Consider the following 57,671-nt stretch of genomic DNA (forward strand, 5'->3'; position numbering starts at 1 on the left):
GATACGCATAGCGACCCATACAGCGCCCTTGCCGTACTTGCCCTTGCTGACTAGCTCGAGCACCCACGCCTCATTTTTGTCAGCTATGGAGATACTCTCACCAGAGCTAGCGTAGCCATACTCCTTGACCAGAGTAGTCATCACCTCGATAGCCTCACGAGCCGTCTTAGCGCGCTGCAAGGTTACATAGATGAGGCTACCATAGTCCATCAAGCCGTTTGGATCCATTAGCTCCTCACGACCACCCCATGTAGACTCGGTGATAGCTAGAGCGTGCTCATTCATATTGCCGATGACGGCGTAGGTGTGTGCCACCTCAGGTATCTGTCCGAGAGGCTTGCCTGAGTCCCACTCAGTGATCTGTCGCATAGATCCAGGAGCGTGATCGGCAGCTGGCCAGTAGTATAGCTCACCGTAGAGCGTGTGTGAGTCAGCACTATAAGAGATCATCACCGATCCATCGGCGGAGGCCTTCTTGCCAACGAGTAGCCCTGTGCAGGCGTAGCTCTGGCTTGTGCCTAGGAGTAGAAGTGTAGTGAGTAGGACTGAGAGCCTAGTCAGTGCATTCTTTGTCATAGTTCTTGATTACTATATTGTTAGGATTGATATGTGCAGTATATAAACGAAGAAATCACCAACCTCCCACGTTGTGGTGCGATTGGCGATTCCAAAGATACGAAAAAAAGAAAGAAGGCACAGGGGAACAACCATATCGATAAAAACATTTGTGCCTTCTTTCTGGTGCCCGTAGCGCCCTCGTAAAAAGCTTAAATCCAAAGGCAGGCACAGCGCGTGTCACCACGCAATACATTTGTTTTACTTCCGAGACCCGCACTCTCGCGGGTTTTTCTGAGTCCTTAGAGAGTCTACTTATGGGAAGGTTTAATCGGGAAGACGAAAAAGAGTAAAAGATTCGTCCTGGCTGTCCTGACTTTGCAGACGCCCGAGGCTTGGTGCTAAGCTCAGGAGCCTCTCCTGCTCTAGGTCTCTAGCAGGTACATGGGACTGCAGTGGTTACGCTGCAGCGGTGTGACGTAGACATCCTTGCCGACGCGGATCCCCTCAGCGAAGAGACGTATGTCGAAGGTCTTGCGTACTAGCTCGGGGTGATTGTTTTCCTTGCTGAGGTGGCAGAGGAAGACGTTACGCATCGTGGGCTGCCAGATACGACAGAGAAACTCCACCGACTCATCATTGCTCAGATGCCCCAGAGGGCCACTGATCCGCTTCTTGAGGAAGGGCGGGTACTTACCAATTCGGAGCATCTCGGGATCGTAGTTGGACTCCAGCACCAGATGGTGTGCCAAGCTAGCGTAGTCCTCTATCGTCGGGGTCAGATGACCTATATCTGTCGCTAGGGTAAATGAAAAACCATCTGCCGAAGAGATATGGTACCCCACATTGTCTGCACTATCGTGAGGTACGGAGAATGGAGTCACCACGAGTCCTATCAGCTCAAAGGGCACCTCTGGCTCGATGGCATAGCGCATATCGTGCTTGATGCGCTCCATGCCTCTCATATAGTCTAGCCCGCATTGCACTGGATGAGTCGCATAGACAGGTAGTTCGTAGCGATTGGCCAGCTTGCCCACTGTGCGTGCATGGTCGGCATGATTGTGAGTCAGGAGGATCGCCTGCACATCGTGCTCTAGCGAGAGGCCCGCTTGCTCTAGACCAGTCTTGATGTCGTAGAGTGCTATGCCCGCATCTATGAGGAGCCCCTGGCCATCGTGCTCGAGGTAGTAGCAGTTGCCCGTGCTACCACTCGCTAGGCTCATAAATCGTATCATACCGTCAGCTCGCCACGTAGAGAGACTTGCATCAGATGCGCCACCTCCTCTGGAGATAGATCTTGCGCTAGGAGGTACATCAGCTTCGTGGTAGCACTCTCGGTGGTCATGTCACCTCCCCCGATGACACCCGTCTGGCTGAGCACATTGCCCGTCTCATAGCGCCCCATGACGACCGATCCGGAGTAGCACTGCGTCACATTGACGATCGTGATGCCACGTGCCACAGCTTCTTTTATAGCAGAGAGAAAAGCTTCGCTCGTTGGGGCATTGCCACTGCCGAAGGTTTCTAGTACCACTCCCCTGAGGTCTGGCGTGTGTAGGATGTGATCTAGGAGTGAGGCTGATAGTCCTGGAAACAGTTTGAGCACCACTACGTGCCCATCGAAAGCGGGTCTCCACGCTTGCGACAAAGCTGGCTCGTCAAAGCCGATAGCACTCGGGCTATACTTAATATCGATCCCTGCGAAAGCTAGGTGCGGATAGTTGGGCGAGGCGAATGCCTCAAAGTGCTCGGCACTATACTTGAGCGTACGGTTGCCACGGTAGAGGTAATCCTCAAAGTAAACGGCCACTTCGGGGATCATAGGCTCACCATCGGCACGTCTAGCCAAGGCAATCTCAAAGGCTGTGATCAGGTTTTCCTTACCATCCGTCCGCAACCTCCCTATGGGAAGCTGCGAGCCAGTCAAGATGACGGGCCTGTCTAGCCCCTGTAGCATAAAGCTCAGCGCAGAGGCGGTGTAAGCCATTGTGTCCGTGCCATGTAGTATGACGAAGCCATCATACTGGTGCATCTCTCGCTGGATCATCTCTCCTAGCCAGACCCACAGGTCGGGCGTGATAGCCGAAGAGTCTATGGGCGGGTCGCACTGCTCTATGTCGAAGGTGCAGTGGAGCTGATCAAGCTCTGGCACATGCTCCCGTAGGTAGTCAAATTGGAATGCTTTGAGCGCACCGGTCTCTGTATCTTGTACCATCCCGATGGTCCCGCCTGTGTAGATAACCTTCAGGTGGGGTAGGGCGGTGGTCGTATCTCTATCTGTAGTCATGGAGGAGGAATAAGTCTTCAGTCAAGCCTATGTGCAGTCTTTTTTTCTGCGCTTACAAAGATACGGATATTTCCCTTTGCGATAGATCGAACTAGATTTTGCCCAGGGCTGACGCATTATATACAATGAGCTCATCGACCTCTCGACTTCTCGTTTGTCGCTCTTGTGTAGCTGTTGGCTGTTAGCTAGTAGTGCTAGTGCTCTTGACTGGGCAAATTCGACGCCGGCTTGTTACAATAATTTAGAATCGACTACATGTCGATACGGCGCTGTGTCGGGGAAAAGTGATTTCCACGTGGATATTTCGAAATCTCCACGTGGAGAATGAAAAATTCCTCGGAGGAATGAGATGAAACTTCGGAAGAATCAAATGAAACTTCGGAAGAAATGAATCGCGCCCACGTGGGGAAGAAAAAATATCCACGTGGAGATTTGAGATTTCCCACGTGGATATTCGAGAAAGGAGGGGATCGGACGAATTTCCCTGTAAAGATATGTAACTAGAGATTAGAGGTTAGAAGTTAGAAATTAGGGATCGAGAGAGCAGGGTTACTCTTGGAGACTGTTGCAAAAGTCAACAGTCTCACAATCTTGCTTGCAAGATTGTCTAGACTTTGCAGAAAGGATGAAGCGCAAGGCGCTGAGGGTGAGGTCTGAAGGGAGCATACCACCGTATGTGACCGAAGCCGAATCCCGAAAGCAACACAGCGATTAGCCTTTATGCAACAGTCTCTATTGAGATATAGGATAGCCGGCATCCAACCATCCGAGGATTCCATCCTTGAGATTAACGATTTGGTATCCTTCCTTTACCAGTAGCTGGGCGGCCATCATGCTCCTCTTGCCCGACCGACAATAGAGGTATATGGGCTGACTTTTGTCGAATCTCGCGTTGACTAGTTGAGTGAAGTGTGACTCATGCACATCTATGTTGATGGACTTCTCGAGGTGGCCTTTGGCAAATTCATCTGCTGTGCGTACATCAAGTAGCTGTACGGTGGCACTACTTATTTCCGCTTTGAAGGTAGCTGAATCTACCGATTTGATCCCCTTTGATGCATGGCATGATCCTATTAGCATTGATAGTACTCCCATAATGATGCAGTAGTAAAGTGTACGTGTCATATATATAATGTGTTGTGATACTAATATAACGGATCGAACAGCAAAGTGTTGCCCTAGAGAGCGATCTTATCTGATTTAATTCTAGACTGTAACCTAAAAAACAATTGGTGCGACCTCAGACTTTTGTATATCCAAGGTCGCACCGCTAGCTGCTACAAGGAGGATAGTTGGCCCTCCTAGTAGTTAAAATCTATAAGTCATGGAGAGATTGATCACACGACCATTACCATGAGTATACTCGTTATCTCTTGCTACTAGTTGAGACTGAACCGTGTAGTAGGTGGTGTTGAGTAAGTTTTCTATGCCCAATGTGTAGGTGAACTTATCTATCGTAAGCCCTGCATTGAGATGCAATAAGGTGACAGGCGTTACCTTGCCTTCGCCCTCTGCATATTTCCCTTTTTCGTTTGTGGCAAAGCGGTCCCTTGCTCCAGTATACATACCATATAGGCGTATATAGCTATGTTTCGTTGGGCGGCAATTGATATATGCTGTAATCTTCATTGGAGGGATAGACTGGCCACTCATATAGTGGTCCCAAGAGCCATCAACGTACTTCTTCCCCTCCATCATGGAGAACCCAACGCCCGTCTGCCACTGTCTATTGATGGTAGCATCCATTGATAGCTCTCCACCTACGATACGTTGGGGTGAGCGATCTACCACCCAGAATCCATCTACACTTTTAAGGTCACTACCAAGCGCTGCGTAGGTGTAGAATACTGCGCCAGAAGTCTCTAGCCTTGAAGCCTCTCCAAAGAGTCCTCTAACGGTAGAGTAAAAGCCTATTTCGGCATTGTGAGTCTTAACAGGCGAAGTCTCTATTTTGCTCAGCACATCACTCTTGGCATCACGCAAGGTGCGTCCTAGGTCATATATGGAGAAGCCTTGAGAGTAAGCTAAAAATGGTTGGAACACTCTCCACTTATTCAAGGTCACACCACCATTTAAGGATAGGTTGTTGTAAGGCAGCACACCGCCTTGGACCTTAGTCCGCTCAACGCCCGCCTTCTTTGGAAGGACTTCATAGTCTGGCACGTGTACGTCGATGCGATCATACCTTGCTCCCACTTTGATGTTGAGGAGGTCGCCGATAGTGGTTTTGGTTTGCACAAATGGTCCGAAGTTAAGAGCTGTCATCTCTGGTACCCAATAACGTCCGTCTACAAGAGGCTGTCCAGTACGATCCATTGTGAAGTCTATTCCATACAGGAGCTTTGTAAATACTTGCTCACTCAGAGGGAGTTTGGAGTCAAGCTGAGCTTTTGCTCCGATCTGCTTTGCCTCAATGGTTGCCTGCCCGCTAGTGCCTTCCCAGCGAGGCTTCTTCTCATTATGTATCCGGTAGTCTGTCACGACCTTTAGTGCACGGCCCTGGAGGGTCGCCTCAAAGTTCGTCCCGCTGAAGATGTTTTGATGCGTGTAGCGTATGTAAGCATTGTGATTGTACGCCATCCCCTCTGGGATTGCTTCTTTTGGCTGGTCACCTTTAATTCCGATGCGTGGGCTTTCTAGGTATTTACCACCACTAGCAATGAGCGGACTGTTTTGTACGGTCCTAAAGAAGTTGTACATTCCCTCAATACGTGCTGTCTCGCTTATTTGATAACCGACCTTTGCTAGGGCATTGTATGTGCGGGTGTCGCCTAGCCCATATCTAGGAGAGAGGTATACGCCATCTCCGTCTACCGAGCTACCCGTCTGTCCGATCACACCATTAACCATGTAGTCAAAACCACCTATCTTGCCATAGAGCTGCTGATTGAGACGGTAGCCAAATGACTGTGTCTTATTGCTAAGCAAAGAGTGATCCTGCATTGCTATGTAAGACTGACCGCCGAAAGGCTTATCATTTCTGTTCTTACGCGTCACGATATTGATGATACCACCATTTGCTCCATTGCCATAAAGTGCGGTCGCACCTTTGATCACCTCAATTCGCTCTACAGCCGTTGGGTCAATGGTCCGAAGGTCACGGCTTGTTGCCCGCAGAGGCGTTGTTTGTGGAATGCCATCAATCAGTACTAGTACACTTCTTCCTCTCAAAGTGTTGGAGCGCTCACTAGTCGTATTGCCAGTAGAGGCCATCCCTGGCACCAAAAAGCCTACGATAGCCTGCATGTCTGGCATAGTCTTATTGAGCTCCGCTAGTTCCTTTCGTGTTACAATTGAGATGGACGTCGCCGATTGACTTTTCACTTCTGGTGTTCTTTGAGCAGTCACGACCACTTCATCAAGTTTGACTTCATCGTGTACCTCATTTTGAGCCATGGCTGTAAGGCCTATGGAGGTAGATATTAATAGAGAAAGGGCCACGTAGCGTACCCATCTGTTTAGTCCTAAATATCTCATGATATAAATGCTTATATTGTTAGTGTAGTTTGGAGAAGCGATCCATTTGGACGTCACTCCTTCTTTCGGCTACAAAGTTCACAGATTATATTATTATATGAAATACCCACATGTGTGTATTTTGAGTATGATGTGCGAAGTGTACTCTTGCGTTTGAGGCTTCGTGTATTAATACAGCTACTTCCACTTGTTCGCCCCACAAGGGGGCATGAGTTTGGGGGCTAATCACTTACTTTCCCCAGTCGTTCGGGGCAAGCTAACGAAAAACGTCCAAACCATAGCAATCGTTGTAGTAAAAAAACAGATGTCGATGAATGCTTGAGTTGTATGCCCTGCAAATGTCTATACTTCAACGCCTTGGTCGGACTTGCGATAGATTTTTTGCAATCTTGTGGTATTAGTATTTGCAGGTATTGGAGAAATGTATTACCTTTGCACTCACATTTGGAACGCTTCCTTAGCTCAGTTGGTTAGAGCATCTGACTGTTAATCAGGGGGTCCTTGGTTCAAGCCCAAGAGGGAGCGCAACGTTGCTACACTGAGTTGTTTTGTTTTTTGGGGCTTGAGAGGATGTAGTTGTCTTTTGAGCCTTCATATTTGTGGTTAACAAGAAATCTCCTCCCGAATATCCGTAGTAGTGGATTCGGGAGGAGATTCTTTTTTTGGTTCATCCGAGATTTTGTGTGATGACCTGATCGTGGAGAGCATAAAGTCTTAGTTGAAAGTAGTCCACATCTCTGTATCCGTAGGCAATCCTTTTGAGGACTTTGATCTTGTTATTGATCCCTTCGACCACCCCATTGGAAATGGGGTGATCATACCAATTTAGAATGCCCCATTGATAGAGCCGGATGTTTTTAGCGATTTGTTTGACATGCCTAACACCCGAATCGTCTGCTTGTTCGAGCCACTTCTAGCGATGTGGGATAAAAATATTGGGCGAAAGTTCGTTTATCTACGAAATTGTCGTAACTTTGCTACGAATAAATCGTAGAAAGGACATTGATCGTAGATAACAACAATATGAGTGAGCCAAACTTTCTAAACGGACTATCTCCTCTCGAGGAGGATTTTATGCGTGCACTATGGCATATTGGAGAGGGAGAGATAAGCGATGCTATCCCCCTGATGGAGCATTCGGATACTCCCTACACCACGGTGGCTTCGGTGGTTAATAAACTGGAGAGCAAAGGGTATGTTACTCGAACGGGGAAGCGACGTGGACACCTCTATGCCCCTTTGGTAAGCCTGGAGGAGTACACCGACAAGACCATCAAATACATTGTTGCCAACTTCTTCAAAGGCTCGTACAAAAGTCTGGTGCAGCACTTTGCACAGGAGGAGAAGGTAAGCAAGGAGGAGATCTCAGAGATTTTGAAACTAATTGAAGAGGAGTAAGTGGTATGATGATTTGGTTGAAATATCTAGGGCTGTCGGGGATAGGGATTGCTCTCTTTTATCTCCTCGGAGTGGTATTGCTCCGCAAAAGCACCCTACTCCGAGCCAAGCGGTGGTATTACCTTATCGCCATCGTTTTTAGCCTTTTGCTCCCTCTGCTCTCTTTAGCAGTACCAGAAAGGGAGGTAGAGGAGGCACAAGACAAGCTACTCCCCAGTTTCACCATTGTGATAGAGGAGGAACCAACCATCACTGCACCTGCTACAAAGAGAAACACTATTGACTGGACCAGAGTGCTGATGGCAACTTGGGCTATTGGTGCAGCAAGTACGCTCATCTGGCTCACCTCTGGCGGGTACAAACTCTATAGATTATGCCGTACTTCCACGAAGCGCGAGCTCAGTCACAACGCCACACTTTATGAGGTAGATGAAGAGCTAGCCCCCTTCACGATTGGCAGGGCGATCTTTATCCCCAAGTCATTATCACAAAGCGATATCACACCCACTATTCTGTCGCATGAGCTGGAGCACATCAGGCAGAAGCACTATTGGGATATCATCATTAGTACGGTGCTGCAGCCCTTACAGTGGTGGAATCCATGTGCATGGGGATTGCTCCAACAACTGCGCACTAACCTTGAGTACCTAGCAGACCAAGGGGTGTTGCGAGAGGGAAGAGACCGAAAGACCTACCAGTACCAGTTACTGGAGTGTACACTAGGCCGAAAGGTAGAGCTACCCTCGCTCTCATTTTCTATGCAAAACCTAAAGAAACGAATCGTAATGATGAACAGCAAGAACAGAACCAACAAGAAACTAGCCGTAGTTTACGCACTTTCGGCCCTTCCAGTACTAGCCTTCTTGGCACTCGCTACTCAGATGGTCACCATCAAGCAAGCCAAAGCAAGCACCATCACAGAGGTGGCTCCGCCACCAACCGAAGACAAGGTCTTTGAAAAGCTAGATGTACTACCTGAATTTCCAGGAGGTGGAAAGGCAATGATGCAGTGGATCAGCCAAAATATGCAATACCCAAAGAATGCTGTAGACGGCAATATCGAGGGGCGTGTAATCGTCTCATTTATTGTCGAAAAGGATGGCTCTATCTCCAATGTCGAGGTAAAGAAAAGTGTCCACGAGTTACTAGACAAGGAGGCGCTAAGAGTGATCAATGCCATGCCTAAGTGGAACCCAGGCATGCAAGATGGACAACCGGCAAGAGCCCGCTTCTTTGTTCCAATCAGCTTCAAAACCCAACAATCTGCAGAAGTTAAGGAAAAGGTCTTTGAGGACCTAGATAATATGCCTGAATTCCCAGGAGGAGGAAAGGCAATGATGGAGTGGCTTAGCCAAAATATCCAGTATCCAAAGGAGGCCGTTGATGGCAAGATTGAGGGACGTGTGATGATCTCATTCGTGATTGAGAAGGATGGCTCCGTCTCCAATGCCAAAGTCTTTAGGGGCATAGATGAGTCACTAGACAACGAGGCGCTAAGAGTGGTCAATGCGATGCCCAATTGGAAGCCAGGTATGCAGGATGGCCAGCCAGCAAGAGCCCGCTTTACCATCCCTGTCAGTTTCAAGCTCCCTAGGTCTACCCCAGCACCAACCAAATAACTTTAAGAGACTGTTGCACGAAGGCGATCTGCTTCGTTGCTTTCGGAATTCGGGCTCGGTCACGTACGCTAGTACGCTCCCATCACCCTTATCCTTTTGTGTGTGCCTGGTGCCCTACGTGCACCTTGCCCTCAGCGCCTGGCATCTCATCCTTCGTTCAAAGTCTTAGCACATTTGATGAATCATATGTGCGAGAATAGCACTTCGCGCAACATTCTCTATATAGACGAAGGTGCTGAATTGCATCACTGCCTATTTTCAAATGAGTACTATCTCAAAGAGAACTCGCTTATCCTTTCGGCTACTATTGAGGGCAAGCGAATAGAGACGATAGAGGTCTCTCTTGACACACTACAAGTAATACAGAGCCGTGGTGTGTGCAACCAAAACAGCTCATACCACGACCAAATTGTGAGCCTTGTCAATGCCAATCATCAGCTGATAAGGCAGAGAATAAAAGCCACTGCTTAAACATCTTCATTTCCTAATAACAAAAGCCCCCAAAAGGGTGCCGACAGACGGCAACACTTTCGGGGGCTTCTTTTTTTTGCTTGATCCCGTAGGCTACTGCCTTAATGGACCATCTTTACGAGACGATGAGGACTATGAGAGCGATGATGATCCCGATGGCGACGAGTAGGCAGAGGAGCATGGTGAGCCGCTTCTCTAGAGACCACTGGGCTGGGAGGGGTAGTCTGGTGACCCACTGCGTGAGACGTGTCGTAGGCTCGTCGCTCTCGTCGGGTAGGACGAGCTCGCCACTGTCTATAAGCTCTTGCACCTGCGGACGGGCACTCTCTGGCACCTCAATGATGAAGCCACCTACATCAACGAATGCGCTGAGCATCCGAGCGCTGTAACTATTGCGTATGGTGGCGGGTATGCCGTGATCGGAGAGCAGATCGAGGAGGGCGAGAGCCTCCTCTTCGACCTGATAGGAGGCTAGTTGTACCATTCGGTCGTTGTTCATAAGGAGTGGTCGCTTTAGAGAGTGTGTCGTATAGTGCAGGTTGAGGAAGCCAGTGGCGCAGGTCGCGCCCCTCGTGGAGTGCCTGGCGGATCGCTGTGGAGGAGATCTCTATCAGAGGCGCTGCGCTGAGCAATCGTATCTGAGCTGTGGGATACTGCTCGACGAGCTGGGAGAGGTCGTATCCTCTCCGCGGATAGACTACGAGTGGCAGACGATCTATGAGCTCGCCGTGGCGATACCACTGGGAGAGTGATGCTAGGCTGTCAGCACCGATGATGAGGCTGAAGGAGCAGTGCGGGTAGTGCTCCTCGAGAGCGGAGAGCGTCTCTAGCGTGTAGTGTGGCTCAGGCAGCATGGACTCGATCGTGCAGAGCTCGTAGCGTGGATCGGACTGGATGGCCTGCTCGATCATGTGGCAGCGTAGCGTGTAGGGTAGCGTGGGGCCTTGCTCCTTAAGCGGGTTCTGCGGGGTAGGCATGAACCATATTTGCGTTAGTCCCGACAGCTCCGGATAAGCCAAGATGTAGTCACAGAGAGCAAGGTGCCCGATGTGTAGCGGGTCAAAGCTGCCACCGAAGAGACCGACAGTCCCGCTAACGTCTGATGCTGCAGGACGCAGCTGGGTCAGATCAAGGGCCTTACTCCTAGAGTCTTTACCTTCAGTAGTCATAGTCTGATCGATAAAAAGTAGGGTAGCGACCCTTAGTTACTCAATCCAAAGGGTCTCTATGCGGGAGCGGTCTAGCTGCTGTCTGATCTGTAGCTGATGGACGACACGCTTGATCGCTCTGACTCTTGTGCTGCCACGATAGATGCAGTAGAGGCTCTGCTCTAGGATACTAGAGAGGAGATAAGCGGTAGGATCCTTTGTAAGTGCTGGCGGAGCGATGATCGTGAGCTGGTGTTGCGCCTGTAGCTGCTTGAGTTGCTGCTGGAAAGCGGTGGAACCTATCAGACCAGGTGTGAGCGTAGTGTGGTAGACGTCACTGGGTGTCTTGCTAACAGCCTTTTGCTCTGCTAAGTCTAAGTGCCAGACGGCGCAAGAGACACCTCTCTGCTGTAAGGCTTGCTGTAGCTCCGCTATGAGCTGGTCGTGATACTTCGTGCTATTGGGTGTAGCGAGCTGTATGGTGTGTGGCTCGCCTTGTGCTGGCGAGACGAGACTGCACAGCTCCTCGAGATTGAGATAGAGAGCGTTCTTGCCCTTACGATCTCGCTGCAGGTCTAGTGTGAGGCGACGACGTAGGAGGCTGGGCAACTCGGAGACGTAGTAGATGACGCCTCGTATAGCCCAGTAGATGTACATCAGGAGTAGCGGCAGGAGTAGACCGAGGAGTCCCATCCCTGCGATGATGAATAGGTCTGGCTGCATCTCTCTCAGCACGCGAGGCTTGTCAATCAGTCTAAATGGCGACAGCCCTGCCACTGGTATCGACCCGGCAAAGCGCCCTAGCGAATCGGTGACGCCCTCATCACTTAGTTGCTCGGCCCAGCCTAGACTATCGGTGACAACGTACATCTCATAGAGTAGGCCTAGACAGCGACGCTCGGAGCGATTAGAGGGTAGCTCGACACGTATCACCGAGGAGAGGGGTAAGTCTTCCTTTTTCATCGTTATCTCCATATCCTGCTCGTAGGCAACGCGGGTATCTACGAGCGGAGAGTAGGTGATAGGGATCTCCGTATACTCCTGATCGATATGGTAAGGGTAGTGCTGCGCAGGATCGTCAAGTGTCACAGTGATAGGCCCGACGGGAGTCTCCTGAGTCGTACCGACAGGGATGACTACATCGTACGGCTCATAAAGCGGCTGACCCTGCACGACGCCTGAGAACGCACTCATCGTAACCTGCTTCGGATGCACTGGATCATCAAGCCGAGCGATACAGTCCAGCTTGTCCGTCGGTAGGAGATTGCCAAAGCGTACGATGATCGGTGTCTGATTGTAGTAGTCACGCATCCCAAAGGGCGTTTTGACCCAGTAGTTCACCTGAAAGTCAATACGCTTGCCCGCCTCTTCGACGGCCGTCGTCGTACTGAGCAAAGCTGCGATATACTCAGGCGTCCAAGGCGACGTCTTGAGCGTCGAGTCGCTCAGCTGCATGATCGGCTCCGTCAGCTCGTGTGGTTGCCGTGAGGAGAGGTGCATGTAGTACGTCTGACGCCCTAGAGGACGATGGTCTGCGATGACCTTGCCCAGTACGACAAAGAGTGCGACAGAGAGTACAAACCAGTACCACTGCTTCAGGATCAAACGAAGGATCTGCGAGAAGGTGGGGCGTGAGCCCTCGTCTAGATAGCTTGGCTGATCGTTGACAGCTCTATTGGGAAGCGATGATTGGGTCATAATGTATGGCTATATGGTGCAAAGATAAGAAAGTCCGTCCTATATCGCTAGAGAAGCAAGCCAACGTCAGTGCGATCGAGGAAAGGAGGAACTAGAGATGGGGGTAAAAGCTAACGAATCGCCTGTCGAGACGAAGAGTAGATAAGAGACGTCAGACGAAAGCTGCTTGCGCATCGTCTCAGAGCCCTCGTAACCCGATGCCATAAAGGCTGTCGCTAGCGCATCCGCCTCAGCGCAGGTAGGAGCGATGACTGAGGCACTCAGGATATCACTCTCTGCGGGGTAACCGCTCAGAGCGGAGATGGTATGTCCGTAGATCCTTCCGTCGGCTGCGACTTTGTAGTTACGATAGTTGCCCGAGGTGGCTAGTCCTCCACGCTCGCCTGGCAAGTCAATGATCTCTTGTAGCTCCTGGCTTATCCCCAGTGAGTCCAGATCAGGCTTAGAGATGCCGACGCGCCATGCGGCACCTCGAGGGTTGCGTCCCGAGTAAGCGATCTCGCCACCTATCTCCACTAGGTAGTTGGTCACGCCCGCCTTACGTAGCCTTTCGCCCACGAGATCAGAGGCGTACCCCTTGGCAACAGAGGCGAAGTCTAGCTCCATAGCGGGGTTCGCCTTGGTCAACTCAGTGGGGGTGCAGGAGACTTTGTCCATACCGACCAGCTCCAGCAAACTATCCACCTGTGGTTGCGTGAGCGGATAGCCCTGCTCGAAGCCAAAGCCCCACGCATTGACCAGCGGAGCGATGGTCACGTCGTAGGCACCGCCTGACTGCTCGTAGACCCTCCGCGCCACGCTGTAGATCGCGTAGAAGGTGCTGTCCACCGTCATCGACAAGTTGTTGTTGACCGCATAGATCATAGAGGTCGAGTCAAAGGGGTTTGCCACATGATTGACCTCTTGTAGTGCCTCATTGATCTGATCAGATAAGTCCTCGTCAGCCTGATAGGTGATGCGATAGAGCGTGCCAAAGATGAGCCCCTCGGCACTTCTGTAAGGTGCCTCTTTGTGGCATCCGCTCAGCAGGATGAGCGAGAGGAATAGTAAGGTGACGGTGCGACGCATGGCGATGCGATAAGATTAGATGAAGGTGACCAGTTCCTCCATCGTCTTGCGACGTGGATTGCCCTCTTTGCCGGCAAAGGCTGGGTCGGGATGCCCCACCGCTAAGATGAGTATCGGCTCCTCATGCTCAGGTATCTGGAGTAGCTCACGGCATATCTCCTGGTCGAAGGCTGCCACGGTCGTAGCCCCTAGACCCATATCCTCCGCCTTGAGGAGCATGTGTGTCAGTGCTATCGAGGTATCTACATAAGTGAGGTCACAGTGCGGACGCTGCCACGCCTTGTCGTGGTCGACGATGATGACGATATAACTCGGAGCGTGGTAAAACCAAGGCTGCTGACTGATGGCGTGGAGCTTCGTGCGCTCCTCCTCAGAGAGTACGACGACGAAGCGGAGGGGCTGAAAGTTCTTTGCCGAGGGAGCTAGTCGCCCAGCCTCCAGGATTGGCATGAGCTCAGCACGAGTCATCGGCTTGGTCGCGTCAAAGTGGCGCACCGTACGCCGTGTTGATATGATTTGGTCGAAAGTCTTAGTCATAGTTCTGTTTCTATATTATAGATGTCACGATTGGGATCGCGGCGTGTGATCATCTCTCCGATGAAGCCTGCACAGAAGAGTTGCACGCCGATGATCATCGCTGCGAGAGAGATGTAGAAGTAGACTCGATCTGTCACGAGCGGTGCGGGGGTGCCACTGATGAGTGCGGAGAGCTTGACCGAGAGGACCACGATGAGTGCTATGAAGCCAACGAGAAACATGAGCGACCCCCAGAAACCGAAGAAGTGCATTGGCTTGCGTCCGAAGCGATGCGTGAACCATAGCGTCAGGAGATCGAGATAGCCATTGAAGAAGCGGTCTAGTCCAAACTTCGAGTGTCCATACTTACGAGGCGCGTGGTGCACCACCTGCTCGCCAATTTTGGCGAAGCCTGCGTTCTTTGCTAAATAAGGGATATAGCGGTGCATATCGTTGTACAGCTCGATGCTATGCACCACCTCTGCTCGATACGCCTTGAGCCCGCAGTTGAAGTCGTGCAGGTTCTTGATTCCTGAGACGCGCCTTGCGGTCGCATTAAAGAGCTTCGTGGGGATTGTCTTGGAGAGCGGATCGTAGCGTTTCTTCTTCCACCCGCTCACGAGGTCGTACCCCTCATGGACGATCATGTTGTACATCCCGCCGATCTCCTCAGGAGCGTCTTGCAGGTCGGCATCCATCGTGAAGACCACTCGGCCACGAGTACGAGCGAAGCCACATTGCAGTGCTGGTGACTTGCCGTAGTTGCGACGAAACTTGATGCCATGCACCGCCTTATCGTGCTCCGCCAATTGCTCGATCACCGCCCACGAGTCGTCGCTACTGCCATCGTCGACGAAGATGATCTCGTAGCTCAGCCCCACCTCAGCGGTGTGAGCTACGATACGCTCGTAGAGCTCGGGGAGGCTCTCAGCCTCGTTGAGCAAGGGTATAACCACCGAGATGTCGGGACACTCCGTGGCGGTCGTTTCGAGAGAGTTGGGATCAGTCATGAGGTCTACTTGTAGTACTATTGCACAAAGATACTAATTTGCTACCTACGAGCGACCGCGACAACTGATGAGCGTCCACTATGGCAGGGTCACTTTGTTAAGGATGCCGGTGAGGTAGGCTATCGCCAGCCCGTAGTTGGTCATCGGCACTTGCTGAGCCGTGGCGAGGTCTTGGCGGGCGACGAGCATGCGTCGGTTGAACATGCAAGCACCGCAGTGGATGACGAGGTCGTAGGGCGTGAGGTCCTCGGGAAAGTCTCTACCCGACACATGCTCTATGGTGAGTGCCTCACCGATGCGCTTGCGTAGGAGGCGGGGGAGCTTGACGGTGCCGATATCTTCGCCCTCGGGAGCGTGGGTGCAAGCCTCTGCTATGAGCAGACGGCTGGAGGGAGTGAGCCGACCAATGGCATTAGCCCCTGCGACCAGTCGCTCGAGGTCGCCACGCTGGGCACTCATGAGGATGGAGAAAGAGGTGAGCCGACAACCCTCGGGGACCAATGGCTCGACCGTGGCGAAGACTTGCGAGTCGGTGATGATGAGCTGAGGCGGAGCTGCCAGCTGTGATAGGGCTGCGGGGAGTTGCTCTGGTGTGACGCATAGCGCGTGGCAACCTCTGTCTAGCAGCGCACGAATGGTCTGTACCTGTGGCAAGATCAGTCGTCCTGCGGGTGCTGCGCTATCTTGTGGCATCACGAGGAGTACGAGATCGCCCGTTTCGCAGAGATTACCTAGGAGCGAGGGCTCCGGCTCGGATTCGTTGCGTAGCGTCCGCTTGATCGTCTCCAGTAGGGTGTCGAGGCTCTCGTCATCGTCCTGACGAAGCGTGAGCGGGGCATGGCCGAAGCTTCGAATAATTTCCTCTTGTCGCTCTAGCCACGAGCTTTGCTCTGGCAGATCGGCACGCGCAATGATCGGAAGCGTCGGCACATTAGCCTCTCGCAAAGTTGCTATGATGGGAGTGTCGAGGGTGTCCTCATGACTGAGGAGGTAGAGGACTAGATCGGCAGAGCGCAGTGCTTGCTGCGTGACCCGCTGTCGCTCGGCTCCGAGAGGGGTGTCGTCGGCCAGTCCTGGGGTGTCGACCAATAGGACGGGTCCTACGCTGGGTAGCTCGAAGAGCTTCTCCACGCTGTCGGTCGTGGTGCCAGCTTGGTCGGACACGAGCGACCGCTCTTGGCGCAGCAAGCGGTTGAAGAGCGTAGACTTGCCACTATTGACCTGCCCTACGAGGAGGAGTCGCTTACGTTCGCTGGTGCCTTTTCCCCTTGGAGTCATATCCTTTATTCATTAAAAGCGGAAGTCGCGCTCTCCCGCCTTGATCTGCTGGAGACGCTGCTGCGCAATGGCACGAACTCGCTCGTTGGGGATCGTGGGGAATTGCTGCGAGATCATCTCTAGTCCCAGTTCACGGGTCGTAGGTGAGGCGTAATCCTCTAGGTACTCCTGCAGCGTGAGCAGGGCATTAGGCCCGCAGCAGTTGGATATCTGACCACTCTTGCAGAGCGACATGAAGCGATCGCCAGTACGTCCCTCGCGATAGCAAGCGGTGCAGAAGCTCGGTATGTGTCCCTGCTGGAGGAGCCAGTAGACCACCTCGTCGAGCGTGCGTGGATCGCTCACCTCAAACTGCTCTGAGTGGGCGGCCTCTGTCGTTTGCGCATAGCCTCCCACGGAGGTGCGAGAGCCTCCGCTGATCTGCGACACGCCTACGTGGAGTGCTCGCTGGCGTACTGCCTCGCGCTCACGGGTCGAGACGATGATACCGGTGTAGGGTACCGCTAGTCGGGCCACAGCTATAATATGGAGGAAGGTATCGTCGGGGATTGCCTCGGGGAAGGAGTCGAGCGAGATGTCATCGGCGGGACAAATGCGTGGCACGCTGATCGTGTGAGGTCCTACGCCAAAGGTTGCTTCCAGATGCTCCGCATGCATCATCAGACCGACGAAGTCATAGCGATAGGTACTCAAGCCAAAGAGCACGCCCAGTCCCACATCGTCGATGCCTCCCTGCATCGCTCTATCCATCGACTCGGTATGATAGGCGTAGTCGCTCTTAGGACCTCTCGGGTGTAGCTCCTCGTAGTGCTTCTTGTGGTAAGTTTCCTGAAAGAGAATGTAGGTGCCGATGCCTGCCTCGTGGAGCATACGATACTCCTCGACAGTGGTTGCGGCAATGTTGACATTGACACGACGAATAGCCCCATTCTTATGATGTATTGAGTAGATTGTCTGGATCGACTCAAGGATATACTCGATCGGGTTGTTGCGTGGGTCTTCGCCTGCCTCGAGAGCGAGACGCTTGTGTCCCATGTCTTGCAGGGCGATCACCTCCTGCCGTATCTGCTCCTGAGTCAGCTTGTGGCGAGGAATGGTGCGGTTCTTAGCGTGGTAAGGACAGTAGACGCAGCCGTTGATACAATAGTTAGAGAGGTAGAGCGGAGCAAAGAGTACGATGCGCTTACCATAGAAGCGTAGCTTGATCTGCTCGGCCAGTTGTGCCACTCGTTGTCGTGTCGCAGGATCCTCGGCGAGGAGGAGTACGGCAGCCTCTCGGTGATCTAGTCCATGCATCTCCGCAGCCTTGCGTAGGATATCAGAGATCACCTTCTCATCATCTTTGTATTGCTCCGCATAGCGGAGGGTGTCGATGATTTCATCATGATTGATGAAGTCACAGGCATCGTGCGATTGCTTATTGTAACTCATACATTCACATTCTTAGCTAGTGGGAGCGTCTCCACGCCCCCAGTCTATTTGGTAACCTATCGTGTCAAGCTGTGCCCGTAGGAGGGCGACACCCTCGGCAGCCTCAGAGCCTGAGTAGGCTTTGTTGTTATAGAGAGCGTAATCTGCTCTATGGTTTAATGGTGATAGATTGGGCATCACCACATTACATCCTGATCGTATGGCGGCTAGTCGTCCCTCGGGGTGGAGTGTGGCAACAGCTGTCGTGGCGGGGATCAGTGCCCGTGGATTGAGTAACCGACAGAGGGCGAGGAAGCGAAGCGTCATCGACAGGCTCCCCGCAGGGTAGGTCCCCAGAGGCGTGTCTTCATGAGGGATGAAAGGGCCAACGCCTATCATCTCCGGCTGCAGCCGACGGATGAAGTCTAAGTCTTGCGCTAAGTGTGCCGTAGTCTGCCCTGGCGAACCGACCATGATACCCGTCCCCACTTGATAGCCGATCTGCTTGAGGTCCCGAAGGGCTTGTAGTCGATGCTCTTGCGCCATCGTGCTGGGGTGCAAGCTTTGGTAATGCTCCTTGTCGTAAGTCTCGTGACGCAGCAGGTAGCGGTTGGCACCAGCGCGAAAGAGTGCCTCGTACTCCTCATACTCCATCTCTCCGAGTGAGAGCGTGATAGCGCACTCTGGATAGCTAGTCCGTATGTTGCGTACCAACGAGACCAAGCGCTCTCCTCGCCAATAGAGGTCTTCGCCACCCTGTAGTACGAAGGTCCGAAAGCCTATCTCGTATCCTCTCTCGCAAGCCGACATCACTTCGTCGGCTGTGAGCCGATAGCGGGAGACGCGCTCATTGCCTGAGCGAATGCCACAGTAGTAGCAGTCGTTGCGACAAATGTTTGATATCTCGATGAGACCGCGCAGATAGATCCTCCGTTCGAACTGCTGCTCCGCAATAGCCTCGGCACGCACCTGAAGCTCATGCCCGAGGTGCGTGTCGTTACTGTCTAATAGAGCCTTCAGTTCAGGGATGGAGGCTGATGCTACTTGGCCTAGCGTATCACTCCTTCTCTTTATAGTTGGCATAGGTGAGGTCGATCTTCTCCACCTCTTTGAGTAGCTGGCGGCGACCAGCGAGTACATCGTTGAAGGCACTTGGTCCTGTCACGCATCCACCGAGACAAGCCATCACCTCGACAAACTGTGTGTCAGCCTTGCCACGCTTGCCGTAAGCCTTAAGCTTGGCAACAGCCTTCTTGTCCAGACCCGCGATCTCCTCAGCGGTAAGACGACCTACGAAGTCTTTGTACTCCTCCGTATTGCTCAGATAGGAGATGACAGCATCCTTGACACCGCCATTACGAGCGAAGGCGTGTGCCTCACGTACTGACTCGACGGTTGGCTTGTAGCCCTCTGCCGTGTTGATATCTATCTCCAGTCCCTCTAGGATAGAGCCAAGCTCCTCAAAGGTGACCACCATATCGACATCCACGTTAGGACGCTGTATCTCCTTGCGCTTAGCTACACAGGGGCCGAAGAAGACGATCTTGCTATCGGGATAAAGCTTGCGAGCGCGCTCTGCTGTGTAAACCATCGGCGAGTGTGAGCTAGAGACAAAAGGCTTGAGACCAGGTGCATGCTTATCCACCAGCTCATAGAAGGAGGGACAGCACGAGGTCGTCATAAAGGCTTGCCCAGCCTCGATCTTCTCTACCAGCTCCTTACCCTCATGGCTTACCGTGTCCATAGCACCCTGAGCCACCTCGATAACATCGTGGAAGCCTATCTTCTTGATCGCACCATAGACCTGCTCACGGGTTGCCTTAAACTGACCTAGGATAGCAGGAGCTACGATAGCTACGACTTGCTCGCCACGCTCTATGGCACCCAGTACGTCAAAAACTTGTGAGATCTCAAAGATCGCACCAAAAGGACAAGCATTCAGACAAGAGCCACAGTAGATACACTTAGACTCGTCAATATGCTCGATACCATCCTCATCCTTGCTGATGGCACCCACAGGGCACGACTCCTCGCAAGGCACTGGTATGTAGACTATCGCATGATAGGGGCAGTTCTTGTGGCACTGACCGCAACTGATGCAGACATCGTGATCGATCTGTGCCTGACCATTCTTCTTGAATGAGATACAGCTCTTCGGGCAGTTGCTCGAGCAGGCACGGCTCACACAGCCACGGCAGAGGTTAGACACCTCATAGTTGATCTGTACGCACGAGGTGCAGGCCTCATCGATGACGCAGAGCACATTCTCCTTCGTCGGCTGTGGGCGATGCAGAGCCGTGTGAGCATACTCAGACAGCGGGGTCAGCTCATCCTGCTCATCCTGCATATCAAAGCCTAGGAGAGGAAACATCTTATACTTCCATACGGCACGCTCCTTATGAGGGCAACAACGTCCCAGCACATTGCGCTTCTTACGAGGACTCAGCTCCAGCGGGATCCGGTCTATCGTTTTAATCAATTGGTCTTGACGCCATCTAGCCACCATGGTCGAGAGGAGCTTATGACGCACGATCATTACATTGTTTATATAAGTCATAGGGTCACGTTATGTTTCAGCTTTTGACCCTCACATAGGGCGGGGTCCAAACTCTTCACAAAGATACGATTAATATCTCAATCAATCACCATATATTGCTAGTCACGCATGACAAAAATACCTTATTCTTGCGAGTGCCCCCGTGGCGGGGAGGCGAGAGCTATCGCATAAGGAGACTGTTGCATAAAGGCGAATCGCTGTGTTGCTTTCGGGGTTTGGCTTCGGTCACATACGGAGGTATGCTCCCTTCAGCCCTCACCCTCAGCGCCTTGCGCTTCATCCTTTCTGCAAAGTTAGGACAATCTTGCAAGCAAGATTGTGAGACTGTTGACTTTTGCAACAGTCTCATAAGGGCACAGCTGCGCACGATGCCACCACGCATCGACAGACAAAAAAGAAGAGCCTCACCCTCACGGATGAAGCTCTCTCAGTTCTGTTCAAAAAGATGATGCGTATAAAAGTGGGCCCAATAGGATTCGAACCTATGACCCTCTGTTTGTAAGACAGATGCTCTAAACCAGCTGAGCTATGGGCCCTTTCATATATCTAGCTCTCCAAGATACTCTAGCGACAGTGTAAGCGTGATAGGCAGTTGTCCTACAAGGATTCGAACCTTGACAAACAGGACCAGAATCTGTTGTGCTACCATTACACCATAGGACAATCTGTATCAACCTCCTGTCGATTAGCTCGTCACCATCGTGTGTGACACCCAATCACAGAGTCTCTCTAGAGAGAAGTAAATGCGTTGTATCACGATATAGTAGCAAGGGACTGTGCCTTTCTTTATTCACCCCCTGCGGGAGTCGTTGTCCCACAAGGATTCGAACCTTGACTGACAGAACCAAAACCTGTAGTGCTAGCCATTACACCATGGGACAAATCCTTTACTACCGACAGACACCTCTGTCATCGTTTGTGAGTGCAAAGGTAGAAAGAAAAAATCAAACCACCAAACATTTCGCCGAAAAACTTTTTCCATCTCCTTTTACATAGGGGGCGATTTTTGTTTTCGGGTGCCGGGGAGGCCCAGGGCTGAGGCGTTGTCGTCAAGACGTTTATCCCTTGATACACCTTTGAGGTAGAAAAATCCGATCCCACACAAGGCTGATACATTGTGTATAACGAACTCATCTATTCCTCGTTTGTTGTCATGTGTAGCTCCTGACAGAGTTATTATAATGTCTCAGCTTTGTCTAAGGAAACTCAACGTCTGCTCGTTACAATAATTTAAACTCGGCTACATATCGATACGGCACTCTGTCGGGGAAAAGTGATTTCCACGTGGGGATTTTGAAATGCCCACGTGGAAAAGGAAAATTCTCCACGTGGGCGCGAAATAAAACTTCGGAAGAATGAAATGAAACTTCGGAGGAATCAAATGAAACTTCGGAGGAATTTTTTGACGCCCACGTGGAAAATAAAAAATGTCCACGTGGATATTTGAGAAAGGAGGGAATCGGACGAATTTCCCCGTAAAGATATGTAAATAGGGATTAGAGGTTAGAGATTAGAAATTAGAGGGTAGAGGTTATAGGGTAGGGACTTTCTGAAGCGTTGCTAGCTGTTGGCTAGTGCCACGAGTCCTTCTAGTGTCATTAGTAGTGCTAGTCTAGCAGAGCTGGCGACATAAGAGAAGAGCCTGCCACGAGATGTGTCGTGACAGGCTCTAGTGTAGTGTGTATCAGGTGCTAGCTGCTGCTTGAGCGGCTAGCTGCACCATGTGATTAGCGGAGACCGCGGAAGCGGAGGAGCGGCTCGATGTCGACCTCCTTGTGGCCGGTGAACTGCTCGAAGAGTACCATCAGGTCCTCGCTGTTACCACGAGAGAGGAGGATGTCTGCAAGGCGCTGACCGTTCTCACGCGTCATACCTCCGTGTGCCTCGATCCAAGCGTAGACCTCGTTGTCTACAGCCTCACTCCAGAGGTAAGAGTAGTAACCTGCTGAGTAACCGTTGCTCCAGATGTGGCGGAAGTAAGGTGAGCGGTAGCGGGGTGGTATCTGTGCGTTGAGCATGCCGTACTTCGTGAGTACCTCCTCTTCAAATGCCTGAACGTCATCAACCTTGTCACTTACAGTGAGTGCGTGCCAGCACTGGTCGATGAGTGAGGAAGCGATATTCTCGCCAATAGAGTAGGCCTGGTTGAAGTTGCCAGCAGCGATCATCTTCTCACGTAGCTCGGCAGGCATCTGCTCGCCTGTCTTGTAGTGCTTCGCATAGTTGGCAAAGACAGTAGGCTCAGAAGCCCAGTGCTCGTTGAACTGTGAGGGGAACTCGACAAAGTCTCTCGAGACGTTGGTCCCAGAGATGGAGGGGTAGGTCTGCGTAGAGAGCATGCCGTGTAGAGCGTGACCGAACTCGTGGAAGAGTGTCGTCACCTCGTCCCAAGTCATCAGACAGGGCTGACCAGCAGCTGGCTTCTTATTGTTGCAGACGTTGTAGATGACTGGCTTGTTGCCTAGTAGGGTAGACTGCTCGACGAAGTTGCTCATCCAGGCACCACCGCTCTTAGAGGGACGTGCGTAGGGATCGAAGTAGAAGAGTGCGATGACCTCGCCCTGCTCATTCTTGACATCGTATACCGTTACGTCCGGATGATAGACGGGGACGTCGGTGCGCTGCTCGAAGGTGAGACCGTAGAGCTTGTTGGCAGCATAGAAGACACCATCCTTGAGGACGTTGTCTAGGACGAAGTATTCGCTGAGCTGTGCCTCATCGACGTCGTACTGCTCCTTGCGCATCTTCTCTGCGTAGTAAGCCCAGTCGTAAGCCTCTAGCTTGAAGTCTGGTCCCTCGCTCTTCTGTGCAAACTCCTCTAGCATCTTAGCGTCTTCAGCAGCCTTAGGCTGGTAGAGCTTAGCGAGACGCTCGAGGAAGTTGCGAGCTGTCTCGCCATTTTTAGCAAGTGCATCCTGAAGGGTCCAGTCAGCAAATGAGTTGAAGCCTAGTAGCTGAGCCTTCTCAGCACGGAGCGTAGCGAGACGCTTGATGATCTCCTGCGTGTCGTACTTGTCCCCGTTGTTGCAGCGATTGATGGAAGCCTCGAGGATAGCCTTGCGGCTGTCGCGGTTGTTGAGCTTAGCCATGACGGGCTGCTGGGTCGTATTGACTAGGCGTATAGCCCACTGGCCCTCTTTGCCCTCCTCCTTAGCGAGGTCGGCAGCCTCTTGTAGCTCGCTGTCGGTGAGTCCGTCGAGCTGAGCCTTGTCGGTAAAGAAGACAGGTACGTTCGTTGCGTCGGTCAGTATATTGCCAAACTTAGCGGTGAGCTCGGCCTCCTCGCCGTTGAGCTTCTTGAGCTTCTCCTTATCCTCTGCAGAGAGGTTGGCACCAGCCTTGACATAGTTGTCGTAGTACTGCTTGGTGAGGCGTACCTGGTCGGGCTGTAGTCCCTCTAGACCAGTCTCGTAGACGGTCTTGATGCGAGCGAAGAGTTTGTCGTTGAGCATGATCTCGTCGCTATGTGCGGTGAGCTTAGGCACGTACTCAGCCTCGATGGCGCGTAGCTCATCGTTGGTGTCGGCACTGGTCAGTGCGAAGAAAACGGCGGAGGTGCGCTGGAGTACCTGTCCAGCACGCTCGAGAGCCTCGATAGTATTGGTAAAGGTGGGTGCCTCAGCATTGTCTACGATAGCAGCTATCTCCTCGTTGTGCTGACGCATACCCTCGTCGAAGGCAGGTGCAAAGTGCTCTACCTTGATTTTGTCAAAGTCGGGTGCATTCATGTAGGTTTCACTTGGATGAACGAATGGATTGTCAGCCAGGTCAGTCTGCTTCTGCTTGTTACAAGCGAGTAGCATCGTGGCGATGGCTAAGAGCATAATTACTTGTTTACGCATAGTCTTGGTTCGTTTGGTATGATATATATAGTTACTTTTGCATAGCAATGAGATATCCTAACGGGATACTACACGAGACAAAGATACTAATAATAAAACACATACCCCATGACAGACTCTAGCAAGACCCACGCTGAGGAACCCCAGCAGACCTACCAAGAGGCGATCACACGTATCCAGGAGATCGTGCGGCTCCTCGAGACGGGAGATATAGAGGTGGACGAACTGACTAAGCTCATCGAGGAGGCGACAGGCTTGATACAGTTTTGCTCCACACGGCTCACCTCTATCGATAAGGAGGTCTCACAGCTCCTCCAGCAGCTCGACGAGAGTCAGGAGTAAGTAGCCTGAGCGAGAAGAGACTGTTGCATAAAGGCGAATCGCTGTGTCGCTTTCGGGATTCGGCTTCGGTCACATACGGATGTATGCTCCCTTCAGACCTCACCCTCAGCGCCTTGCGCTTCATCCTTTCTGCAAAGCCTAGACAATCTTGCCAAGATTGTGAGACTGTTGACTTTTGCAACAGTTTCGAGAAATGAAAACTCCACGGAAGGCGTGGCAGGACACCTTCCGTGGAGTTGCTATTTCGTGGTCGTAGTGAGGCGACTGACCCTTACCGAACGATGCTGATGGGGCGGTCGCCCTCGAAGTAGCCGATGATGCAGTTGCACAGCTCACGTGCCATAGCGACACGCGCCTCGTAGGTCTGCGTGCCGACGTGTGGTGTCATAGTCACCTGCTCCATCTCGTACAGCTCGGGGAGCGGGTTGTCGCTATGCTCGAAGACGTCCAGTCCCGCAGCAGCTATCTCGCCTGTCTGGAGCGCATGCACGAGGGCAGCTTCGTCAACAACTGCTCCACGCGCTGCATTGATGAGGATAGCTGAGCGCTTCATCTGTGCTAGGCGGCTAGCGGAGACTAGGTGGTGCGAGTCTTCATTGTAAGGGGTGTGGAGGGATACGACATCACACTCCGTAAAGATCTTGTCTAGGTCGGCATAGGTGACCCCTAGCTCTTTCTCGGCCGCAGCATCAAGTGGGTGTCGCTTGTTGTAGAGGACGGTCATACCGAAGGCTTGTGCCATGTGCCCCACGGCACGACCTATGTTGCCATAGCCGATGATGCCGATGGTCTTGCCACAGAGATTGGTCGCCATGCCAGAGCTGTCGGAGAGTGACTTGCTACTGCTCTTGGTGCGACGCATGTGACGATCCCACATAGCGATCTTGCGACTGCAGCTCAGGAGTAGTCCCATGGTTAGCTCTGCGGTAGGCTGGATCACGGCACGAGGCGTATTGGTCACGGTGATCCCTTTGCTATGCGCATAGGCGACATCGATATTGTTGTAGCCGACACCATAGTTGGCGATCAGCTTGATATTTGGAAAAGCGTCGATCAGCTCACGATCTACGGGGAAGGTGAACTGCGTAGCGAGCGCATCATACTGTGCGCCTATCTCCATCATCTCCTCACGTGTGAAGCTCTCGCCTTCGGGGCGGCGGGTCATATCGGCCCACTCGGCCAGCTCCTCGAAGCCGGGGCGTACGGTGTCAAAGGAGATGAGTACTTTCTTTTTCTTGTCCATAATGTTGTATATCAGGTTAGGTGTTTTGTCTTTAGATGCGCAGGCGGTACGGCTTAGGGTATAAGTTGTTGAGCCGTGAGCCTGTGCTGTGTGCCAGACCTAAGGGGATGCCCCGATAGGTGATGGTGGTGAAGCCCCGCTCTGTCGATGACTCTGTCGTGAGTGCCTCGCCTCGCAGATAGCGCAGAGCTTCTTCTAGGGGCAGCTCTAGCGAGGGTAGCTTAATAGCGTCATATAGCTTATGGTGTAGCAGGGCAAAGGAGGGTTCGTAGCCTTTCGCCTGGTGGCGCATGGAGGCAATCTCCAGTCCTGGTGTGGCAACGGCGAGATGCTCTCTGTATGCCGTGGCAAGGAGCAGAGCCGCCTCAGGTGTGAGCTGGTAGATGCGATCACCGATGGTAAAGTAGTCGGCGGATGTTGGTTCGCTGAGCCAAGAGAGCCCAGCTAACTCCTGTCGGCTGGTGCGTGTCAAGCCTTTGGCCTTGCGCGCTTCGCTCGGGGTCTCAACGATGTCGGTGAGCCGTAGCGCGGCAAGGTATTGTCCCTCACCTCGTACGATGCCTGGCCAGAGGTGTAGGCCATACGAAGTGGCGTAAGCTCCAGTGATGCGCTCAGCAAAGCGGAAGAGGTCGATGAGTTCGCAAGGGTAGTGATCAAGAAGCCACTGAACCATCTGATCGTTTTCCTCCTGATTGAGGGTGCAAGTGGCATAGAGGAGTATACCCTCGGGAGCTAGCATGCGCATCGCCTCCTGTAGGATTGCCCGCTGGCGGGTCACGCAGTCGGCAATGAGCTGAGGCGACCACATACGTCTCGCCTCCTCGTCACGGCGCATCAGTCCCTCGCCACTGCAGGGGGCATCGACTAAGATGAGGTCGCAGGCACCGAGCAGTAGGGCCGTGAGTCGCTGTGGCTCCTCTTGCGTGATGATCATTTGGTCGGCACAACACCACTTGACCATATTCTCTACAAGGATCTTGCACCGCTTCGGAAGTATCTCGTTGCTCACGAGGAGCGTCTCCTTGGGGAGTAGGTCGCGGAGCAGTGTGCTCTTGCCACCAGGTGCTGCGCAGAGGTCTAGAGCTAGCCGAGGAGGTGTGTGCCAGTCGAGTTGCTCCCAGATAGTGGCGAGCGTCATAGCACTAGCGTCCTGTACGTAGTAAGCACCAGCGTGCCATAGTGGGTCTAGCGCAAAGGTGGGGCGCTCGCTGAGCCAGTAACCCTCCAGTTCTGCCGGTAGCCACGGTATAGTCCCATCCTCTAGTTCAGCAAAGGGGCGTGCCGATAAGGTGCGAGCTGAGTTAAGCCGCAGAGAGACCGACGGGGGCGTCTCTAGAGTCTCGACAATGCGAGAGGCATGCTCGGGGTATGCTTGCGCTAGCTTGGCTATTAGGTCAGACGGGACGGGAGTCTGCATCGTGTCGGCGGGGTTAGGGCAGGAGCTTCATGCGCTTGATGATCACATCTCGCTTAGGACGGTTGGCACTGTCGGTTGGGAGGTCTTCGATCTTGGTAATGGTGCGCATCCCATCGATCACTTCGCCAAAGACGGTGTACTGCCTATCCAACCACGGGGCTCCGCCCAGCATCTTGTACGCCTGGCGTTGCTCAGGCGTGTAGTCCCACTCACGCTGAGCTGCGATGTCATCTAGGTCGAAGTCTGTGTAGTAGGTCCCCGTGACGATGTAAAACTGACTGCCAGAGGAACGCATCTCGGGGTTCTCCTCGCCAGCGACTCGTGCTGCTGCTAGGGCACCTCGCTTATGGATATGGTTGGGTAGGATCTCCGCAGAAATGGTAGTCGAGAGCGTATCTATGGAGACATCCGTCTGGCGTGTCGCTCCACGGGTCGAGAGATTGCCTCCCTGAACCATAAACTGCGCTATGACACGGTGCATCAAGACTCCTTCGTAGTCTCCTCGACGTACATGCTCTAGGAAGGCTGCTTGGTGTAGAGGTGTGTCGTCATAGAGCAGGAGTGTAAAGTCTCCCTGCGAAGTCTCCACGAGTACCCGTCGCCCTGCGGGGAGAGCCTCGGGCTCAGTCTGAGCTGTCAGCGAGGTGACGCAGAGTGCGCAGAGGAGTAAGAGGGTGGCAAGCTGTTTCATAGACTAGATAATCTTGGGGGCCGTGTCGTTGGTTGCATTGGTCGTTGCGATAAAAGCTTTGGGGTCAGCCTGGAGTACCGCTTTCTTGAGCTTGCTGACATATTTGCGCTCCACAATCATAAAGATAATGTCACGCTCGGCACCCGCATAGATACCGCTACCATGGAGGAAAGTACCCCGCAGGTTAAGCTCCTCGATGATGAGTGTGCGAAGCTCAGCGGTGTGGTCGGAGACGATGAAGATCGCTTTGTTGGGATTCTCAGGTTGCAAGATGTCAACGACCTTGCCATAGACGAAGATGGTGATCCAAGAGTAAAGTGGCACGCTAAAGTCTCCAAAGGCGACTAGTCCAAAGAGTACCACGGCCGAGTCTACGGCTATGATCATGTGACTAGTCTTAAGGTTATTGCCCTTAGAGAGTACTCGCGCAATGACATCGGTGCCAGCACTGGTGCTGCCCGCCTTGAAGGTGAGTAGCACGCCCAGTCCGAGGATAGCGCCGCCATAGACGGAGGAGAGAAACTTATCGTTGCTTACGATGACTATGTCTCGAGTCATCGAGGTGATCAGGTCGGTGCAGATAGAGATGAGTAGGAAGGTGGCGATCGTCTTACCTCCGCTGCGCAAGCCGAGGGAGCGAGCCGCTAGAAGGAAGAAGGGTACGTTGAAGCAGAGTGCCACGGCACCGATGGGTAGTCCCTCGGGAAACGCCTCAAAGGTCCCCTGCGTCAGATAGTTGATCGTGATACTGAGTCCATAGCATCCTCCAGGGACAATGTTGGCGGGAGCTATGAAGCAGGCGTAAGCGAGAGCCTGACAGATAGCGCCGAGGACGAGGTAGAGTATCTCCAGGGCTAGCGGAGAGCGTCTCGGGGTGAAGGTCTGTCGCTCGTGTGGCGGTATAGCTCTCTCTGTAGGAGTAGATAGAGTGGAGCCGGACGTAGATGTAGGCATAGGGTGCTAATGAATAATGTATCCAAAGCTAAGCCGGGCGCACGAAGCCTCGTAATGGTAAGGCTGTACCCTCAGCAGGCTCACAAAGATACTCAATCTTGTGGACTCTACAGGCGTGTGAGACTGTACGGACTAGAGCTCACCTATTTTGCTGCGGGGCGGCGATGCTTGACGGCGACCATCTTGCCACGAGCGGTGATGCGCTCGCCACAGTGCAGCTCGAGCGATAGGATGACCTTGCGGTCGGTCACCTCTACGGGGTAAGCGCGGACCTCTAGCTCGACACCCATCGGCGTCGGGGCGAGGTAGTCCACCTCTAGATGAGCGGTGATGAAGCGCTGGAGGCTCTCTGCCGTCAGCTCCTCCTCGTGAGCTGCTAAGTAAAGAGCGGCAGCTGTGGCTGTGCCGTGGCAGTCGAAGAGCATGGCGATAAAGCCTCCGTATAGGTTGTCGGGGACCCCGCCTGTGTAGACAGCATTGGGCGTGTGATGACAGTAGCAGTAAGCGTGGTCTTCGCTGAGGTAGCTCTTGAGATGTAGTCCGTAAGGGTGCGCAGCACCACAGCCCCAGCAGTGGCTGTACTCGGGAGCGTAGAGGTCTTGGATGGCGAGCATACTAGATTTTAGAGGTTAGAGATTAGAAGTTAGACTTTAGAGGTCGGAGTTATCTAGGGATCTTGAGGCGTTGTCCAGGTCGAAGTTTGGGGTTGCGACCTTTGAGTCCGTTGGCGCGCTTGAGGGCAGCGACAGAGACACCGTGTTGCTTGGCTATCTTAGAGAGAGTGTCGCCACGACGCACTTTGTAAGTCTTGTAGCGACCTTGGGGAGCTTTGCTTTTTTGCGAGGGGGCGGGTGCTTGCTTGATCTCTTCTTGCGCTTCGGCGATCTGCTTGGATAGCTCCTCCTTATGGTTGCGTCTGAGGTTGATGAGCGCATCGTCGAGCTTAGAGACTCCTCTCAGTGGTAGTCGGATGGTGTAGGGCGTCGATCCAGCAGCGGGTATGACTCCTCGCTTGTATTGCGGGTTGAGTGTGCGGATCTGCTCGGTGGGTATGCCTGTGCTTTGCGAGATCTGGGCGAAGGTGAGCGGTATCTGTACGGCTAGTGTGTCGGTCGCAAGGGGCATAGACTGTGCCTGTGGACAGATGTTGTGCTCGTTGTGGTAGTAGCAGGCATAGTAGGCTCCGATAAAGAGCGGAATGTAGTTGCGCGTCTCACGGGGTAGGTAAGGATAGACTCCCCAGAAGGTGGTCTTCCCCCCAGAGCGTCGGATCGCTTTGGTGACATTGCCTGGCCCGCAGTTGTACGCAGCGATAGCTAGGAGCCAATTGTCAAAGAGTCCGTAGAGCTGCTTGAGATAGAGCGCAGCCGCCTCACTACTCTTGTAGACGTCAAAGCGCTCGTCGACAAGGCTATTGATCGTTAAGCCCAAGCTGCGTCCTGTGGGGAGCATCAGCTGCCAAAGTCCCGAGGCACCAGCCCGTGAGACGGCAAAGGGATTGAGCGCAGACTCGACGACCGTAAGGTAAATGAGCTCGACGGGTAGCCCGTGACGATCGAAGATCTCCTCCATAATGGGGAAGTAGTAGTCCCCAAGCGCGAGGATGACACGTATCAGCCGCGGACGATCAGTGATGTAGGTGGCTATGCCCTCCTTGACCATCGCGTTGTAGGGGATCGGTATGACGGTGGGTAGAGCCTTCAGTCGAGAGATCAGCACGGAGTCACTCAGCGAGCGAATGTTTTCAGCTTTGTAAGAGCCACACGGCACCTCAAAGCGTTGCTGCGTCGCATAGCCCGTGCGCCAAGCCTCCATGAGCAGGCCTAGGTCGGTGTCTAGACTCTTCGGCAGGCTCTCTCGTAGCTCTTTGCGAGCCGTGACAGCGTCCAGCTGGATGGCTCCCTCCGTGTCTACACTGTCTAGGGACTGATACCAAGGTGCCGCTGCTAGGAGTGTCGGCAAGCAACAACAGAGTATTATATAGGTCGTGATTCTGACACAAGCGTGTCTTAGTCTGGGGATCTTCATAAGGAGTTTTGTCTAAAAGCGCACCGAGGCACCGACCATCACGCTTTGAGGTCGAGGCCCTGAGGGCTTGTCACGTAGCCCCTCGCCCATATCGATCGTGAGCTGAGGAGATACATTAAAGTAGTATAGCTCCGCATCGACATAAGCGTCGAGTGCTGAGAGGAGATAGAGTGCCACCGTGAGGACGATGCTTAGGTCTCTGCTCTCCTTGTACTGCTTGGAGCCACGCTCCAGACGCGAGCGGAGGTTCCCGTCGGAGACATATTTACTAGGGTCTGCTCCAGCCGGTATAAAAGCTTGCCAGGAGGTGTGGTCGAGCGGGTTCTCGCTCAGCAGATCGGCGTAGGCGGTGTGGTACTCGTGGTAGAGTCGCTGATTCCACGTAACGGCATAGACACCCGCTGTCATGGCCGAGAGGACGATCGGTATCTTCCAGTAGCGCTGATTGTAGAGCTGCCCGCCACCTGGTACGATGGAGCAGATGAGTGCCACATTCGAGTTCGGGTAGCGAGTGAACCATCTAGCCATTTTATGGATAAAAGGTGCGCCACCCGATCGCCCCTTCACCTGCGTCGCTGTGGTACGCTGCAAAGCTTCAGGCGAACTCGCCGGCACCTTTGTCGTTGCAACTGAGTCTCCCACCACTTGATGCTCCGTCTGGAGTGCTGTTGGTGCGGAGAGCAGCTCGCTCGGCTCCTCTGTGCGGATAGTGTCGGATAGGCTCGTGCCCAACGTGTCGGCCACCACCGCCAGTGTGGTCGTGTCTTGTGGCACTACGGGCGCAGTCGCATAGAGAGCTGTGCCGCTATAGTAAGCTATAGCGCAGCTCATCACGAGGAGGAGTAGTGATCGAGTCAAGGCAGTGCGGGGCATCTCTGTAGCGTGCTGACTAGTGGTTAGCACCGCCCTCTAGGATTGAGCAGATCTCTATGAGCTGCTCCTCAGAGCTAAAGGGGATCGTGATGCTCCCCTTACCATTCTCCTTACAGCGTAGGGAGACCTTCGTGCCGAAGAAGCTACTCAGCTGCTTAGCTAGAGGAGCGTAGTCATTGCCATGCGAAGCGAGCTTGGAGAGCGTCTGCCTCTTCTTGTTCGTATTTGTTGGCTCCTCGGTCGGCTCTTGCAGTTCATTGGCCAAAGCCTCGACCTGTCGCACGCTCAGATGCTCCGAGAGCGTGGTCTGGTAAAGCTTCAGCTGCTGAGCCGGATCGGTCAGGCTCAGTATGGCACGAGCGTGACCCATGTCGATCTTCTTCTCCGTCAGTCCCAGCTGCACCTCTGCGGGCAGGCGCAGGAGACGCAGGTAGTTACTGATCGACGAGCGGGTCTTGCCCACCTTCTTGGCGAGCTCCTCTTGCGTCCCCTCTGAGTGCTCTAGGAGGCGCTTGTAGGTGAGTGCTATCTCGATAGCGTTGAGGTCTTCGCGCTGTATGTTTTCGATCAGCGCCATCTCGACCACCTTCTCGTCATCAGCCTTGACGATATATGCTGGGATAGAGGTCAGGTTGGCGAGCTTAGAGGCGCGCCAGCGACGCTCCCCCGATATGATGAGATGGCGTCCGTCGGTCAGCTCCCGCACCGTGATAGGCTGCACGATGCCGAGGGCGCGTATGGAGGCGGCGAGCTCCTCGAGACTCTCTGGGTCGAAGTGTGTACGAGGTTGGTCGGGATTAGGCTCGATCTTGTCGATGGCTATCTCGCTAATGCTAGAGGAGTTGCTCACATCGCCGAGTAGAGCGTCTAGTCCTCTGCCTATTACTTTGTTCTCTTTCTTCTTGTTTGTCATGATGATCGTAGGGGTAGGGTGTGGTTATAGGGCAGCGCGCTGAGCTGTGCGACGGATCAGTTCCTCGGCCAGTTGCAGGTGGTTGATCGCTCCCTTGCTGTCCGCATCATATAGGAGTGCAGGCAAGCCGTGGCTAGGCGCCTCGCTTAGCTTGACATTGCGCTGTATGACCGTGTCGAAGACGAGCTGCCCAAAGTGCTCCTTGACCTCGTCGTACACCTGATTAGCCAGTCGCAGACGACTGTCGTACATGGTGAGGAGAAAGCCCTCGATCTCCAGTGCTGGGTTGAGCCGGCTCTTAATGATACGTATCGTGTTGAGAAGCTTAGAGATACCCTCCAGTGCAAAGTACTCGCACTGCACGGGAATGATCACCGCATGGCTAGCGACCAAAGCATTGACCGTGATGATGCCGAGCGAGGGCGAGCAGTCAATGAGAATGTAGTCATACTGATCCACGACAGGGCGTAGCATCTCTCGCATCACGGTCTCGCGGTCCTTGAGCTGGAGCATCTCTATCTCCGCTCCGACGAGGTCAATGTGAGAGGGGAGTATGAAGAGATTGTCCACATGCGTGGGGCGCACCACCTTGTCGAGCGGTAGTCCACCTATGAGACACTCGTAGATAGTCTCGCTGAGGGTCGTGGAGTTGACGCCCAGTCCCGACGAAGCGTTTGCCTGCGGGTCGGCATCGACGACGAGCACCTTCTTCTCGAGTACAGCCAGAGAGGCTGCGAGGTTGATCGTAGTGGTTGTTTTGCCGACTCCACCCTTCTGATTAGCAAGAGAGATGATTCTACCCATGATACATATCAGTCATAAATAACGCGTCAAAGCTACTGAATAATCTAGACATAGACGCTTAACTGTTGATAACTTAACACCCGTAAGATCTTGGCAAAGCGAGTCGCAGAGCGGTTTGTAGAGGTTCCGATGCGAGCAGCGAAATGTAAGGACGCACTGGGAGTGTCTAGCGGGAGGGCGTCCGTTGTGTCCGTTAGCTGTTGGCTTTTAGCTGTTGGCTTTTGGCTGTTAGCTTTTGGCTGTTAGCTGTTAGCTGTTGGCTTTTGTTACTACGCCTTGTAGGGGCGGACCTATGTGTCCGCCCGTTCCAGTTAAAATCACGACGCTGTAACCTTTGATACAACGGACGCACAGAGACGACGTGCGGATGACGGGGACGGGCGGACACATAGGTCCGCCCCTACAAAGGGCTACTCGTATCGCGCTGTTTGTGTGATGGATACGAGTTCCAAAAGTTGTTCCTCGTTTGGAACTAAAAAGTTCCAAGGGAGGAACTCTTTAGTTCCAGCAGAGGAACTTTTTAGTTCCAACGGAGGAACTTTTCGGTTCCTAGGTAGGAATTTGGAAGTCCCTACGGAGGATTCTGGATTTCCTACGGAGGAAAATTAAATTTCCAGCGTTGGAAAAGAAAGTTTCCAGCGTTGGAAATTTATTTTTCCAAGGGTGGAAACTTTTTGGAAAGTTGATCGGCGACATCCTCGCCACAGGGGGAGCTTTCAGAAAGCTCTATAAGCAAGTAGCCCCACTCGGTGCGAACCAAGCGGGGCTACTATGAGCCTGTTGCATAAAGTCAACAGGCTCACTAGGTGTGTTAGATTTTTATGGTAAGACTAGAGCGAGGTGCTCAGGTCTAGTGGTGTGGCGCTATTACTCGATAGAGATGGTGCGACGAGCCTTCTGCTGCTCCTCCTTGTGGTGGCGCTCCATCGTGATGACTAGATCGTGTTATAGTTTGATAGTTTTGTTATCTACTTGGAGGATATAGTGAGCTATATCTAAGGTGGTCGGCAGTGTTAAGGTTGTACTGCCTAGAGCCTCTTCAGAAATAAGTAACTCTCCTGATAAGCTATGCAGTCGGATCTGATGCTTAGTTACATCTTGGAATGTAATCTGTAGGTAAGATGGTGAAAGCAAGGTTATGTCAAAGCCAAGAGCCTCTATAGTGGGACGTGAAAGGGAAGTAATATTCAAATCCTGTCTGATAGATAGGGGAAGAGATTGGAATACTTTGTCGTCTTCAGTGCGTAAGTATAAGGTGATGTAAATATCATCAGGCTCGTTTCTGCACAGCTTACGATGGAGTTTGACTTCATACATAAAGACTCCCGATTCTATCTCTTCTTCTTCTGACAAGAATGTTTCTATGATTTCTCCCTTGTAGATGTAATCTTGTCGTACTTGATAGCTTGTTTGTGTTTTCCTACAACTCCAATCCCCCTTCCAAGGAGTTACAGAAATGTACTCTAGGCATCCAGATTCATCAGATATGCATTCTGATACCATTATTGATCTATTCCCATTATTACTAGATCTAGATTCATCAATAATAGGGATAACTGCTTCTCGGGAGCCATACTTATTTGTTGCTTTTACTTCTACTTCAGTATAGCCGTCTGCTCGCAGAGCATGAACTCTAAAGCTTGTATAGTTGAGATGCTCTATACGTCCTTTTCTTTCGTGACCATCTTCGTAGTCTGCGACTCTGACTTGAAATTCTTCTGCTCCTAGACTCTCAATACGAACAATGCCATCAACAAAATAAGCTGTCCTAGCAGTCTCCGTAAAGGTTACTTTTATAGATCCTGGAGCCGTTGCTACATAGTAGATTTGCTCTCCTGATATCTTTGCCCCCTGACAGATGCCCTCTAGACTGGCTCGTATCATATAGAGACCAGCAGAGTTGACATAAGCATCGTCTGTATCGAATCGAATGGCCGTAACTAAATCTTGAGACTCAGATAAACTCATCAGATGATACTGCCCATCCTTTCCCAAGTATTCTACACGCCATGTGATGGGTGAGATGGGTAGAGATGAGGAGGTCTTATATGTGAATGTGTAGCTAGAGTCATGGCTTAGTATATCTTCGCTACTCTGTCCTTTCACCCGAATAGTAACCTCATTATTGTGATGTTGCTTCCATCCGACACCCCACATTACTTGAAGCGAGTTGGGGTCGACTTGATGCGCAGTTTGACCCTTCTTGATCCTCCATGAGAATAGTCCTGACACCTTGTCGGAGAAGCTCATAAAGCTCTCTTTAGATACGACTCTTGGATTGTACAAAGGGAGAGCCTTGTCACCCATCCAATAGAACTCTCGACCAGCTATTGCCGAGAGCTGTCCTACTTCCTTCCCATTTACTTGCTCAAAAAGAGATAGCCCGCTAGAATCTAGTATCTGCTTGTCAAGTATTGTACCCTGAACAATCCTTTTAGAGCTATGAGGAGCTGAAGCTCCCACAGAGGATGCAAAGCCTAAGACATTTCCTATCGCCCGTAATGTGACTGTCTTTAGATCGTACTGTTGAGCTGTTATAGACTCATTAATAGAACCCTCTACAAACCAATTGAGCTCTCTATTTATTTGTATACGACCAACTGCTCCATTTGGGAATTCTGAATTCTTTTTCTCCCCTGTCGCAAATAGTACGGCATCAGGGACTATGGCATCATCAACCTTAAGACAGAATGGTGTAGCGACATAGGCTAAGTCCTCAGGCATCCCATCCGAGAAGCTGACCTCTATATTGAGCGTTCCCTCCGTTTGCTCGGAGACGGTTAGGTTGTCACCCCACATCTTGGCGGCATGCTCTAGTACCTCTTTGTACCCCATCTTCATCGGGACATCATCCTTGTAGACGAGATTTATCTGGAGAGGCTTCCCTCGTTGCATATTTCTCATAGAGAGTTGTTGCACCTTACGAGGTGAATACGACTCAGTAGGTGTCGTTGCGTTAGAGCTGACAAGACCGTAGACCTGTAGCTCTGTCTGCTGGGCATATGAGAGGAGGTGGAGTGAGAGGAGTAGCCACCCACACAACAGGGAGCGTCGGAGAGATTTGTGAGCTTTCATACGGAGACATATCTTGTTTATGCCAGCTAAGATACAAAAAATGAATTGTAGAGGTTCTTGGACTTGTGTAACAGGGTAATAGCATTAGAAGTTTGGAGCATATTGCTCTTTAGGGTGGTAGCGGGTAGCCTCACTTGTCATACTTATTACCTTTGCATCGTCTATAGGCTATGAGGCGACAGTGTAACGGCAGGACTTTGACCCAAAAGGAGACTGTTGCATAAAGGCGCATCGCTGTGTTGCTTTCGGGATTCGGCTTCGGTCACATACGTAGGTATGCTCCCTTCAGACCTCACCCTCAGCGCCTTGCGCTTCATCCTTTCTGCAAAGTCTAGACAATCTTGCAAGCAAGATTGTGAGACTGTTGACTTTGCAACAGTCTCAAAAGAGCTTGTTGGCTTTTTCAACAGTCTCCTCAGGGGCGAAAAGTAGTAGCCCCACTCGGTGCGAACCAAGCGGGGCTACTAGGTGTGTGTTAGATTTTTATGGTAAGACTAGAGCGAGGTGCTCAGGTCTAGCGGTGTGGTGCTACTACTCGATAGCGATGGTGCGACGAGCCTTCTGCTGCTCCTCTTCGCTGATCTTGGGGATCGAGAGGGTGAGGACACCGTCGGCCATGCGAGCCTGGATGCGCTCCTCGTCTACATTGTCTGGCAGTATGAGGGTCTGCTCGAACTTGCTGTAGGAGAACTCGCGACGTAGGTAGCGGCTCTGCTCGTTGTCGTGCTGCTCCTCCTCGTTGTGTCGCTCCATTGTGATGACTAGGTCGTGCTCTTCGTTGATCTCGATGTTGAAGTCTTCGCGCTTCATACCTGGAGCTGCAATCTCTACGCGAAACTCCTCGGGAGTCTCTAGTACGTTGATAGCGGGTGCGGTAGCGTTGGGTCTTACCATCCAGTTGCTGTCAAAGAGGTCGCTCCATAGTGCGGGCCTCCAGTTGTTGTCTCTTCTTGATAGTGTCATAGTTGTATTGATTTTAATAGGTGTTTGTGTACTTACTCTGTGCAGGGGCTCCGATCTCTCGGGGTGACCTGCACTAACTATCTAGCAAAGGGTAAGCCAACAGCTGGAAGTGCGACAATTTGTCGCAAAAAGGCGACTGACGAAACTACTCGGAGCGCTTGGCACCGCGGGCTAGCTGGTAGAAGACCTCGTCCATCGAGTCACAGTCAAATTGTCGCTTTAGGGCTCGTGGGGTGTCTAGAGCTTTGATTTGTCCGTCTACCATGATGGAGATGCGGTCGCAGCACTCCGACTCGTCCATATAGTGTGTGGTGACGAAGACGGTGATGCCCTCGGCGGCAGCGTTGTAGATGAGCTCCCAGAAGCGTCGCCGTGCCACGGGATCTACGCCTCCCGTAGGCTCATCGAGGAAGACTATCTTGGGGCGGTGAAAGATGGCAACGGAAAAGGCTAACTTCTGCTTCCACCCGAGGGGTAGGCTGCCCACACGGAGCTTGCGCTGATCGTAGAAGTTGAGCTCCTCGAGGAGTCGCTCCATACGGCTCTGTATGATGCGTCGCGAGAGACCGTAGATGCGTCCGTAGAGGAAGATATTCTCCTCGACAGAGAGGTAGTCGTAGAGGGAGAACTTCTGACTCATGTAGCCGATGTTTCGCTTGATCAGCTCGGTCTCTTTGCGCACGTCATAGCCTGCTACCTCGGCATAGCCTGAGGTGGGCTTGAGCAGTCCGGTGAGCATACGTATGGCGGTGCTTTTACCAGCCCCATTGGCTCCGAGGAAGCCGAAGATCTCGCCTGGCAAAACGTCGAAGGTAATCTCATCAACAGCGGTGAAGTCGCCGAAGCGCTTGGTGAGCTTATTGGCCAATATACTATACTCGGTGGAGGGCATGGGCTAGGACTCTTGGGAGATGATGAGGAAGTAGTCCTCGATGGAGGGTGGGATCTTGCGGATGTCTAGTCCCCGCACGCCCTGCTCTAGGAGGCGCGTGTGGATCTCCTCGGGGGTGATGAGCTGCTCGTCGAAGGTGAAGTGGTGCGCCTCGCCAAAGGCATAGCTGCTGAGCACGCCACTGAGGCTGCGCAGCTTGAGGAGTAGGTCGCCCATATCCTCCGCAGTGGCGGACCAAAGGGCACGATCCATTTGCGAGACTAGCCCGTCGGGGGTGTCTATGGAGAGGATCTGCCCATCTTTCATCAGGGCTACTTGGTCGCATAGCACCGCTTCGTCCATGTAGGGGGTGCTGACGATCATCGTGATCTCGCCCTGCTGGCGTAGCTTGGAGAGCATCTGCCAGAACTCTCGGCGTGAGACGGGATCGACACCGGTCGTCGGCTCGTCGAGTAGGAGGAGGCGTGGCTTGTGTATGAGTGCGCAGGAGAGAGCTAGCTTTTGCTTCATACCGCCTGAGAGCTTGCCGGCGGGCCGCTTTTCGAAGGGAAGGAGCATCTTATAGATGTCCTCGATGAGGTGGTAATTCTCCTCAACGGTCGTCTTGTAGACGGTGGCGAAGAACTCGAGATTCTCCCGTACGGTGAGATCTTGGTAGAGGGAGAAGCGACCAGGCATGTAGCCGATCTGATGACGTAGCGGGCGGTAGTCGCGCTTGACGTCATGACCTAAGACGGTGGCCGCGCCAGCGTCGGGATTGAGGAGCGTGGCGATGATGCGTATGAGGGTTGTCTTGCCGGCTCCGTCAGGGCCGATGATCCCTAGTAGCTCGCCCTCACGGACGCTGAGGTCGATGCCCTGGAGCGCAACGGTCTTGCCAAAGCTCTTGCATACGCCCTGACAAGATACTGCTGGTTGGGTCGCCTGAGCTACAGACATAGGTCTACTGATCTAGGACGACACGTCCGTACTGTCCGATGCGTAGCTTGCCGTCGTTGGGGACGCGTACCTTGATCGCATAGATGAGCGAGGCGCGGGCGTCGGACGTCTGTATGTTCTTGGGGGTAAACTCAGCTCGGTCGGAGATCCATACCACTTCGCCTGTGTAGGCTTGCGCCTCTTCCTCGCCCATATCGCTATAGACGGAGACGGTCTGCCCGAGGGTCACCTTTTGGAGTTGCTCCGCTGTGACGTAAGCACGCAGATACATCTGCTTGAGATTGGCTAGGCGAAAGAGTGGCATGCCTTGTCCTGCCAGCTCGCCCTGATGCAGGTAAACGGTGAGCACCGTCCCCGAGATAGGTGCCTTGATGAAGCTCCGTGAGATCATCTGGTCGACCTGACTCTCCTGTACGGTGAGTGCGTCGCCACTACCTGTGGCGGAGCGATTTTGCTGTCCGATGGTAGCTCTGGCGGCAGCTATCTGCCCTTTGACAGCAGAGATCTTAGCATCGATCTCGTCCAGTGTGCGCTGTGCCATGATGCCACGAGCTACGAGCGGAGCGTAGCGGTCACGCTCTTTGTTAAGCGCCTTGAGTTGAGCCTCTAGCGGGGCTACCTGCGTCGCTGCATTGGTATGTCCCGCTGCATTGACTGTCGCTTGCTGCGTGTCAACGAGGTCTTTCTGCAGGGCGAGGAAGGTGGTGTCGATCAGTCCTACGACCTGCCCCTCCTCTAGCTGGTCACCCTCAGAGACGTCTAGACGCAGTAGCTCGCCCGAAGTGACGGCCGAGACAACGATCTCCTCCGCCTCGAAGATGCCTTGGGCGGAGTAGTCGCTGCTGTGGCCTTTGCAGCCCCATGAGAGTAGGAGGGTGAGGAGGAAGAGGTAACCTATATATCGCTTAGCGTGTGTCATCTTATTTGCCAATGAGAGAAAGAAGGGAAGGAACGTGTCAAAGGTAAAGAAAGTTTTTAAGAGAGAGGGGAATGTCACCACTGAGCTCCTCACGCGACCCCTGCCATGCGACCTGCCCTTTATCTAGATAGAGGATATGATTAGCGATGGTCTTGATGGAGTTCATATCGTGCGTGTTGACCACCGTCGTGATCTGGAACTCCTCGGTGAGCTCTTTGAGTAGCTTATCTATCGAGGCCGAGGTGGTAGGGTCTAGCCCAGAGTTTGGCTCATCGCAAAAGAGGTAGTGCGGGTTGAGTGCCACGGCACGAGCTATGGCTACGCGCTTCATCATACCGCCACTGATCTCGGAGGGGAACTTGCGTTGCGCGCCCTCTAGTCCGACCCGATCGAGGAGCGCCATAGCGTGAGCTTTGCGCTCTCGTGGCGAAAGCTTGGAGAAGAGCTGGAGCGGGAAGAGGACATTCTCCAAGACGGTCATACTATCGAAGAGCGCTGACCCCTGAAAGAGCACGCCCGTCACTTGTCGTAGTCGCTTGAGCTGCTCCTTGGACAAGAGCATCATGTTGTGTCCATCGAAGAGTATCTCTCCCGACGTGGGCTGTATGAGTCCTATGAGACTCTTGAGCAAGACGGTCTTGCCCGCACCACTACGCCCGATGATGCAGTTGATGCTCCCTGGCTTAAAGGTGGCGTTGATGTGATCCAGTACGACCTTGTCGTCAAATGCCTTGCAGAGCTCTCTGACCTCTATGATTTTAGTCCCTTGTCCCATAGCCTTACATAAACAATAGACTGGTGAGTACGACATCGGCGAGGAGGATCAGCACACAGCTCGAGACCACCGCATTGGTGCTGGCGCGTCCTACGCCGAGGGCGCCCCCCTGGACCGTATAGCCAAAGTAGCTAGCCCCCGATGAGATGATGAAAGCGTAGACGAGCGACTTGATGATCGAGTAAAAGATATTTTTCACGACGAAGAAGGTCTGCAGACCCATCTCATAATCCGAGGGAGTAATCGATGGAATGAAGTAAGTGGCTAAGTATCCGCCCACCAGCCCCGTAGACATGCTGATGACGCTCAGGACTGGGATGAAAAGCATGAGCCCGAGGATCTTGGGGAGGATGAGGAAGTTGGCCGAGTTGACCCCCATAATCTCCATAGCGTCGATCTGCTCCGTCACACGCATGGTAGCTAGCTCGGAGGCGATGCTCGAGCCGACCTTGCCCGCGAGGATGAGACACATGATCGAGGAGGAGAACTCGAGAAACATAATCTCGCGGCTGGCATACCCTATGGTAAAGCGCGGGATGAGTGGCGAGTTCATATTGATCGTCAACTGGATCGTGATCACCGTGCCAATAAAAAAGCTGATGATCACGACGATCCATATCGAGTCGAGTCCGTACTTAGCTATCTCTCGGATCAGCTGCTTGAAGAAGATGCCCCACTTCTTCGGCCGTCTGAAGACCTGCGCCATGAGGAGTGTGTACTCGCCCATGACACTGAGCGCATTGCCGATTAGTCTAAACATAGCTTAGCGGACTCGGATTAACCTTAAGCCGATTGAGCTGTCGCGAGTTGCTTGGGGTGGAAGAGGAGCCAGAAGAGGATTCCTGTGATAAGCGCATAGCCTGCGAAGATGTACCAGACGGTCGTCCAGGCAGTCACACCAGCCGTGGTGAAGTGCTCTACGACCCAGCCAGCACCTAGCGAACCGATGACGACACCCAGTCCGTTGGTCATCAGGAGGAAGAGCCCCTGAGCACTGGCACGCATCGAGGGTGAGACGGACTGATCGACAAACATGGAGCCTGAGATATTGAAGAAGTCAAACGCCATACCGTACACCACCATCGAGAGTATGAGTGCGATGATGCCTGGCATCCCGGGATCGCCTAGACCAAAGAGTCCGAAGCGTAGGAACCACGCGGCGAAGCTCATCGTCATCACCCCCTTGATGCCAAAGCGCTTTAGGAAAAATGGGATCGCGAGGATGAAGAGCGTCTCCGAGATCTGAGAGAGTGACAGCAAGATGTTAGGATACTTGACCGCAAAGCTGTCGGCATACTCAGTGACCCCCTTGAAGTGGTCGAGGTACATATTGCCATAAGCATTGGTCACCTGTAGTGCTGCGCCGAGGAGTATGCAGAAGGTAAAGAAGACCGCCATCTGCCTATTCTTAAAGAGTACCAGCGCATCCAGCCCTAGTATGGATAGGAGCGAGCGACGACCCTCCTGAGCCTTCTTGACTCCGTGCGGTACTGCTGGTAGTGTCCAGGCGTAGATCGCTAGGACGATGGCTGCAAAGGCTCCGAGGTTGAACTGCATCGGGCTGTCCATCCACTTAAATAGGTTGACCATCCACATCGCCACGATGAAGCCGATGGTACCCCAGACACGTATCGGAGGGAAGTCCTTGACAATGTCTGCCTGCACCGTGCCGAGTGCATGGTATGCGACCGTGTTGGAGAGCGATAGGGTAGGCATGAAGAAGAGGTTGACCCCAAAGATGACCAGCCAGGTGGTCGCAAAGGGCGTCCCCATAGGTAGACAACCGACAGCTATCAGACAGGCTCCCGTGAGCAGATGGCAGATCGAGAGTAGCCGCTCGGCACCGATCCATCGGTCAGCAATGATACCCGTCAGTGCGGGCGTGATGATCGCTGCGAAACCCGCCGTGGCAAAGAGTCCGCCGACCTCCTGCCCGTCGTACTGCATCACATTGCCCATGTAGCGTCCCATAGAGATGAGCCATGCCCCCCAAATGAAGAACTGGAGGAAGTTCATGACGATCAGTTTGAGCTTGATCTGTTCTTTTTCTTTAGTCATACCTTTTGCCGCTAATGTGTCTCGTCTTTGGTCTATCGTCTATTGTAAAAGCCAGTCCCGATGACTCCCAGCTTGAAGCCCTTGTCACCCCACTTGAGCTGTACGGCTGAGGGGTAGAGCAGGTTGGTGATAGCAACAGTCTGTCCAGCCGATCCAGATGTCGATGCTAGCTCTGTGGCTACGGGGATCAGGAGTAGATCTAAGTCTCTTGTCACACGATGATTGCCACTCGCATCGGTCTCCATATTGCCGCGCATGTGCGCCTCAATGAGGTGGCTGATATTGCTAAAGGTGTAGTTGCGCTCCAAGACGCTGTAACGACCAGAGACAAAGGATGTAGAGGCAACCAAGGGGTCGGTGATGCTCCGGGCAAAGAAGTTTGCCACACTATCCTGCGGTATGAGGAGTAGCTGAGGAGGTGGGTTGAAGTGCGTGTCTACGTTGGGGACATCTACCGTTATCTGTAGCTTGCCTTCATTCATGACCCATCCGAAGTCCTCTTTATCTTTGCTCATCGCCTCATACTGATGGAGTAAGCGGCTCAGCTCCTCCTTCGAGCAGGAGAGCTTCGTCACCACTCCCGCGGGTGACTTGATATAGCTCCGGCCATCAGACGACGGTTGTAGCAGCTCCTCTAGATGTGTGTGCTTGAGACTGTTCAGAGCGTAGAGGCTCTTGTTACTGCTAAAGATCTCCCATGCTGGCTTGTAGACGGTGGAGTCTGCGCCCTTGGAGGTCTTTTGTGTCGTCTCAAAGGTGTAGAAGATGCGGAGAGCCGTCGAGTAAACCGAGAGAATATGCCCAGTGCCCGTCGTCGAGGTGACGTAGAGACCACGGAGTAGATTGGACTCAAAAGCCTCTTGCGAGGCAAACCACTCGGGGTGCTCACGCGAAGCCTTTAGAAAACGCTCTCCCAGCTCATTGGGTACTCGTATCTTTAGCCCTTTGAAACCCGCCGTATCGGAGGGTTGGTAAGTCAGCTCACCGAGTAGCTTAGCCCCTCGTGTGTAGGGCGTCAGATCGTCGACCGAGTAGCGACTCTTAGGCAGTGGCTGTGTGATCTCATAGACCTGTGCCTTGCCCCATGTGGTGGTGTCGCCTACGGCACTTAGGTAGGAGAGCTCGATCATAACCGAGTCGATGCGATCCTTGATAGGCTTCTGAGTGAAGGTGAAGCCCGGCGCGCACTGCAGCCGACAGATATAGCTCGCCTCAAAGTCTCCAAAGATGGGATCTGAGATCTGCCCCAGTAACGAGATAGCACTACGACTATATATAGAGTCCAGTCGTATAGTCTTCGTTGTAAAGGTTAGTGAGTCTCCACGAGCTGTCACGAGGTCTCGCTCAGGTCGCAGACTCCCCCCGAGGGTGGAGTAGTTATCGTTGCAAGAGGTCAGTCCTAAGGCGCATAAGATGCAGATCAGGAGTGGTATCTGGAGGGTTTTTAGTAAAGTCCGATTCATAGATTCAGTCTAAGTGTCGGGTGCTGTGCTGGCAGTCTCGGTAGATGAGCTAGAGGCCTCTCGACAGCACCTAACATGTGATCTAGCTCCAAAGGTAAGGAAAAAAACGATTTGACCGCATATTCCTACCATTCGCCACAGGGCTGACACATGATCTACAATGAGCTCATCGACCTCTCTACTTCTCGCTTGTCACTAATGTGTAGCTCCTGACAGAGCGATTATGATGCATCATCCGTGACTGGTCAAATTCAATGCTGGCTTGTTACAATAATTTAGACCCGACTACATATCCAAACGGCGCGATGTCGGGGAAAAGTGATTTCCACGTGGAGATTTTGAAATATCCACGTGGGAAATAAAAAATTCTTCGGAGGAATGAAATGAAACTTCGGAGGAATGAAATGAAACTTCGGAAGAAATAATTCGCCCCCATGTGGAAAATAAAAAATATCCACGTGGAGATTTGAGATTCCCCACGTGGATATTCGAGAAAGGAGGGAAGCGGACGAATTTCCCTGTAAAGATATGTTATTAGAGATTAGAGGTTAGAAGTTAGAGATTAGAGGGGAGAGGGCAGGGCTGACGCGTTATATTATAATGACCTCATCTATGCCTCCCTCCTGAAGGGGGCAGAAGGGGCCTCGCGGTTAGTCTAGTCGAGGCTTGACCCAGCCATCTAGGCGCGAGGTGAAGTGTAGCCCCGGCATAGCCCGCTCAGGGTGATCTACTTGTAGCGAGCTCAGTAGCGTGTAGCTCGTAGCGTCTAGCGCATAGTAGCTTGTGGCATCGGCGGTAGAGACCTTGAGGGTGTAGCTGTCTAGGTCGTTGCCGATGATGGTGAGATCCTCACGGAGTGGGTCCCACGAGGGGATCTCGAGGCGACAGGGGCGATAGCCCTCACGCTCGATCAGATAGAGCTGATGGTCTCGGGTAGAGACGAGACCGATATGCCGACGACTAGGTAGCTCCCAGACGAAGGCCTCGGCAGCCTCTACGCCTTCGGGCAGGTCAATAGCCCGCAGGTAGGGCTTGCCCGCCATCTGCTTGAGGTGAAAGAGCTTACCCTGCTGATCAATGAGGAGGTAACCGTTGTCATACTCCTTTTGCGCAGTTGCATTGCCAGCCACCCGCTGAGCGGGGAAGGCGAAGCCTTTCTCCTGAAAGAGCTTCGTGTAGTTAGCACTCTTCGCCTTGTCTAGCTGATTGCTCTGCATATCTACAAATTCGATCGCTTGGTCGGTGATGCGAAAGAGATCCTCGGGCATCTCCAGCTTGACTCTCCGTGAGGCACTCTCCAGGAGGGGGTAGAGCGCCACGGCTGGTGCGGAGAGGGTGCGCGGCGAGCAGCGGAAGGTGACAGCACCCCGCTGTATAAGCTGTGGGGTCACCGCCTCTCCATAGAGCGTGTCGGGGAGGCGACCATCGGTCAGGAGCTGACGGTAGTAGAAGGTGGGGAGTAGGCTGTCGACCTCCTCTCGACTATACTGCACGCCCTTACCGCTACGGTAGGTTATCGCCCCCTCATCATGACCTGTGACGATGAAGTCGCCTAGTAGCTGACTGTAGATGGTGAATGGCTCACGGCTTGCATCGGCTCGGAGGTAGTTGTACCACCAGGGTATCTGCCAGGCGATGAGTAGTGCTACGGTGATGTATAGGAGTATTGTGGCTATGCGCTTCATAATAGTTGTTTAGTCTTGTCTCCCCTTTTTGAAGCGACTCACGGAGAGCCACACGAGTGTCGAGGAGAGGATGGTGTAGATAAGTAGCGTGGGCAGGAAGGGGGCGTAAGCTCCTGCCGTGGGTGAGATAAAGCAGAGACGCATCAAGAGTACAGCGACTAGGGTGTAGAGGATGCGTCTGCGCCAAGTGGGCTCTAGGAGTATCCAACTCATCAGGAGGTAGCCGAGGAAGCCTGCCAAGATCCAGGGCAATGTGGCGGAGAGGACGTAGGTGAGGAGTTCGTAAGCTAAGAGCCCTTGCAGTCCGATGAAGAGGACACCTATATATAATAAGGTATGCCATAGCAGTAGTGTCACCCCGCAGGCGAGCATCTGGTAGGTCGAGCGGAGCGGTGACTGAGGCAGGTGCAGGGTGAGCTTGAGGCTACGACGAGAGAGCTCTGGCGCAAACTGAGCGATGGCGCAGAGCAAGCCTAAGATGAGGGGTACGTAGCGCATACTCTCTACGAAGACTACTCCTTTCTGTATCATCACGAGCCAAATATGGTCAGCGCCTTGTAGGGCGATGGCTCGATGTATGCGTATCACGCCGTAGAGCGGTACGGCTAGTGCGACGAGTGTCGATAGCAGTGCGTATAGTCGGAGCTTGAGCCACTCCTTATATATTATAGAGGCAAACATATAGATAGCATTAATACTTACCGGTGAGTCCTATGAAGGCATCCTCGAGCGTCGTCTCGTGTGCTGTGAGATCTTGGTAGGAGACGCCAGCCTGAGTGAGTCGCTCGGCGACCTCTGGCAGTGGAAGGAATGAGTAGCACTCCCCACGTCTGTGGTGCGCCTCAAAGTGGTACAGCCCATCGATCTCAGGGAGAGGACGGTCATCTGTGAGGGTGCATCTGTAGAGTCGCCCCTCGTTTAGTATCTCAGCGACTGGTCGCTGCAGGAGTATAGAGCCGTAGTCCATGATGATGCAGTCATCGATCAGTCGCTCCATATCCTGGATGATGTGGGATGTGAGGAAGATCGTGGTCCCCTGCTCCTTGGCATAGTGATGCAGGTAGTCTACAAAAAGCCTTCGATAGCCTGGGTCTAGCCCCATCGAGAAGTCGTCGAGGATGAGGACTTTGGGGTTTTGCGCTAGGAGCAGTCCGAGCGCGACCTGTGAGCGTTGACCACAAGACATACGACTGAGGTGCTGTCTCTCGGTGACCTTGAGTAGCTCCATGAGCTCGTAGTAAGCCTCTCTGCGCCACTTGGGGTAAAAGGGTGCGTAAAAGCGTTCTATCTGCCGTATAGTCATAAAGCTATACTGGACGTGCCCCTCGATGAGCAGCCCGATATCCTGTCTGAGCCGGTCGGGCATACGGGTTATGTCTTCGCCTAGGATGCGACAGACACCCGACTTGGGGCGGAGGAAGCCACTGAGGATGTTGATTGTTGTGGTCTTGCCGGTACCGTTTTTACCAAGCAGACCGAGGATGCGACCACGAGGCACGGCAAAGGAAAGATCACGGTAGATCAGTCGCTTGCCGTAGTAGTGAGTCAAGTTTTGACACTCGATTAAGTTGTCCATGTTAGTTAAGTGGTATAAGGGGGCTACCGCCTACATTTATAGGAAGAGGAAGAGTAGTGGCACCGCCAGCCCGATCAAGAGAAGGATGCCTCCACGACCTATGAGTCCGCGTCTCCCCGGAACGATGAGTAGTCCCGTGAGGGTGATGAGGATAAGACCGATGGCTAGCACATCAGCGACGATCGTCCACCAGCGCCCTGGGTTGTAGTGCAGTTGTGTCATAGAGCTGATGAGCGGGCGTCGCTCGATCGACTCGTAGACGGCTACCCCCGTTGAGGTGTCGAGGAGTAGGGTGGCACGTCCCTTGAGGAAGACTTTGAGCGTGTGGTCGTCAGGGTAGTAGTGCTTGGTATAGCTACCCGACAGGTCTATCTTGTCTAGGAGCTTACGGACGGCAGATGCGTCAAGGCGTCCAGCAGCTTGCAGCTCTTCTAGCGGGATCTGATACTCCCGCTGAGTGATGATGTAGTGTGGATTGATCGAGTCTCGGTGGTTCATGTAGAGACCCGATAGGGCATAGATGAATATAAGTGCAGCAAGTAGGTAGGAGAGGTCGCGGTGTAGTAATCTACTCCAGCGACGCACGCTCCTACCTACTTCCTTAAAGGTTACTCTCATAGAGATCTTACAGCTTCAGATGGGTTACTGCTGCTCTATCTGATAGCTTGTAGCATCGAGGTGGTAGAAGGAGAGGTATGCCTTGCCCTCCTGAGCTTCGCGCTCAGCGATCTGCTTGCGAAAGTCTGCGATACGAGCCTCGGGTGTGTCGGCTGTTTCGCCACGAGCCTTCTTTTCATTGGCGCAGCCTGCCTTGCCCTCGCCATGCTCTTTGGCGGCTTGAGCTTTGAGCTGCTCCTCCCAGTTTTGCAGATAAGCCTCGTCGATACGATCCTCGACAAGCTGTCCTGTGATGGTGACTATACTGTTGATACACTCCTGGGCAAAGGCGCCCATCTCCTCACTAGCCTCAGCGCGGATCACCTTAGTGTCGTCACTGCCCATGAGGAAGGCTTTCTTAGCACCATGCTTGCAGAGGTGGGTGCAGATGCCCTGCACGGTAACCGTCTGGCCGACGAGACTATCGGCAGAGGCGAGGAGGGCGTCCACCTCCATATAGGTCGGAGCCTCCGTCTCTGTGGTTGCTGTCTGATCTTGCTTTTGCTTATTGCACCCGATGAGTGCTAAGGAAAGCAGTGCTGTGAGGAGCACGAGAGATAGTTTCTTGTTCATACTGTGTTGATGTGATAACTGTGTTTTGAGATAATAGGGCGTGAAGTGCGAGCTTCACAGATTTGCTTATAAAAGAGGATAGTCCCTCTCCTCTACATAGAGAGAAGAGGGACGAAACGGATTAGATAGCGGGGATGTAGACACGATAGGCCTCGCGATCTGTCTGGATGAAGTAGATACCAGCAGGTAGTGAGAGCTCCATGTCACCAGAGAGTAGTTGCTGTGCAACCATTTCACCAGCTGACGTGTAGATAGCTACTGGACGTGCCTCATCGCTATGTACGTAGAGCGTACCAGCTACGGTAGCGATAGAGAGCTTGGCTGCTGCAACCTCCTCAACAGCTGTATTGCTCTGACCAGATAGTGTGACAATCGTCTTGACATCGCCAGAGGTTAGGACGAGCTGAGCTGTAGCCTTGGCATTAGCTGCGATAGTCTTGTCAGGCGTGTAGGTGACCTTGAGGGTAGCAGGCTCATTGGAGACGGCGATCTCGCTCTTGTCCACAGAGTAGTACTTAGCACCTTCACCCTCGATCGTACAGGTGATAGCGCTCATGAGGTTCTTCTGAGTGACGGTCAGATCGACAGACTTATGCTCACCGACAGGTATCATCGTGAAGTCGATCTCGCTCTGAGATACCTTGATGTACTGCTCTGTCTCAGTCATTGCGTAGAGGTAGACCTCGTAGCTAGCTCCACCAGAGGTGAGGGTGAGCTTGCCGATACGCTCTTCGGGCGTCTTGGTGACAGCTGTCTTGAACTGTATCTCGAGAGCTCCACCCGTAGCGGGTAGCTCCTTGAGCTGTGCCGTAAAGCCTTCGCCAGAGCATGTCACCTGGATCGGATCTTTAAGGTCTGACGCTAGGACTTGTAGAGTACCCTTGCCCTCTGATAGGTGGAGAGCCTTGCAGCTAGCAGAGACTGAGGGGAAGGGGAGCTTGTGGGCAACAAAGAGGCTAAACCAGCCCTTGTAAGTCATCTCTTTATAGCCCTCGGTCGTAAGGAGCTTAGCACTGTCGCGACAACGCGCAGCTGCTACATAGCTATTGGCGACTATATCGCCACCGAATGGAACCATAGCCTTACTTACCATCGGGTAGTCTTGTATAGAGCCCTCTGAGAGGTTGAGGTCTAGTACACGATAGTAGGTCTGCGCACCTAGAGCATAGGCATGCAAGATGACACGATCTCCCTGCGTAGAGATAGCCGTACAGTTGGAGATTCCCTTCTCTGGGAGGAGTGTATGCCACTCCGCATTGGGCTTGCCCGTAGCTTTGTCTATTGCTAGAGCATAGCCTCTGTGTCCCTTGACTTTTTGCTCGAGGATCACATTCCCCTCGGCATCAACGAGAGCTCCGGCACAGCGGCCTGCGATATAGACCTTGTCCTTGCCGACAGCTATGCCATCGACAAAAGCTACAGCCTTGACATCAATCTGAGAGATCCACGAGACCTTTAGATCTGTGTCTAGGCAGAGGGTGACAAGGCTCTCCTTATCGCTAGGGATGAGTTGCTTGCCATCGATGGTGATAGGGGTCTTCGCTTTACTTCCTGTGAAGCGTCCAGCCGCATAGAGCTTGCCGTCTTGATACTTGATGACCGTTAGCATAGAGCGCCCGATGGGGTCTCCCTGCTCGGTGAGATACTTGAGAAGGTTACCTTTGTTGTCAAACTTGAGGATGAAGAAGTCTCCAATCTGTTTCTGTGAGTCACCATTCCACCCGACATTGTTCTTCGCCTTGATGGTTGTCTCGCCGATGGTTATGGCCGTGCGGACGGCTCCACAGACATAGACGTTGCCCTCGGGATCTACAGCCGTGCCCTTGAAGTCGCAGCCCGTAGGGGTCCCGTAGCTATAGCGAGTTGCATCGGGCATAGGGGTGTGGTCTACGTCAAAAGCCTTGTGATACTCGATCTGTCCCGCAGCACTAACCTTGACAAGGAGTGGCATGATCTTGCGACGCGTAGCTCCGGCAGAGGCATCGTCGCCAGCTCCGACAAATAGAGACTTTATCTCTATATCGTAAGGAGTGCCGTCAGCCTGCACCAGGCGTAGCGTGTCTGTATTGCTCTTAGACTTAGCCTGAGCATCGCGTGCCATCAAGATGGTCACAAAGCCTCCGTCGGGAGTAGCCGTGATACAGTTGACATTGTTTGCTATTTCTCCGCGGCTGTTGTATATGTGCCAGAGTAGCTTGCCCTCAGGAGTCAGTTTGTAGATAGTGAGGGCGGAGTTGCCGTTGCTAGCCGTTCCGTCATCGCCATAGGAGATCGCCTTGTCAGCATCGCTGGATGCATCGAAGTTGAAGACTGAGCTAGCGTCCGTGCGCTCCTTACTGTGGAAGACATTGCTCGCAAAGAGATTGCCGTCCATTGAGGCGACCACTTGCTGAGGTGTCTGCTGACGCTCTACGCTATTGGATACAAGTCGATACCAGAGGAAGTTCTTTGCAACACCCTCGTCTGGGGTCTGAGCTATCGTCACACTCGCCGTACAGAAGAGCGTGAGGAGTATAAGTAATACTGGTAGTTGTTTTCGCATACTGAAGATATTTGATTGTTTGGATTTACTATTAGAATGAGATGCCACAGCGTATGGCTCCGTAGTTGCTACCGCACAGACTCGTCTGCGTATGGAGGTAGTCTAGTGATAGCCACAGCGCATAGCTACTGCTGAGCTGATAGCCGTGAGTCATAGAGAGCCCGTAGGTCATCTGCGTGGAACTAGCTATCTGGAAGGCTCGCTCCAGTGTCTCAGCATAAGTAGGTATAGGCTGATGCTGAGGTGCTAACTGTAGCGAAGGGTGTCCCGTCTGTGCCCATACACTATAAGTAGGTGTCAGAGAGACAAAGTACTGCCCACGATAAAAGCTAACATACGGAGCCAATGTCCCTCCTAGATGGTAGAAGAGCCGCTCTGCTTGAGGTAGCAAGTCCTCCTCATGTAGTCGATAGCCGAGCGAGGTGGATATACCCCACGACCAAGGCGTGCGAGGAGTGTCCTGACTATCCCAAAAGCCTTTGGCGCCAAACTCTAAGGTCTGGCCATAGTATGACCGCTCCGTGGCTATGCGTGGGTAGATATTTCCCTTAGGATCACCGAAGAGGTGGACAGCACCTCGACGTATGTCGTCCTGTGTGTAGAGTGCTACGCCCCAACGCCCCAGTCGTGCTGAGCGAGCGGTGTACCCCGCCTGCAGATCTATCGTGTGACTGGAGAGTGTCGAGAGGGGCAGGTTGTTGAGCTCTCGTATGATACGGTCGGTAGTCAGCAGATGCCACGCAGCCAAAGCATAGAAGCCTTGACGCGCCTCACTAGTAGGGGTTAGCCCGAGCGAGATGCCATAAGAGAGCCCTTGATAGAAGAGCGACGTATTGCCTCCTCTAAAGCGATAGTAGTCTCCCCCGATGCCCGTAAAGTGATATTCACTAGCCACTCCGAGCTCACTCAAGAAGCCTACCTGATTGTTTTGCTTGTAGCGACCTAGCGTACCTGCTAGGGCTAGCGCATAGTCGGCCAGTTGATAGCCGATGCCGATCTGCCCCTCCAGGTGTGTAGCCAGATTGCGAGGGCGAGGGTCTTGCGTGCGGTAGGCAAAGGTGGCGCGATAGTCAGCCGTCAGGGAGAGGAGCCAATTGCCAAGGCGATGCACCGTACCTGCCCCAAAGGTGTAGAGATCTTGGTGCAGACGCGCCGTATGCGCTGTGTCTCCCATGACGTAGGGCGCGAGGAGGGGGTAGTCTGTCGTCTCGTTGAAGCGTATCCCCTCCGTAGCACGATAAGTGTAGGAGGCAGCACCCCAAGCGAAGTTGTTGCGCTGACGCAAAGCACTCTCGATATGCACCGATCCATCTAGATCCTGCTTGCCCAGCTGCGGGATCATCGCCTCGCTCCTATCTAGACGCACAGCTCCGCCCAGCGAGAGGTCTGTGCGAGAGCCCCGCTCTGAGAAGAAGTAGAGCGGTGACACTACTGGCGATACCGATAGATCGTAGCCAGGTCGCCCCTGCTCTAGGAGCGACCCAGCCACCGTGAGGGTGTCAGCAGGTCGTGAGATCATCTCTGGCTCTTGCTGCTGTCCATAAAGCGAGCCCGTGAGCACAGCTAGGAGACAGAGTAAGAGCGCAAGAGATCTACTAAGACAAACAGAAGAATGATGCACCATAATCTAGCGAAGAGACCTTACTGCTCAATAGGCACGACACCATCATAGGTCTTAGTCGTGCAGGGTGTACCCTTAGCATTGATCGCAGTACCTTGCTCCTCAATGAGAGAGGCCGTGACCAACGGGTTGAAGTCCTCGAACGAGTTATTAGTGTCCTGTAGGATCATCCGTCCCTCGGCATCCTTGCCTAGGTACTTACGTCGTACGCTGTGGAAGTAGCGATCTTCCTGTCCGTCTACTGTGCCACAGTTTGTATAGCCAGCGTCTATCGTCTCAGGTAGGACCGTCCACTGATGCACCGCCTCGACACTACAATTGACACCATCTATGATCCAGTCATTGGGTAGCTTGTAGCACGAGCCTGACATATCATAGCTATTCCCATTGTGTGTCAAGACATAGGTGTAGTCATACTTGTAGTCCTTGAGGTACTTCTCTTTAGTGATCGGCATACGAGCTATAGCGTACGATGCAAAGCCTCTATTGAATAGGATGAAAAAGGACTTCGTGTAGCAGTACCACTTATCGAGGTTAGGCACTGTGGGACTATCAAAGTCTTGGTGTGTGGGTACACTAGACTCGTCATACCACTCAAAATCTGCCTTAGAGAGGTCGAAAGCATTTGGGTTATTTACCTTGTGATCGATGCCTATGTCACAGAGTATCAGCCGCTCGCCAGGCTTCACGGGGTGCTCCTTACCACTACCCGGGATGACATAGACGGCCTGTACCGCCATGGCTTCTTGGCGTATGTCTGGCTTGTAGTCAAACTTGCGTGCGGAGTTAAATCCACTCTCACAGAAGGCGACCCCGTCTGCATAAAGGACTTTGTCTGTTCCATTGTAGAGAACCACATAGCTGGTCCCATGATACTGCTTGCCTGCAGGGGTTAGCGTGCCCGTAAAGAATATCTCCTGAATGACAAAGTCCTGAACAGTAGGTACTATGCGTAGCTCTAAGCGTAGCTTGAGAGGATCGGTCGTTTGGTCGGTTACCTCCATATTCTCAATCTGTGCGACCAGTCGTCCCTCCATTGAGCTCCCTTTGAGCTTATAGTGGCAGTTTGTTGTGTAGTTTAGGTTGTACAGTCCAGGAGCGAGCTTGATACCCTCCAGAGTCTTATACTCCACGTCTTGACCCGTGGTGATGTTGCGTATCGTGAGGAGCTCATCTTGTATGGTCAAGTCCGTGACATCCTCAGGCAGTGTGCGCTCGAAGAGGCAAGCGATGGTCTTTTGCTCCTTGGGATTGTCTGGTGTGACTGGGTCTGGACGACAGGCGGTCACAGTGACCAGCAGGGCTGGTAAGAGTAGTATGTAAAGTAATCGTTTCATAGAGATCTATTTGTTGGGTTGATTATATTTTGATGCGTAGCTCCATGCCAAAGTAAGGCGTGGCAGTACGTCTGAGTGTAGCCGTCCCCACCTTGTAGTCGGGCAGGTAGTCTAAGACATTGTTGGCAAAGAGAGATAGTGTGAAGAGCTTGCCCAGCTGCTTGGATACTTTTAGATTGATCCCAAGCGCTAGAGGTATGCGACTCGGCTTAAAGAGCGTATCGCTATAGCGTATCACGAGATGCTGCAGATAGGTGTCTCGCTCTGACTCGGCTGTGTAGGGGTGCATCTTGCCGTCGTGCACATCTAGGTAAGCTATCGGACGACCATCTTGGGGGAGGCGGCGACGAGAGACCAGCCAAGTACTCTCTACGGCAGTCGTCAGGATAAGTCCCCACTGCGGGATCTGCGTGTCGAGGAGCAGGTTGGTCGAGAGCGACTGATTTTCCGATCCATCCTGCCAGTTGTAGAGCCCTAAGTATTGATCCGATAGGATTACATTTCCGTAGACTCCAGAGACGGCATAGAAGAGCGGTACGCTATTCGAGTAGGTAGAGCGAAACCATGCGCCCCCTAGGATCAGACTCGTATTGATCACTGGGATGCGCTCCGTCATAAGTTGAAACTCTACACCCTCCTTGCGGATCTTACTGCCATTCTCAGGGCGACTCGTCGACTCGATACGCGCAGCGGGAGTGTAGGGGATGGTAGAGATGTCGGGCTGTCCCGTCAGCTGGGTATAGTCGATCGCCGAGGCGTCATACTTATTATAAGCATAGACCTGTGCTGTGGAGCGGTATCTAAAGCCTGTGGTCATCAACTCGCGAAAGTAACTCACGGAGACTTTGTTACGTCCCCACTCGGCCGAGAGACGTAGATCTAGCTTCTGATTGCGCGTAGCACGTAGCTTATAGTTTGTCGCATCCTCTATGTAAGTACGGACGTAGTATAGGCTACGCTCATAGGGCGCATTGATGTCGTAGTAAGCCAGTTGCGTCATATCTATGTAGCGCAGGTCAGGGTATAGATAGTTGAGCGTAGGCATACGAGTCGTCAACCCCCAGCCCGCATCAAGCGATAGCTTGAGGTCTCGTGACCACAGCTCCCAGGCGGGCAAGCTCCAGCGTAGGTTGACACGAGGATCTAGGTAAGGCTTATAGCTCAGCGTGTACTGTGGTGCTAAGCCTAAGAGCATGGAGAGACGCACGCCCGCCTCTATCTGGAGCGTATGCGCTCCGAGAGGTTGCTTGTATAGGTCCTCCGCATAGAGTGCTAGCTGCTGCAAGGCGGGGATCTGGTAGTAGGGTCGTGGACGACTGTCCCACGCTTTGGGGAAGAGTGGATAGGAGAGGTCGTATACCTGTCCGCGACCGAAGTTTTTGGACAGCTCATAGTTAAAGCCTCCCTTCAACTTATGCGAAGCTTTTCCCCACTCTATATTATATAGTGTCTGCCCCTTGGCAAAAAGCGTCAGTGGCTTACCATCGCTCACATAGTCTGCTACATACTCCCCGCCGATCAGTCTAGCCTCGTGCTCGCCAGCCTGGTCGCCCGTAGGGGTTATAGACATGCGGTCTGGAGCTACGAGACGACGCTGATGTAGGTAGTCAAACTGCTGTGTTGCCGAGAGTGTTAGCTCTACTCGCTGCAAGCCAGCCTTGCGACCTGACGGGGCGTATGTATAGCGCGAAGTGAGTCCTATGCGGTTGTAGTCTGTACGATACTCGTCAGTGCGTCCGTAGGAGAGGTCGGGGTCTACCTTATTCTTGTCAAAGGTACCCGTATAGTCTCCGCTTACCTCCCATCTATGCGCCTGGTCACTACTCGTGCCGTGATAGCGTAGTGACCCTGTCAGTCGTCTATAAGTCTCAAAGGGGACACGTGGGTCCGGCTTGGCATCTAGATAGCTCACATCCCCATTGAGGATGTGGCGCTGGGAGGGTGTGAGGGCAAAGCCTTTCTCCACAGAGACCAACTTACTGTAACCATCTACCTTAAAGCGACTCTGCACAGGCGAGGCTTGTCGCTTACGATGCACCAGCACCACACCTGAGGTGATATTGCCATACTCTACGGAGGGGACACCACGGATGAACTCGACCCGCTCTATATTGTCCGTCTGTAGCGTGCGCATATCCACACCACGATTCACATTGACCTTGCCAGCACCGAGGAGCGAGCCCGACGGCGAGGCCGTGTACTGCATATCCGCATCCGTATTGAGCGGAGCTCCATCTACCATAAAGAGGGTACCCAGCGAACTGATGGCGTAGTCTTGGTTGTTCGTCTTATTGCCCTGCATATTGATAGTGCCTGTCTCACGAAGCAAGAGGTTATTGACCCCACTCATATTAGGTACACTACTCTTGCCACCAGGTAGGAGTGCCGTCAGGTCGGAGAAGCTGCTAGGCTGCAGATGATCTATAGCTGCCCGCTCGATCGTCGAGGAGCTGGTCAGCTGTCGTCCCTCCTGCGCTGTCACGACCACCTCGCCCAGTATCTGCTCCAGCTTAAAGGGGATGCGCAGGTATTGGTCTCGCTGCAAGGTGATCGTCTGCTCCTTGCGCAGCCCTGCGTAGCGCACCTGTAGGCGGTATCGCCCCGCTAGTACAGACTGAAAGGCAAAGCGTCCGTCATCATCCGTATAGGTCACAACATCTTTATGACCCTCGGCAGAGAGAGCCACTAGAGCGTAGGCTATCGGCTCGCTAGTAGTCGCATCGTACACCATCCCGGTGAAGGTATGACGGGCACCCTGAGCATATAGACTCCAGGAGAGCAACGAAAAGAGTATGTAGGATAGAAGAACTCTATGGATAGACCTACTCATAGGAGAAGCATAAAAACCTCTGCAAAGGTACGGCGGCTTCGCCCCCGAGGAAATAACTATTAGTAGGTATTTTGACCCCTTCCACTCATTGATATTGGGTAGGAGCTGTGAGCAAGGAGTCAAGTCTAGCCTTGCCCCTAGTTGAGCAAACTCAACACCGGGTTGTT

Annotated in this window: 46 protein-coding genes, 4 tRNA genes and 2 pseudogenes (1 of these 52 only partly in view); 5 read left to right on the top strand and 47 right to left on the bottom strand. The window is 52.9% G+C overall.

All coding sequences use genetic code 11. From position 1 onward, the window contains the following. From Q2J34_RS04795 to Q2J34_RS04815, 5 genes are all read right to left on the bottom strand, one after another. Window positions 1-576, bottom strand: the beginning of a protein-coding gene (locus Q2J34_RS04795) for a dipeptidase (protein WP_300969414.1). Its footprint begins 1,080 nt before the window's first position; only the first 576 of its 1,656 coding nucleotides appear in the window; the start codon lies at window positions 574-576; the stop codon falls past the left edge of the window. 404 nt (window positions 577-980) lie between these two features. Next, window positions 981-1,790, bottom strand: a complete 810-nt coding sequence (locus tag Q2J34_RS04800) for an MBL fold metallo-hydrolase (protein ID WP_300969415.1) — start codon at window positions 1,788-1,790, stop codon at window positions 981-983. Further along, window positions 1,787-2,842: an asparaginase gene (locus tag Q2J34_RS04805; protein WP_298887406.1), complete on the bottom strand. Its 1,056-nt coding sequence runs from the start codon at window positions 2,840-2,842 to the stop codon at window positions 1,787-1,789. Before Q2J34_RS04805 ends, Q2J34_RS04800 begins: the two co-directional genes overlap by 4 nt. 732 nt (window positions 2,843-3,574) lie before the next feature. Next, window positions 3,575-3,967: a rhodanese-like domain-containing protein gene (locus Q2J34_RS04810; protein ID WP_298889142.1), complete on the bottom strand. Its 393-nt coding sequence runs from the start codon at window positions 3,965-3,967 to the stop codon at window positions 3,575-3,577. Window positions 3,968-4,150: 183 nt separating this feature from the next. After that, on the bottom strand, window positions 4,151-6,319 hold the full coding sequence (locus Q2J34_RS04815) for a TonB-dependent receptor (protein WP_298889144.1): 2,169 nt from the start codon (window positions 6,317-6,319) through the stop codon (window positions 4,151-4,153). 451 nt (window positions 6,320-6,770) lie between these two features. On the opposite strand from Q2J34_RS04815, the gene Q2J34_RS04820 reads away from it, so the two are divergent. After that, window positions 6,771-6,844: transfer RNA gene (locus Q2J34_RS04820), tRNA-Asn, on the top strand. Between the two features lie 142 nt (window positions 6,845-6,986). On the opposite strand, the pseudogene Q2J34_RS04825 reads toward Q2J34_RS04820, so the two are convergent. Next, a pseudogene (locus tag Q2J34_RS04825) lies at window positions 6,987-7,220 on the bottom strand (transposase); the annotation flags it as partial. A gap of 122 nt (window positions 7,221-7,342) precedes the next feature. Between Q2J34_RS04825 and Q2J34_RS04830 the strand changes: the two are divergent. The 3 genes and pseudogenes from Q2J34_RS04830 to Q2J34_RS04840 all read left to right on the top strand — a co-directional run. Continuing rightward, complete coding sequence (locus tag Q2J34_RS04830) at window positions 7,343-7,717, top strand: BlaI/MecI/CopY family transcriptional regulator (protein ID WP_013760127.1); 375 nt, start codon at window positions 7,343-7,345, stop codon at window positions 7,715-7,717. A gap of 5 nt (window positions 7,718-7,722) precedes the next feature. Beyond that, window positions 7,723-9,336, top strand: a complete 1,614-nt coding sequence (locus Q2J34_RS04835) for a M56 family metallopeptidase (RefSeq protein WP_298889147.1) — start codon at window positions 7,723-7,725, stop codon at window positions 9,334-9,336. Between the two features lie 228 nt (window positions 9,337-9,564). Further along, window positions 9,565-9,807 (top strand): annotated as a pseudogene (locus Q2J34_RS04840) (PcfJ domain-containing protein); the annotation flags it as partial. 115 nt (window positions 9,808-9,922) lie between these two features. Here Q2J34_RS04840 and Q2J34_RS04845 read toward each other — a convergent pair. From Q2J34_RS04845 to Q2J34_RS04910, 14 genes are all read right to left on the bottom strand, one after another. Then, complete coding sequence (locus tag Q2J34_RS04845; RefSeq protein WP_300969416.1) at window positions 9,923-10,306, bottom strand: hypothetical protein; 384 nt, start codon at window positions 10,304-10,306, stop codon at window positions 9,923-9,925. After that, a complete protein-coding gene (gene nadD, locus Q2J34_RS04850; protein WP_300969417.1) occupies window positions 10,197-10,976 on the bottom strand; it encodes a nicotinate (nicotinamide) nucleotide adenylyltransferase in 780 nt (259 codons plus the stop codon). Before nadD ends, Q2J34_RS04845 begins: the two co-directional genes overlap by 110 nt. A 36-nt stretch (window positions 10,977-11,012) precedes the next feature. Then, entirely contained in the window at window positions 11,013-12,653 is a 1,641-nt protein-coding gene (locus Q2J34_RS04855) for a hypothetical protein (protein ID WP_300969418.1), read from the bottom strand. A gap of 66 nt (window positions 12,654-12,719) precedes the next feature. Continuing rightward, entirely contained in the window at window positions 12,720-13,721 is a 1,002-nt protein-coding gene (locus Q2J34_RS04860) for an FAD:protein FMN transferase (RefSeq protein ID WP_300969419.1), read from the bottom strand. 15 nt (window positions 13,722-13,736) lie between these two features. Further along, the gene (locus tag Q2J34_RS04865; RefSeq protein WP_300969420.1) at window positions 13,737-14,258 is read right to left on the bottom strand and encodes a nitroreductase family protein; all 522 of its coding nucleotides are present in this window, start codon (window positions 14,256-14,258) and stop codon (window positions 13,737-13,739) included. Continuing rightward, window positions 14,255-15,247, bottom strand: a complete 993-nt coding sequence (locus Q2J34_RS04870) for a glycosyltransferase (protein WP_300969421.1) — start codon at window positions 15,245-15,247, stop codon at window positions 14,255-14,257. Before Q2J34_RS04870 ends, Q2J34_RS04865 begins: the two co-directional genes overlap by 4 nt. A gap of 78 nt (window positions 15,248-15,325) precedes the next feature. Continuing rightward, window positions 15,326-16,525, bottom strand: a complete 1,200-nt coding sequence (gene hydF, locus Q2J34_RS04875) for a [FeFe] hydrogenase H-cluster maturation GTPase HydF (protein ID WP_300969422.1) — start codon at window positions 16,523-16,525, stop codon at window positions 15,326-15,328. A gap of 12 nt (window positions 16,526-16,537) precedes the next feature. Then, window positions 16,538-17,956 (bottom strand): [FeFe] hydrogenase H-cluster radical SAM maturase HydG, encoded by a 1,419-nt coding sequence (gene hydG / locus Q2J34_RS04880; RefSeq protein WP_300969423.1) that lies wholly within the window; start codon window positions 17,954-17,956, stop codon window positions 16,538-16,540. A 12-nt stretch (window positions 17,957-17,968) separates the two neighbouring features. Then, entirely contained in the window at window positions 17,969-19,018 is a 1,050-nt protein-coding gene (hydE, locus tag Q2J34_RS04885; protein WP_300969424.1) for a [FeFe] hydrogenase H-cluster radical SAM maturase HydE, read from the bottom strand. After that, complete coding sequence (locus tag Q2J34_RS04890; RefSeq protein WP_300969425.1) at window positions 18,993-20,492, bottom strand: monomeric [FeFe] hydrogenase; 1,500 nt, start codon at window positions 20,490-20,492, stop codon at window positions 18,993-18,995. Before Q2J34_RS04890 ends, hydE begins: the two co-directional genes overlap by 26 nt. A gap of 461 nt (window positions 20,493-20,953) precedes the next feature. Beyond that, a tRNA-Val gene (locus Q2J34_RS04895) sits at window positions 20,954-21,028 on the bottom strand. Window positions 21,029-21,084: 56 nt separating this feature from the next. Further along, window positions 21,085-21,155 (bottom strand) — tRNA-Gln (locus Q2J34_RS04900). Window positions 21,156-21,301: 146 nt separating this feature from the next. Further along, window positions 21,302-21,373 (bottom strand) — tRNA-Gln (locus tag Q2J34_RS04905). Window positions 21,374-22,219: 846 nt separating this feature from the next. Next, on the bottom strand, window positions 22,220-24,334 hold the full coding sequence (locus Q2J34_RS04910; protein ID WP_300969426.1) for a M3 family metallopeptidase: 2,115 nt from the start codon (window positions 24,332-24,334) through the stop codon (window positions 22,220-22,222). A 108-nt stretch (window positions 24,335-24,442) separates the two neighbouring features. Here Q2J34_RS04910 and xseB point away from each other — a divergent pair, with 108 nt between their 5' ends. Beyond that, a complete protein-coding gene (gene xseB, locus Q2J34_RS04915; RefSeq protein WP_300969427.1) occupies window positions 24,443-24,676 on the top strand; it encodes an exodeoxyribonuclease VII small subunit in 234 nt (77 codons plus the stop codon). A 271-nt stretch (window positions 24,677-24,947) separates the two neighbouring features. On the opposite strand, the gene Q2J34_RS04920 is transcribed toward xseB, so the two are convergent. The 27 genes from Q2J34_RS04920 to Q2J34_RS05050 form a co-directional block, all read right to left on the bottom strand. Continuing rightward, complete coding sequence (locus Q2J34_RS04920; RefSeq protein WP_300969428.1) at window positions 24,948-25,919, bottom strand: NAD(P)-dependent oxidoreductase; 972 nt, start codon at window positions 25,917-25,919, stop codon at window positions 24,948-24,950. Between the two features lie 31 nt (window positions 25,920-25,950). After that, window positions 25,951-27,336: a methyltransferase RsmF C-terminal domain-like protein gene (locus Q2J34_RS04925; protein ID WP_300969429.1), complete on the bottom strand. Its 1,386-nt coding sequence runs from the start codon at window positions 27,334-27,336 to the stop codon at window positions 25,951-25,953. A gap of 13 nt (window positions 27,337-27,349) precedes the next feature. Continuing rightward, on the bottom strand, window positions 27,350-28,027 hold the full coding sequence (locus Q2J34_RS04930; protein ID WP_298889175.1) for a peptidylprolyl isomerase: 678 nt from the start codon (window positions 28,025-28,027) through the stop codon (window positions 27,350-27,352). A gap of 3 nt (window positions 28,028-28,030) precedes the next feature. Next, a complete protein-coding gene (locus Q2J34_RS04935; RefSeq protein ID WP_298889177.1) occupies window positions 28,031-28,981 on the bottom strand; it encodes a YitT family protein in 951 nt (316 codons plus the stop codon). Window positions 28,982-29,124: 143 nt separating this feature from the next. After that, window positions 29,125-29,595: a PaaI family thioesterase gene (locus Q2J34_RS04940; RefSeq protein ID WP_300969430.1), complete on the bottom strand. Its 471-nt coding sequence runs from the start codon at window positions 29,593-29,595 to the stop codon at window positions 29,125-29,127. A 49-nt stretch (window positions 29,596-29,644) separates the two neighbouring features. Continuing rightward, the gene (locus tag Q2J34_RS04945; protein ID WP_300969431.1) at window positions 29,645-31,009 is read right to left on the bottom strand and encodes a lytic transglycosylase domain-containing protein; all 1,365 of its coding nucleotides are present in this window, start codon (window positions 31,007-31,009) and stop codon (window positions 29,645-29,647) included. 12 nt (window positions 31,010-31,021) lie between these two features. Then, entirely contained in the window at window positions 31,022-31,867 is an 846-nt protein-coding gene (locus Q2J34_RS04950) for a DUF5683 domain-containing protein (protein ID WP_300969432.1), read from the bottom strand. Window positions 31,868-31,898: 31 nt separating this feature from the next. After that, window positions 31,899-32,795, bottom strand: coding sequence for a ParB/RepB/Spo0J family partition protein (locus Q2J34_RS04955; protein WP_300969433.1), 897 nt, complete (start codon window positions 32,793-32,795; stop codon window positions 31,899-31,901). Between the two features lie 24 nt (window positions 32,796-32,819). Beyond that, a complete protein-coding gene (locus tag Q2J34_RS04960; protein WP_004331357.1) occupies window positions 32,820-33,599 on the bottom strand; it encodes a ParA family protein in 780 nt (259 codons plus the stop codon). Window positions 33,600-34,544: 945 nt separating this feature from the next. Continuing rightward, window positions 34,545-36,503: a hypothetical protein gene (locus Q2J34_RS04965; protein WP_300969434.1), complete on the bottom strand. Its 1,959-nt coding sequence runs from the start codon at window positions 36,501-36,503 to the stop codon at window positions 34,545-34,547. A 702-nt stretch (window positions 36,504-37,205) separates the two neighbouring features. Beyond that, window positions 37,206-37,637: an Hsp20/alpha crystallin family protein gene (locus tag Q2J34_RS04970; protein ID WP_025883454.1), complete on the bottom strand. Its 432-nt coding sequence runs from the start codon at window positions 37,635-37,637 to the stop codon at window positions 37,206-37,208. 145 nt (window positions 37,638-37,782) lie between these two features. Next, entirely contained in the window at window positions 37,783-38,529 is a 747-nt protein-coding gene (locus Q2J34_RS04975) for an ABC transporter ATP-binding protein (protein ID WP_300969435.1), read from the bottom strand. A 3-nt stretch (window positions 38,530-38,532) separates the two neighbouring features. Then, a complete protein-coding gene (locus Q2J34_RS04980; RefSeq protein WP_300969436.1) occupies window positions 38,533-39,468 on the bottom strand; it encodes an ABC transporter ATP-binding protein in 936 nt (311 codons plus the stop codon). Window positions 39,469-39,472: 4 nt separating this feature from the next. Continuing rightward, a complete protein-coding gene (locus tag Q2J34_RS04985) occupies window positions 39,473-40,387 on the bottom strand; it encodes an HlyD family secretion protein (RefSeq protein WP_300969437.1) in 915 nt (304 codons plus the stop codon). A 37-nt stretch (window positions 40,388-40,424) separates the two neighbouring features. Next, a complete protein-coding gene (locus Q2J34_RS04990; RefSeq protein ID WP_298889758.1) occupies window positions 40,425-41,162 on the bottom strand; it encodes an ABC transporter ATP-binding protein in 738 nt (245 codons plus the stop codon). Window positions 41,163-41,166: 4 nt separating this feature from the next. After that, window positions 41,167-41,922, bottom strand: coding sequence for an MlaE family ABC transporter permease (locus Q2J34_RS04995; protein WP_300969438.1), 756 nt, complete (start codon window positions 41,920-41,922; stop codon window positions 41,167-41,169). A gap of 23 nt (window positions 41,923-41,945) precedes the next feature. Then, complete coding sequence (locus Q2J34_RS05000; RefSeq protein WP_298889762.1) at window positions 41,946-43,220, bottom strand: nucleoside permease; 1,275 nt, start codon at window positions 43,218-43,220, stop codon at window positions 41,946-41,948. Window positions 43,221-43,252: 32 nt separating this feature from the next. Next, window positions 43,253-44,683 (bottom strand): DUF4270 domain-containing protein, encoded by a 1,431-nt coding sequence (locus tag Q2J34_RS05005; RefSeq protein WP_300969439.1) that lies wholly within the window; start codon window positions 44,681-44,683, stop codon window positions 43,253-43,255. Window positions 44,684-45,333: 650 nt separating this feature from the next. Beyond that, a complete protein-coding gene (locus Q2J34_RS05010; protein ID WP_300969440.1) occupies window positions 45,334-46,368 on the bottom strand; it encodes a DUF4857 domain-containing protein in 1,035 nt (344 codons plus the stop codon). Between the two features lie 9 nt (window positions 46,369-46,377). Then, window positions 46,378-47,049, bottom strand: coding sequence for a hypothetical protein (locus tag Q2J34_RS05015; protein ID WP_300969441.1), 672 nt, complete (start codon window positions 47,047-47,049; stop codon window positions 46,378-46,380). A gap of 10 nt (window positions 47,050-47,059) precedes the next feature. Further along, window positions 47,060-47,944: an ABC transporter ATP-binding protein gene (locus tag Q2J34_RS05020; RefSeq protein ID WP_300969442.1), complete on the bottom strand. Its 885-nt coding sequence runs from the start codon at window positions 47,942-47,944 to the stop codon at window positions 47,060-47,062. A gap of 36 nt (window positions 47,945-47,980) precedes the next feature. Beyond that, window positions 47,981-48,562, bottom strand: coding sequence for a PepSY-associated TM helix domain-containing protein (locus Q2J34_RS05025; RefSeq protein WP_300969443.1), 582 nt, complete (start codon window positions 48,560-48,562; stop codon window positions 47,981-47,983). A gap of 24 nt (window positions 48,563-48,586) precedes the next feature. Continuing rightward, window positions 48,587-49,174: a hypothetical protein gene (locus Q2J34_RS05030; protein ID WP_300969444.1), complete on the bottom strand. Its 588-nt coding sequence runs from the start codon at window positions 49,172-49,174 to the stop codon at window positions 48,587-48,589. A gap of 121 nt (window positions 49,175-49,295) precedes the next feature. After that, window positions 49,296-51,716 (bottom strand): hypothetical protein, encoded by a 2,421-nt coding sequence (locus Q2J34_RS05035; protein ID WP_300969445.1) that lies wholly within the window; start codon window positions 51,714-51,716, stop codon window positions 49,296-49,298. A 31-nt stretch (window positions 51,717-51,747) separates the two neighbouring features. Beyond that, on the bottom strand, window positions 51,748-53,277 hold the full coding sequence (locus Q2J34_RS05040; RefSeq protein ID WP_300969446.1) for a DUF6850 family outer membrane beta-barrel protein: 1,530 nt from the start codon (window positions 53,275-53,277) through the stop codon (window positions 51,748-51,750). 80 nt (window positions 53,278-53,357) lie between these two features. After that, window positions 53,358-54,674, bottom strand: coding sequence for a DUF4876 domain-containing protein (locus Q2J34_RS05045; protein WP_298889779.1), 1,317 nt, complete (start codon window positions 54,672-54,674; stop codon window positions 53,358-53,360). A 22-nt stretch (window positions 54,675-54,696) separates the two neighbouring features. Then, on the bottom strand, window positions 54,697-57,504 hold the full coding sequence (locus Q2J34_RS05050; RefSeq protein ID WP_298889781.1) for a TonB-dependent receptor: 2,808 nt from the start codon (window positions 57,502-57,504) through the stop codon (window positions 54,697-54,699). Window positions 57,505-57,671 lie beyond the last annotated feature (167 nt).

It is taken from the genome of Porphyromonas vaginalis (assembly GCF_958301595.1).
Taxonomy (GTDB): Bacteria; Bacteroidota; Bacteroidia; order Bacteroidales; family Porphyromonadaceae; genus Porphyromonas; species Porphyromonas vaginalis.

What these genes read in the sequence shown, in the direction of transcription:
- Q2J34_RS04800 (WP_300969415.1), bottom strand. Translation starts at nt 1,790, where the DNA reads ATGATACGATTTATGAGCCTAGCGAGTGGTAGCACGGGCAACTGCTAC.
- Q2J34_RS04805 (WP_298887406.1), bottom strand. Translation starts at nt 2,842, where the DNA reads ATGACTACAGATAGAGATACGACCACCGCCCTACCCCACCTGAAGGTT.
- Q2J34_RS04810 (WP_298889142.1), bottom strand. Translation starts at nt 3,967, where the DNA reads ATGACACGTACACTTTACTACTGCATCATTATGGGAGTACTATCAATG.
- Q2J34_RS04815 (WP_298889144.1), bottom strand. Translation starts at nt 6,319, where the DNA reads ATGAGATATTTAGGACTAAACAGATGGGTACGCTACGTGGCCCTTTCT.
- Q2J34_RS04830 (WP_013760127.1), top strand. Translation starts at nt 7,343, where the DNA reads ATGAGTGAGCCAAACTTTCTAAACGGACTATCTCCTCTCGAGGAGGAT.
- Q2J34_RS04835 (WP_298889147.1), top strand. Translation starts at nt 7,723, where the DNA reads ATGATGATTTGGTTGAAATATCTAGGGCTGTCGGGGATAGGGATTGCT.
- Q2J34_RS04845 (WP_300969416.1), bottom strand. Translation starts at nt 10,306, where the DNA reads ATGAACAACGACCGAATGGTACAACTAGCCTCCTATCAGGTCGAAGAG.
- nadD (WP_300969417.1), bottom strand. Translation starts at nt 10,976, where the DNA reads ATGACTACTGAAGGTAAAGACTCTAGGAGTAAGGCCCTTGATCTGACC.
- Q2J34_RS04855 (WP_300969418.1), bottom strand. Translation starts at nt 12,653, where the DNA reads ATGACCCAATCATCGCTTCCCAATAGAGCTGTCAACGATCAGCCAAGC.
- Q2J34_RS04860 (WP_300969419.1), bottom strand. Translation starts at nt 13,721, where the DNA reads ATGCGTCGCACCGTCACCTTACTATTCCTCTCGCTCATCCTGCTGAGC.
- Q2J34_RS04865 (WP_300969420.1), bottom strand. Translation starts at nt 14,258, where the DNA reads ATGACTAAGACTTTCGACCAAATCATATCAACACGGCGTACGGTGCGC.
- Q2J34_RS04870 (WP_300969421.1), bottom strand. Translation starts at nt 15,247, where the DNA reads ATGACTGATCCCAACTCTCTCGAAACGACCGCCACGGAGTGTCCCGAC.
- hydF (WP_300969422.1), bottom strand. Translation starts at nt 16,525, where the DNA reads ATGACTCCAAGGGGAAAAGGCACCAGCGAACGTAAGCGACTCCTCCTC.
- hydG (WP_300969423.1), bottom strand. Translation starts at nt 17,956, where the DNA reads ATGAGTTACAATAAGCAATCGCACGATGCCTGTGACTTCATCAATCAT.
- hydE (WP_300969424.1), bottom strand. Translation starts at nt 19,018, where the DNA reads ATGCCAACTATAAAGAGAAGGAGTGATACGCTAGGCCAAGTAGCATCA.
- Q2J34_RS04890 (WP_300969425.1), bottom strand. Translation starts at nt 20,492, where the DNA reads ATGACTTATATAAACAATGTAATGATCGTGCGTCATAAGCTCCTCTCG.
- Q2J34_RS04910 (WP_300969426.1), bottom strand. Translation starts at nt 24,334, where the DNA reads ATGCGTAAACAAGTAATTATGCTCTTAGCCATCGCCACGATGCTACTC.
- xseB (WP_300969427.1), top strand. Translation starts at nt 24,443, where the DNA reads ATGACAGACTCTAGCAAGACCCACGCTGAGGAACCCCAGCAGACCTAC.
- Q2J34_RS04920 (WP_300969428.1), bottom strand. Translation starts at nt 25,919, where the DNA reads ATGGACAAGAAAAAGAAAGTACTCATCTCCTTTGACACCGTACGCCCC.
- Q2J34_RS04925 (WP_300969429.1), bottom strand. Translation starts at nt 27,336, where the DNA reads ATGCAGACTCCCGTCCCGTCTGACCTAATAGCCAAGCTAGCGCAAGCA.
- Q2J34_RS04930 (WP_298889175.1), bottom strand. Translation starts at nt 28,027, where the DNA reads ATGAAACAGCTTGCCACCCTCTTACTCCTCTGCGCACTCTGCGTCACC.
- Q2J34_RS04935 (WP_298889177.1), bottom strand. Translation starts at nt 28,981, where the DNA reads ATGCCTACATCTACGTCCGGCTCCACTCTATCTACTCCTACAGAGAGA.
- Q2J34_RS04940 (WP_300969430.1), bottom strand. Translation starts at nt 29,595, where the DNA reads ATGCTCGCCATCCAAGACCTCTACGCTCCCGAGTACAGCCACTGCTGG.
- Q2J34_RS04945 (WP_300969431.1), bottom strand. Translation starts at nt 31,009, where the DNA reads ATGAAGATCCCCAGACTAAGACACGCTTGTGTCAGAATCACGACCTAT.
- Q2J34_RS04955 (WP_300969433.1), bottom strand. Translation starts at nt 32,795, where the DNA reads ATGACAAACAAGAAGAAAGAGAACAAAGTAATAGGCAGAGGACTAGAC.
- Q2J34_RS04960 (WP_004331357.1), bottom strand. Translation starts at nt 33,599, where the DNA reads ATGGGTAGAATCATCTCTCTTGCTAATCAGAAGGGTGGAGTCGGCAAA.
- Q2J34_RS04965 (WP_300969434.1), bottom strand. Translation starts at nt 36,503, where the DNA reads ATGAGAAATATGCAACGAGGGAAGCCTCTCCAGATAAATCTCGTCTAC.
- Q2J34_RS04970 (WP_025883454.1), bottom strand. Translation starts at nt 37,637, where the DNA reads ATGACACTATCAAGAAGAGACAACAACTGGAGGCCCGCACTATGGAGC.
- Q2J34_RS04975 (WP_300969435.1), bottom strand. Translation starts at nt 38,529, where the DNA reads ATGCCCTCCACCGAGTATAGTATATTGGCCAATAAGCTCACCAAGCGC.
- Q2J34_RS04980 (WP_300969436.1), bottom strand. Translation starts at nt 39,468, where the DNA reads ATGTCTGTAGCTCAGGCGACCCAACCAGCAGTATCTTGTCAGGGCGTA.
- Q2J34_RS04985 (WP_300969437.1), bottom strand. Translation starts at nt 40,387, where the DNA reads ATGACACACGCTAAGCGATATATAGGTTACCTCTTCCTCCTCACCCTC.
- Q2J34_RS04990 (WP_298889758.1), bottom strand. Translation starts at nt 41,162, where the DNA reads ATGGGACAAGGGACTAAAATCATAGAGGTCAGAGAGCTCTGCAAGGCA.
- Q2J34_RS04995 (WP_300969438.1), bottom strand. Translation starts at nt 41,922, where the DNA reads ATGTTTAGACTAATCGGCAATGCGCTCAGTGTCATGGGCGAGTACACA.
- Q2J34_RS05000 (WP_298889762.1), bottom strand. Translation starts at nt 43,220, where the DNA reads ATGACTAAAGAAAAAGAACAGATCAAGCTCAAACTGATCGTCATGAAC.
- Q2J34_RS05005 (WP_300969439.1), bottom strand. Translation starts at nt 44,683, where the DNA reads ATGAATCGGACTTTACTAAAAACCCTCCAGATACCACTCCTGATCTGC.
- Q2J34_RS05010 (WP_300969440.1), bottom strand. Translation starts at nt 46,368, where the DNA reads ATGAAGCGCATAGCCACAATACTCCTATACATCACCGTAGCACTACTC.
- Q2J34_RS05015 (WP_300969441.1), bottom strand. Translation starts at nt 47,049, where the DNA reads ATGTTTGCCTCTATAATATATAAGGAGTGGCTCAAGCTCCGACTATAC.
- Q2J34_RS05020 (WP_300969442.1), bottom strand. Translation starts at nt 47,944, where the DNA reads ATGGACAACTTAATCGAGTGTCAAAACTTGACTCACTACTACGGCAAG.
- Q2J34_RS05025 (WP_300969443.1), bottom strand. Translation starts at nt 48,562, where the DNA reads ATGAGAGTAACCTTTAAGGAAGTAGGTAGGAGCGTGCGTCGCTGGAGT.
- Q2J34_RS05030 (WP_300969444.1), bottom strand. Translation starts at nt 49,174, where the DNA reads ATGAACAAGAAACTATCTCTCGTGCTCCTCACAGCACTGCTTTCCTTA.
- Q2J34_RS05035 (WP_300969445.1), bottom strand. Translation starts at nt 51,716, where the DNA reads ATGCGAAAACAACTACCAGTATTACTTATACTCCTCACGCTCTTCTGT.
- Q2J34_RS05045 (WP_298889779.1), bottom strand. Translation starts at nt 54,674, where the DNA reads ATGAAACGATTACTTTACATACTACTCTTACCAGCCCTGCTGGTCACT.
- Q2J34_RS05050 (WP_298889781.1), bottom strand. Translation starts at nt 57,504, where the DNA reads ATGAGTAGGTCTATCCATAGAGTTCTTCTATCCTACATACTCTTTTCG.